The following is a 55844-nucleotide window of genomic DNA, read 5'->3' on the forward strand; positions in this document are numbered from 1 at the left end:
CCTACTCGGCAATTCTGGCTCATGATCTTGCAAAGGCTGAGAACGGGCAGTTTCTGCTGAGGGTCGAGGATATCGACCGTTCGCGGTCGCGACTCCATTGGGAAGATCAGATCTATGACGACTTGCAATGGCTGGGCCTTCAATGGCCCGAACCCGTGATGCGGCAATCTGATCGTATGGCCTCGTATAACAATGCGTTGGACAGCCTGTGGGCGCGCGGGTTGCTCTACCCCTGCAGTTGCAATCGCAAAGATATCGTAGCCGCCGCCAGCGCGCCGCAGGAGGGCGCACCTTTGCATGGGCCGGACGGGATCATCTACCCGGGTACGTGTCGAGAAAAATGGAATAATGCCCCAACTGACAGCCCGCGACCCAAGGACGTTCCGCTGCGTCTACACATGGCAGCTGCTGGCAGGTTGCTTCTGAATTCCGGGAAAACAGACGCAATTGTTGGATCATTTCAGGAAACCGGCATGGGGCCGGACGGCGAAACCGGACTGATCGATTTTACGCTGGAGGAACTGACAGAAACCATCGGGGACGTCGTTTTGTCCCGGCGTGATATGGGCACGTCCTACCATCTGTCCGTAGTTTTGGATGACGCCGCGCAGGGCATCACCGATGTCATACGCGGTCAGGATCTTTTTGAGGCGACACGTATTCATGTTGTATTGCAGGCCTTACTTGGCTTGCCAACGCCGCGCTACCTCCATCACCGGTTGATCCGGGACGACGCAGGTAAGCGCCTGGCAAAACGCGACGATGCGCGGGCAATCTCGAAATACCGGGCCGAGGGCGCCTCACCCGCAGATATCCGGGCAATGGTCGGGCTTTGACCGGGTCACTCCATCGGTGACATCAACTCAACTTCGGCCCCTTCACGAACCGCGGTGTAGAAACACGAGCGGCGGTTGGTGTGGCACGCGGCACCGGTTTGACGCACCAGAACCAGCAAGCAATCGCGGTCACAATCAAAGCGGAAATCTACCAGTTCCTGCACATGGCCCGAGGTTTCACCTTTGATCCAGAACGACTGGCGGGACCGCGACCAATAGGTGACACGCCCGGTTTCCAGCGTCTTCTCAACAGCTTGGACGTTCATCCAGGCCATCATCAAAACCTCACCCGAGCTTTCATCCTGAGCGATGGCAGGGATCAGACCGGCCTCGTTATATTTCAGTTTGGTCGGGTCAAATGTGACAGTAGCGGACATGAGAAAAACCTTTTGCATCCCGGTGGATGCTCACTATGTATGGGGAACAGACAACGAGGGAAAGCCATGTCCGGCGAGAACGATCTGATAAAGCTCTATTCCGGCCGCATTCTGGCGCTGGCCGCGGATATTCCGCATCTGGACCGTCTTGAGACCCCTGACGCCACAGTAAAAAAACGCTCGCCCCTTTGCGGGTCGACCGTGACCGTGGATGTGAAGATGCAGGACGGAAAGGTCTCGGATTACGGGCAGGATGTGAAAGCCTGCGCATTGGGTCAGGCCTCGGCCTCAGTTGTCGGCAGTGCCATTATCGGCGCGACGCGGGCGCAGGTGGAAACCGCGCGTGATCAGTTGTCGACCATGCTGAAGAAAGACGGGCCGGCACCCGACGCCCCTTTTGACGGGCTCGAGGTTCTGATGCCTGCGCGTGACTATAAGAACCGTCACGCCTCGATCCTGCTCGCACTGGAGGCCACGGCCGAAGCCATGGAGCAGGCCGAACAGGCCAATTGCGCCTGAACGTGGCTTTCTGACGCAAACCCGTCTAACCTCAGCCAAAATTTGGGGGAGTGTCTGGTTTGAACAATCTGCTCGAGCATTTTGTAACCCTGTGGGTCGTTATCGACCCCATCGGAACAATCCCTGTATTCATCGCGGTCACGGCAACCCTGACCGCATCCGCCCGTCGTAAAACGGCGCTTCTTGCAGCTCTGGTCAGCGCCGGAGTGCTGCTGTTCTTCCTGGTATTTGGGCAGTTGCTTATCGAAGCACTGGATATTGGTCTGAATTCGTTTCAGGTCGCGGGCGGGATCATCCTTTTTCTCTTCGCGCTGACGATGATCTTTGGCGAAAGCAAGCAGGTCGTGGAACAACGCGAGGCCGAAGAAGAGCTAGAAAGGCCGTCACAACGCCCCAATCCGGCGATATTTCCTCTGGCAGTTCCCTCCCTTGCATCGCCGGGGGCGATGTTGGCCGTTGTCATCCTGACCGACAACAATCGGTACAGTGCCGCAGATCAGGGCATTACCGCCTTGGTGATGCTGTCTGTGGTGCTTATCGCCTTTGTTTTGATGCTGCTGGCCGACCCGATCATTCGCCTTATTCGGTATTCGGGTGCTGCCATCATCAGCCGTGTCATGGGGATGATCCTGGCCTCGGTCGCGGTCAACTCTGTGCTGTCGGCGATGATTGAGATCATCAAAACGGGTGAACTGTAAGAAAAAAACCGCCGCACCTTCCGGGCGGAAAGGGCGGCGGCAGGTTGTGCGTGTCTCGCGTGGGGTCAGGATAGCCGCGCGGGGCCGAGGCAGGCCCCTCAAGGGAAATGGGACAGGCAGGTCACCCTTGACTGAAATTGGGATGACAGAGCGGTATTATCGGCACGAGATCGCAGGCAGAAAGGGTCAGAACGTTCCGGGAAGGTGAAGGGCAACCATCAGCATAACCACCAGAGACACGGCGCCCGCAGCATCCTGCAAAATCGTCGACTGCGAACGGCTCAGGGCGCTCTTGATCTGGTTCAGCATGGTCTCACCTCCGGTCAAAGCTTAATCCTTTGTTGACCTTTTGTTCTCATATTTTACCGAGTCGGTAAAGAACTTTTTGCGAACATTTGTGAACTTACGGGAACCAATCCACTAACCCACTGAAATCAAACGTATTGCCTGATCCTGTTTCATCAGCCACAAAAGAACGCGTGCCGCCTGCCCTCGGTCCGATTTCAGTTGCGGGTCCGCAGACAGCAAAGCGCGGGCGTCGGTTTGGGCAACGGCCATCAATCCGGCTTGCCGCTCAAGGTCCGCAATCCGGAATTTAGGCAGACCGGATTGCGCGGTGCCGATCAAGTCACCTGCGCCACGCATTTGCAGATCGGTTTCTGAAATTCTAAAGCCGTCTTCGGTTTCGCGCAGAACCTCAAGCCGTTTCCGCCCACCTTCGTTGAGCGGCGGTTGATACATCAGCAGACAGGTGGAGTCCGCCTCACCACGCCCGACCCGACCACGGAGTTGATGCAGTTGCGCCAGCCCGAAAATCTCGGCCCGTTCGATCACCATGATTGAGGCATTGGGAACGTTGACTCCAACCTCGATCACAGTCGTGGCGACCAGAACCTTGGTCTGCCCCTCCTGAAAGGCCTTCATCGCGGCGTCTTTGTCGGCCGAGGGCATCTGGCCGTGCACCAAACCGACCGCTCCTTCGCCCAAAATCGCGCGCAAGCGTTTGAACCGTTCCTCGGCCGCCGTCAGATCCGACACCTCGGATTCATCGACCAGCGGACAGACCCAATAGCATTGGCGCTCTTCGTCAATGGCCCGACGCAGATGAGACACGACCTCTTCCATACGTTCGGTGCTGATTATGGCCGTTTTGATAGGCTTCCGCCCCGGCGGTTTTTCGTCAAGAACCGAGACATCCATATCGCCATACTGCGCCAATGCGAGGCTGCGTGGGATTGGCGTGGCTGTCATGACCAGAACATCCGCGCCCTGCCCTTTTTCGGACAGTTCCATCCTCTGCCGGACCCCAAATCGGTGCTGTTCATCAACGATGGCTAGGCGGAGCGCCTGAAACTCCACATCGCTTTGGAACACAGCATGAGTGCCGACCAGTATGTGGATATCGCCGTCCTTCAGCGCCGCCAGCTTGGCGCGACGCTCGGCGCCCTTGTCGCGGCCAGTGAGGATGTCCAGAACAACTCCGGCTTCTTCAGCCAGGGGTTGCAGGCCTTCCAAGTGTTGCCGCGCCAGAATCTCGGTCGGCGCCATCATGACACCCTGTCCGCCCGCTTCGACCGCGACAAGCAAGGCCAAGAATGCCACCAGAGTTTTTCCCGCGCCCACGTCACCCTGCAGCAACCGGTTCATCCGCGCGTCCGAGGCCATGTCGGCTGCGATGTCGTCAATCGCCCGCAATTGCGCACCGGTAGGCTTATAAGGAAGGCTGGCCAGCACCTTCGCCTGCAACGTTCCTGTTCCAACGCTGACAATGCCCCGGGCTTTCCGTTCACGTTGCCGCGCCAGCGCCAGCGTCAGTTGATGCGCAAAGAGTTCATCATAAGCCAGTCGCTCCCGTCCGGGCGCATGAGCCGCAACATCATCCGCCCCCTGTGGATTATGCGCAGCCATGATGGACACCGACCAGCCCGGCCACTCTTGTTTGGTTACCAGGGCCGGGTCGATCCATTCCTTCAATTCCGGCGCACGTGCCAAAGCGCTGCGCGCAGCTTTGTAGGCTGTTTTTTGCGTGATCCCCTGTGTCAGATGATACACCGGTTCAAAGTCTGGAATGTCCAGCGCCTCTTCCGGTGGCAACATGTGATCCGGGTGAACCATCTGCGCCATGCCGTCGAACAGTTCCAGCCGGCCCGAAATCACACGCCGTGATCCCTGAGGCAAAATCCGCTTAAGATAGTCTCCGCGTGCATGGAAGAATACCAGTTGGAATTCCGCCTGACTGTCCTCGACATGCACCCGATACGCACCGCCCTTGTTGCGTGGCGGTCTGTGAACCCCAACCGTCACCCCAACCGTCAGTGTCCTGGGCAGGTCGGCACCCTGAATGGTGTCGCGGCGTCTGCGGTCGATAACGGCGTAAGGCAGGCTGAACAACACATCCCGCGGTGACTCCGTACCCGCCTGCGTTAAAACCTGAGCCGTCTTCGGCCCTACACCGTCCAGGGTTTCCAAGCCCGCGAACAGCGGGAATAACTGTTCAGGTCGTCCGCTCATGCGGTTCCGATCAGCTGCAGCCAGCCATCCTCATCCAGCGTTTCAATCCCCAGTTCAGCAGCCTTTTTTGCCTTGGATCCCGCCCCGGGGCCAGCAACCAGAATATCAGTTTTTTTACTGACCGAGCCAGAGACCTTGGCCCCCAACGCTTCGGCGCGGGCCTTGGCTTCGGCACGCGTCATCTTTTCCAGCGTACCGGTGAAGACAACGGTCTTGCCTGCGACCGGACTTCCGGTGGTGTCCGGCCGCTTGGCCTCTTGCACGTCCAGTTGTGCGACAAGCGCATCGATACTGGCGCGTTCGGCCTCTTGCGCAAAAGCGGACACGAGGGCGCGTGCCATGACTTCACCAACACCGTCGACACTTAGCAAATCTTCCCAATCGGCCCCCTCGAAGCTGGCTGCGGCGGTCACAGCGGTTTTGAAATCCGCCCACGAGCCATAGTGGGTTGCGATCAGGTTCGATGCGGCCTCACCCATGTGCCGGATGCCCAACGCAAACAGCAGCCGTCCAAACGGTATACTGCGCTTTTCATCAATCGCGCTCCACAGGTTGCTGGCACTCTGCGCACCCCACCCCTTGCGATTGGCCAACTTGTTCAGGTTTGCAGCATCACGCGCTTGTAAGGTGAAAATATCGACCGGTGTTCTGACCGGCAGATCAGGGTCGTCATAGAACATCTCGATCTGTTTTGCCCCCAGGCCTTCGATATCGAAAGCCTTGCGCGATACAAAATGTTTCAGCTTTTCAACAGCTTGCGCTGGACATATTACACCGCCGGTACAGCGCCGGACAGCATCGCCTTCCTCGCGCACAGCATCGCTGTTGCATTCGGGACAGGTTGTAGGAAAATCGAAAGGCTCAGCCCCTTCGGGACGCTTTGAAATATCCACATCGGCCAGTTTCGGGATTACGTCACCGGCGCGGTAAACCTGCACCCAGTCGCCGACGCGAATGTCCTTGCCGTCACGGATCGTACCACCCTTGGCATCTCGGCCTGCAATGTAGTCCTCATTGTGCAGCGTGGCGTTCGAGACGACCACGCCGCCCACTGTAACTGGGTGCAGCCGGGCAACCGGGCTAAGCGCGCCGGTCCGGCCCACCTGAATGTCGATCGCTTCAAGCCGGGTCCAAGCCAACTCGGCGGGAAATTTATGGGCAATCGCCCAGCGAGGCGTCGTGGACCGAAACCCAAGACGTGCCTGCAGCGACAGATCGTTCACCTTGTAAACAACACCGTCGATGTCATAGCCAAGAGTAGATCGCTGAGCCTCGATATCCCGATAATGGTCCAACATCTGCCCCACGTCTTCACAAAGCCGGGTCAGCGGGTTGGTAGAAAACCCAAAAGCGCGCAACTTATCAATCGCACCCATTTGGGTGTCGGACAATGGCTCGGACAACTCGCCCCATGCATAGGCAAAAAACCGCAGCGGGCGCGCGCGCGTAACCGCTGAGTCCAATTGTCTCAGCGAGCCCGCAGCTGCGTTTCGCGGGTTGGCAAAGGCCTTTTCCCCAGCCTCTTCTTGCCGGGCGTTCAGCTTTTCGAAGTCTTCATGCGACATATAGACCTCACCACGCACCTCAAGCACTTCTGGAGCATCCGCTATGGTTTGCGGAATGTCCGAAATCGTCCGGGCATTGGCGGTGACGTTTTCTCCGACCTCGCCATCCCCGCGGGTTGCGGCCTGAACCAGTTGCCCGTTCTCATAGCGCAATGACAGCGACAGACCATCAATCTTAGGTTCGGCAGTGAAGGGCAAAGGCTGCGTTACGACCAATCCGAGGTACTTTCGGATTGAGCGGTCAAAATCCTGAACGTCTTCGTCGTCAAACGCATTGCCCAGCGACATCATGCGCACGGCGTGGGTAACTTTGGAGAATCCGTCAGCCGGTCGCGCACCCACCTGATCCGAAGGGCTGTCGGCCCGTTTCAGCTGCGGAAAATGCGCTTCGATCTCGGCGTTTCGGCGTTTGAGCGCATCGTATTCGGCATCGGAGATTTCCGGCGCGTCTTCGGCGTGATAGAGTGTATTCGCCCGCGCAAGCTGTTCCGCAAGCTGCTCCAGTTCCGTCCGCGCGGCGTCCTCAGTCAGATCAGATACCGGAATCAATTTGCTCATGGCCTCGCCCTGTCACGTATTCTTGGACCTCAGTGATAGGGCGAGGTCATGGTCAGGTCCAGACGTGCTGTTCAGTGAGTGAAGGAGGTCGCCCCAGACCACGGGCGACCGTGTCCAAATCAGGCGCCGACGGCTATCCGCGTTTCGTCAAGGCTGTTGCCTTGCGGATCGCGCAGGACATACCCTCTGCCCCAAACGGTTTCGATATAGTTATCGCCACCGGTCGCGTTACTGAGCTTTTTGCGCAATTTGCAAATGAATACGTCGATGATCTTTAACTCGGGCTCATCCATGCCGCCGTAAAGGTGGTTGAGGAACATTTCTTTGGTCAGCGTGGTGCCCTTGCGCAAGCTCAACAGCTCGAGCATCTGGTATTCTTTGCCGGTCAGATGAACAACCTTTCCTTCCACCTCAACCGTTTTGGCATCCAGATTCACGGCCACCTGCCCCGTCTGAATAATGGATTGGGAATGACCTTTCGACCGCCGAATGATGGCGTGGATACGGGCCACCAGTTCCTCGCGATGGAACGGTTTGGTCATATAATCATCTGCGCCGAAACCGAAACCCTTGATCTTGCTTTCAGTATCATCCGCGCCCGACAGGATCAGGATTGGCGTTTCGACCCGCGAAATACGCAACTGGCGCAGCACTTCATGCCCGTTCATGTCAGGTAGATTCAGGTCCAGCAGGATCAGATCATAATCATAGAGTTTCGCAAGATCGATGCCTTCCTCGCCGAGGTCCGTCGCATAGACGTTGAGGTTGGCGTGCGTCAGCATCAACTCGATGCTTTTGGACGTGGTCGGATCATCCTCGACAAGAAGTATACGCATTTGCTGCTCCAATTCGGTTCAATTTACTAATTTCAAATTGAGCCTGCTCAAAAATGGTTAATCTGACGTTACCGTTGAATCATTTATTCACTTTCAACTTTAGGTTGTCGATATTTTTTTAGCGCGGTGACTTTCAGAGCGTCCGTACCATGTTCCGCGACCGCCGAAACCCACGCGTTGAACTCCTCATCACTCAGCCCATATCGGTTCTTGGCGTCAGACAGGGTAATCAACCCATAAACCACGCCCCGAACGACAATCGCCTTGCGAGAGGCCACCCATCGGGTCGTATCCTCTGGCGGCAGGTCGGCGCGCGATAAAACCGTTCCATCCGGCAGGGTTACGGACCTTGGTCCTTCTACTTTGTGCAAATACATCTTTCGGTCCTCTTCGTGCTGCGACAAAGCTGACACCAGCCTACTTAATGCAGAGTGAAACCGCCCCTTGAGAGTATGTAGAATTTTCCTATATTCTGCCGGTCTTTCTTAACCCGCACTGGAATCGTCATGGCACTCGATACCGAGACACCGCTGAACTCGCTTGGCTTTGCCAAACCCCCGTCGGAAACGCGGGTGGTTGTTGCCATGTCCGGCGGCGTGGATAGTTCCGTCGTTGCGGCCCATCTGGCCGATCAGGGCTATGATGTGGTTGGCGTGACGCTGCAGCTCTATGATCACGGAGCAGCCTTGGCCAAGAAAGGCGCCTGCTGCGCGGGGATCGACATTCATGACGCGCGCCGCGTGGCCGAGGAACGTGGCTTTCCCCATTACGTCCTCGACTACGAGAACATCTTCAAGGACGCGGTAATTGACGAATTTGCCGACAGCTATCTGGCCGGTGCAACACCAGTGCCGTGCATCCGTTGCAACGAACGGGTGAAATTCAAGGACCTGCTGGAAACCGCCAAGGATCTTGAAGCCGACTGCATGGCAACTGGTCACTATATCCAGCGCAGGATGGGACCGAACGGGCCCGAGTTGCACAGCGCCGAGGATGCGAACCGGGATCAGTCCTACTTCCTGTTCTCGACCACGCCCGAGCAGCTGGACTTTCTGCGGTTCCCTCTGGGTCACCTGCCCTCAAAAGACGCCACCCGCGAAATGGCCGCGCAATACGGGCTGGCCGTCGCGGACAAACCGGACAGCCAGGACATCTGTTTTGTGCCCAACGGCAACTATGCCAGCGTCATTGAAAAATTGCGTCCCGGCGCGGCTGAACCCGGCGAGATCGTGCATGCCGATGGGCGCGTGTTGGCGCAGCATAACGGTGTGATCCACTACACGATCGGGCAACGACGTGGTTTGGGCATCGGTGGCCTCAGCGATCCTTTGTACGTCGTGAAACTGGACGTAGACACAAAGCAAGTTGTTGTCGGCCCCAAGGAGATGCTGGCCACCCGTACCATTCCGGTGCGTGAGATCAACTGGCTGGGCGATGAGCCGTTCACCTCACAGGACGAATGGCATGTCCTGATCAAGGTCCGCTCGACCCGCCCGCCACGCGAAGCGATCATCCGACCCCTGTCCGACACCACGGCTGAGGTCGAACTGCTGACGCCCGAGGAAGGCGTTTCACCGGGTCAGGCCTGCGTATTCTATGCCTCGGAAGGCAGCCGCATCTTTGGTGGCGGCTGGATCTGGCGCGGCTATTAAACCGCGTCGGTCCACGAATTGCTGAGGATATAAAGCCCGGCGCAGATCATCACGTAAGGAACAAGACGCTCCAGTCGTCGGGCAAAAGCACCGCTCATGAACGGCGCTTTTGAACCAAACAATGCGACCGTGGCCAGGCTGGCCGCAGCAAGAGCTGCGCCGATCACGCCAGCGGTCCGAAAGCTGGGGGCCGAGTCGGCAAGCAGTGGTGCCAGTACCGCGAATGTGTCCATCGACAGGCTGATGAACAGCAGCGTGACCATGATCACCGACGCCCCGGTCTCCACATTGGGATTTGTCGCGGTGTCTTTCCCGCTTTTCCTCCGGAGCAATGCCAGTATGCCGAGGCTCAACGGGATCACCCCCAGATATCCCGCCCAGTGCGGCACCACATCCTCGACCCCCAAAGCCAGCAAAAGCGCCCCGCCGATCACAATCGCCTGCGCCATCAGGAATCCAAAAATCGACCGCTTTACCCCCGAGACCAACGTCAGCGCCAGCAGGGCCGCCAGATTGTCCAGATTTGTCAGGATCTGTGCCATGAAGGCAGACAGCCCAAAAAGCGCAAAATCCAACATCACGCGTTCATCCAGGACAGAACCGCTTTGGCCGCCCGCAGTCCGGGCGCCTCGCCGCCGCGTCCGAGCCGCAACATCGTTGTCTCCATGGCCTCGTGCTGCGCATTCGGGTTTGTAGTCACCTGTGAAAGAGCGTCAGCGATCTTGCCCGGCTGGCAGTCATCCAGCAGACATTCGGGAACTGTGCGGGTCTCGGACACCAGATTGACCAGTGTCACCGTGTCGAGGTTGACCATGCGCTTGGCGATCAGGGTCGTGAGCCAGTTGAGGTTATAGGCAATCACCATCGGCGTGGCCTGCGCCGCCAGTTCCAGCGAGACAGTGCCCGAAGCCGCCAGCGCCAGTTCAGCCGCTGCGAAAGCGGCCCGCTTCTGAGCGACCGCTTCATCAGAGGCCATGTCGCGCGGATCTACAACCACCGGATTACCCGGCCAGCTTTGCACGTGCTGTGCAACGGTTTCGGCCATATGCGCCACTGCGGGAACCACAACCCGCACGTCCGGCCGGTTTCGCAGGTATTGCTTCAGTGCCTCGCCAAAGACCGGGGCCAGACGATCAATTTCTCCCCCGCGCGAGCCCGGCAGCGCCAGAAGGATCGGCGCAGCGCCGAGATCATAGGCGGCGCGAAACTCTCGGATATCACCTTCGGTCGCCACCGGTTCACTAGCAACCGGGTGGCCAACGAAATCACATTCCATGCCCGCGCGTTCCATATAGGGCGGTTCGAAGGGCAGCAGCGCCAGTACGTGATCGATCACCTTGGCCATCTTGTCGGCCCGGCCAGGTCGCCACGCCCAGACACTGGGGGCCACGTAGTGTACGGTTCGGATGTCACTCTGCGCCTTGACGATCTTGGCCACGCGCAATGAGAAGTCGGGGCTGTCGATGGTGATCAGCACATCAGGCTGCGTGTCCAGTACCGCCTGAGCGGTTTCGGCGATCCGACGTTTGAGGTGGAAAAACTTGGGCAGAACCTCGACCAGACCCATCACCGAAAGTTCGGACATCGGGAAACGGCTTTCCATCCCCTGCGCCTGCATCAACGGGCCGCCAATTCCGTCAAACAGCACATCGGGAACGAGGGTTCGAAGCCCCTCCATCAATGCACCGCCCAATCGGTCGCCCGAGGGTTCACCGGCGACCACAAACACCCGCATCAGCTGGCCCGCTCTCGCACATAAAGGAACAGGCCAAGTCGGTTACATTCGTCAAGGACGCGGTCCTGCTGCAAAACGATGACGCCGCCTTTTTCGATGACGATACCCGCAAGCCCGGCAGCCACGGCAGAGGAAACGGTGCCCGGCCCAATGGTCGGCAAGTCCGCACGCCGATCCTGATCCGGCTTCGGGGCTTTGAAAAGAACCCCGCCACCCGCGTCGGGGCGTTGGGTCAAAGACTGCAGCATCCAGTCGGTGCCAAAGATGCTTTCTACCGCCAACGCCTGCCCCTTGGACACCGCGCAGGCTTGCCCGATATCCGCCGTACCCATGACCCGCAGAATACCCGCAGCCCTGTCCGCATCGGCAAGATCAGCCTCCGAAGGTTGCACCTCGGTCAGGCACCCGAGCTGCGGCAGCAATACGGACGCAATCTCATGGGCCGCGCGAACGGTCAGCCCGGATTCCTCGAAAATGCCGATTACGGCGCGCAAGGCGCTGTCATCCCCGGACATGAGCGCCTGTTGCAGCACCGGCACCAGGGGCATCGTCGCCGCGTCGATACGTGATGGATCAATCACCGGACGCCGGACTGCACCTGCCAGGCAAATCTCAGTCACGCCACGCGCCTTCAGATCTGCGATGAAACTGCCAAGCTGTTCTAGCGGAAAGACGATATCCGCAGTCAGGGTGTCGGGTGTGAACCCCTCCATCGCGCAGATCACCGGACGATCGGAAAGATGCTCTACCACTTCGCCCGGCAACGCGCCCGTTCCAGCAATCAGCGCCAACATCGGTTTACTTCCTCGGTGTCAGGAAAGAGCGATCCGATTGACCGGTCACGAAATCCACGATCCGCTGCACGTATTCGCTTTCGTTTCCAGCACCGACTCGATGAGCACGTTCCATGAACGTGCCATCGCCCTCGGACAATTCCCGGAAAGCCGCGCGCAAGGCGGATATATCCTCGCGGGAAACCCCCTTGCGTTTCAGACCAACCAGATTCAGACCGTCCAATTCGCCTCGCGGTGCCTGCACCAGACCGTACGGGATCACGTCATTCGGAACCATGGTCAGCGCGCCGATGATCGCGCCGCGACCCACGCGCACCCATTGGTGCAGGCCCGAGATGCCGCCAACGATCACGTCATCTTCGATGACGCAATGCCCTGCGGCACCGGCATGGTTCACCATGATTACCCGGTTACCGATCTGCACGTCATGCGCCACATGAACACCGGCCATCAGTAGACAGTCGTCGCCGATCCGGGTCACTCCACCGCCGCCTTCGGTGCCGGTATTGACCGTCACATGTTCCCGAATGCGGTTACGCTTGCCGATTTCCAGGCGCGTGTCTTCGCCGCCAAACTTCAGGTCCTGCGGAATTTCTCCGATCACCGAGAAATTGAAGATCACGGTTTCGTCGCCGATCACCGTATCTCCGGTCACTACAACATGCGACTTCAGCTCAACCCGATCGCCCAGCTTGACCTGCGCGCCGACATAACAGAACGGCCCGATGACACAGCCTTCACCGATCTGCGCGCCGTCTTCGATTATTGCGCTTGGGTGGATGCCGCTCATGTTGTTTTTTCCATGTCCCAATCGACATAAGCCGAGAATTCGGCCTCGGCTGCGATCTCGCCTTCAACGGTCGCTTTGCCGCTGAACTTGAAAATCTTGCCACCTTTTTTGCCGCGCACGGTTTCAACATGCATCTCAAGCACGTCACCCGGGATCACTTTGCGGCGGAACTTACATTTGTCGATATTCATGAAATAGATCAGCAACTCGCTGTCGATCACATCCATGCCCACGCCCAGCATCACGCCTGCGGTTTGCGCCATCGCCTCGACGATGGTCACGCCCGGCATGATCGGAGTGCCGGGGAAATGGCCCTGGAAATGCGGCTCGTTCATGGTGACGTTCTTGATGCCAACCGCCGACTGATAGCCCGAGATATCAACCACCTTGTCGACCAGCAGAAACGGATAGCGATGCGGCAGGATCCGTTGGATCAGCTGAATGTCGGCGCTTTTGGTTTCCGTGCTCATAGTGTCGTCGTCCCGTTCTGGATTTCTGTTTGCGGCGTGGTAGCAATACCGCGCAGCAAGGGCAAGCAAACCTATTCGCTGGCCTCGTTTTCGACGGTGCTGCCATCGCCTATCACCGTGTCGATCCGCGTAATGGCCGCATCGGTGATGTCAGTGCGGTCCGAGCTGAGAAAGACACTGGACCGCTCAATGATGATCGACGCGCCAGATTCTCGCAGCAGATCAATCAAAACCGGTTGCACCAACTCAAAGAACCTTTGCCGAGCCTCTTCGCTACGGCGTGCCAATGCGTCCAGCTTGGCGCGTTGCCCTTCACGATGAGACTGAACTTTTTCGTCAAATGCATCAGCCAACGGGCGGAATTCATCCGCGGTCATGGTCGCGCGCTGTTCGGTCAACAGCCTTTCTTCCCGGCTCAGTTCGGCCACAATCCGCTCGTTTTCTTCACCCAGCAGGATACCTTCGGCCTCGATCTCGCGCAGGATACGCTGACCAAAGGCCGAGTCGGAAAACAATCGTTCGCTGGACAGAGTCACAACGCTGCTTTGCGGCACACCCAGTTGCTGCGCCACGACCGGGGCTGCACAGGCAAAGGTCAGAAAAACACACAGGGCCCGAAAAGGGCCCTGCAGTTTCATGAACACACGTTTCAACATTGAGGATCAGAACCGGGCCTGAACCGTCAGGTCAAAGTTCTGCTCCTTGTCGAAGTCCTCTTTCTTCAACGCTTTCGAGAAGTTGAAGCGCAGCGGACCGAAGGGTGTTTCCCACAGAACCGATACACCGATCACGTGACGGATCGAGCCATCTTCGCCTACGATGTCCGCGCCTGCAGTGTTCACGTCATTGAGGTTGTAGAGGTTACCGAAGTCATAGAACACACCACCCCGTAGACCCAGTTCCTCGGGCAGACCTAGCGGGAAGTCTGATTCCAGACGCGCAACCCAGTAGTAGTTGCCCCCGATCGCGTCATCCTGTCCATTCGAAAGATCGCGCGGACCGATACCTGCGGGCTCGAACCCGCGGAAGATGCTGGGTCCCAGAACAAAGCGGTCGAGGGTCCGGCTAAAGTCATCGCCGCGCCAGTGCAGTGCACCCACTTCGACGGATGCGCGCAGAACGACTTCCTCGTTCCAGACACGGGTCTGCGCGATACCGCGGGCGGTGGTTTTGTAGAACTCATTGTCCCCACCCAGCCCGGCCGCATCGACACCGGCTTCGAAAAGCACACCTGCATTCGGGTTCAGGCCGCCAAGACGGCTGTCATACACATAGGACAAACCCAAAGAACTGGTTGTACGCTCACCCTGATCGATTTCCGAGGATATGACCGCGCCGTTGACTTCATCATCCTGCTGGGTCATCTCGCTGTTTTGCCAGCCATAGCGCAACCGCAGCGCGGACAGTTCACCAATGGCGTAGCTCAGTTGAGGCCGGAAGAACAACGTTTCAGTGTCGTAGCTGGCAAAGCTCGAGTTAGTCGTCGAAAGGCCTAGCCCCACATCGAAGCGCAGTTTACGCCCCAGAAGATAGGGTTCGGTGAAGTCCAGCGTGTATTGCTCCGAATCCTGCGCAGTCGACAGGGTCAGACCAACTGTTTGCCCACGCCCCAGAAAGTTGGTTTCCCGCAGTCCGATCGCGACCCCGAAACCGTCGGAGACCGAGTAGCTACCACCCAGGCTCAGAGAGCCGGTCGGTTGCTCTTCGACATCAACGTCCACAATCACCTGGCTGGGCGTAGACCCTTCGCGCGGCTCGACATCTGCAACCGCAAAGAAACCCAGCGCGCGAATACGCTCGGCAGCCTGGCGGATTTCACGCGGGTTGAAGGGGTCGCCCTCAACCGTATCAAACTGACGGCGGATCACACGGTCCAGCGTCGTGGTGTTGCCTTCGATGTCGATCCGCTCAACAAAAATGCGCGGTCCGCGAGTCAGAACGAACTGAACATCCAGCGTCAGATCCCGCGCGTTGCGGGTCACGCGGGGTTCGACCCGCAGGAAATCTACACCCTGCTTGATCCCCAGACGCTCCATCCGGGCGATCGAGTTTTCAACCAGAGACGGCGTATAGGTCACACCCGGTTTGATCTTGAGCGCAGCCTGGTACGGAGCGGGGTCCACACCCGGGATCTCGCTGACTGTACTGATTTGTCCAAACGAAAATTTCTGCCCTTCTGTGATGTTCATCACCAGGAAAAAGGCGTCCCGTTCACGGGTGAACTCAACATTCGCGCTGTTGATGCGGAAATCCACATAGCCGCGGGACAGGTAGAAATCCCGAATAACCTGTTTATCGAACTCGATCCGGTCGGCGATGAAAGTATCACCGCTGAGGAACGTTCGCAGAATGTTGGCCTGCTTGGTTTCCAGTACCCGGCGCAGACGACGATCGGAATAGGCGCGGTTGCCGACAAAGCTAACGCGCTCAACCTCGATCGTGGTGCCTTCGGCGACTTCGAAAACCAGATCGACCCGGTTGTCGCTACGGCGGATGATGCGCGGAATGACCGTCGCGGATACACGCCCCTGCGACGAGTAGATCTCGGCGATCAGATCCGCATCGGTTTCCGCGACCTGAGGCGTGAAGACCCGCCGGGGCTGCGAGGTGATCGCTTCTATCAGCACCTCATCCTTGACACGCTGGTTGCCCTCGATGCTGATCTGGTTGATCGTCGGATATTCCTCGACTTCGATCAGCAGCGTACTGCCGCGCGGGGTCAGTTCGACTGTCTCAAAAACACCACTGTCAAGCAAACGCTGATAGGCATCATTCAACTCACCGGCAGTTACGGACTGCCCCGGTTCAATGCCTGTGCGCGCGATAATCGTTGATGTTTCGATGCGCCGGTTACCTTCGACATCGAAGGAATTGATGACGAAATTTTGTGCCCAGGCTGCCTTTGGTACAGGAACCAAACTCACTAATGCCAGAAGGAAAATAAACGTTAGTGACCGCCACAAAATCTTGTTTTCCGGCTTCTGCCCCCCGCAGGATGTGCCCGCGCCTCGCCTATCAGTCATTTTTTTCACTACCCAATATTTTTGGACTTTAATGCTGAGTAGCGAGAATATTTATCCTTGTCAAAACACCAAAAAACAAAGCGGCCGAAAGGGCCGCCTCTTCTGGTTTTTACAACAGGTGCTTAGAATCACATTGTGATCAGGTAGGCCCATCCACCCATCGCAACAGCGGTCGCGCCGAAAAACAGCAGCATGTCCCAGTTCAACACGAACAGGTATCCAACACTTTCGGCTGATTTACGCAGGGCTTTTGACATCACAACCTCTGACACAGTTAGCTTTCCGCACCAGAATCTACGCCCGAAATGGGGCGGAATTGGGGCATCTTCATGCAGCGCCCGCCACAATCAGCAGAACAAATCGTTCGTCACTGAAAAGACCATCAACCCTAGGATCAGCGACACGCCGACCCCCATCAGTACCCGCAGGACGCCGTCGCTGGGGGGTCTACCTGTAACGGCCTCGTAGGCGTAGAAAATCAAGTGGCCGCCATCCAACGCCGGAATAGGGAACAGGTTCAGCAATCCAACGGCAGTAGACAGAACCGCGATAAAGAAGATGAAGCTCTGCGCCCCCTGACTGGCCATTGCACCCGAGGTTTCGGCAATACCAATGGGGCCAGACATGTTGCAAGTGCTGATCGCCCCAGTAATCATGTGCCAAACGCCCGACAGCGACCCGTTGATAATGCGCCAAGTCTGCTGCACGCCTCCGGACAGCGAAGCCAGAAGATCTGCAGGTTCGGTCGCGGGTTCCAGGGCCATCCCACCAACAATCCCGATGCGCCAATGAGTCACAAATCCACCTTCGGGCTGTGGTTCATCGGTGCGGCGTGGAGCAAGCGCGAATTCAAGTTCGGCCCCGTCGCGCCAGACATCCAGCAGCAGAACCTTACCGTCCGAGCCTTCCACATGCTCTTTGAGCTGCTCAAAAGCAAAAACCGGTTCTCCGTTGATCGCCGTGATCACATCGCCGGATTTCAGGTCGATATCCATTGCAGCGCTGCGCGGGGCAACCTGCTGGATCAGCGGCGGGAACAGCCAGGGGCCGGACACATCCATCGTCTGCCCGTCGCGGATCACTGTGTAATCCAGTTTGGGTTCGACCGGCAAAGCGTCGGTGAAATCGGACCAGGCTCCCTGCTGATCGAAATTAGGCACAGGAACGCCCGCAACGGCAACAATCTCGTCCCCGTCCTGCAATTCCTGTTCCGTCCCCGGCAGAGAATAAAGCTTTCCAACGGTCAAAGGCTCGCGGGTAACACCCTGAGAAAAGAAGATCAGCCCGAACACCAGAATGGACATCACAAAGTTGAACGCCGGACCAGCTGCAACCGTGGCCGCCCGCGCCCACAATGGCGCGCCATGCATGGTGCGGCGCAACTCTTCGGGGCTTTGCTCGATGATTTCCATCATCGCCTGTTCGTCCTTGCCAGACGCGGCGTTGGCATCGCCCATAAACTTGACATAACCGCCAAATGGCAGCGCGGCGATCTGCCATCGGGTGCCGCGTTTGTCGACGCGGCTCCACAGCACCGGACCAAACCCGATCGAGAACACCTCGGCATGGATGCCGGACCACCGCCCCACGATATAGTGGCCGTATTCATGCACCGCGACGATGATGGACAGCGCAATCACAAACGCGAAGATTGTATACAGCAGGTTGCCGAATTGAGGGATCAGAGAGATTAAGTCCAAGTTATTATCCTGCTGGCTGGATGGCGGCCTCATCGGCCCACTTACGTGCCAAATGGTCCGTTTGCAGCACGTTATCAAGGTCTAATTGGGCATCAAGAAGGCCATCCGACGCCTCAAACCTATTCAGAACCGCCTCGACAATATCAGCCATTTCAAGAAAGCCGACACGACGCGCGATAAAGTGATCCAAGGCGCGCTCTTTGGCGGCGTTGAATACGGCGCCGGACAAGCCGCCTCGCTGCATCACATTGCGAGCCAGACGCAGGGCCGGATAACGTGCCTCGTCCGGGTCCTGAAACCGCAATTGACCCAGTTTGGCGAGGTTCAGGCGTTCGACCGGCAGATCGCGCCGGTCCGGCCAGTGCAACGCATAGCCGATCGCGTGCCGCATGTCGGGCGCGCCCATATGGGCCATGACAGCCCCGTCATTAAAACCGACCAGCGAGTGCACGATGGATTCGGGATGAACCAGCACTTCTATCTGATTTGGCGAGACGCCGAAGAACTCTTTGGTTTCAATCAGCTCCAGCGCCTTGTTGAACATCGACGCACTGTCGATGGTGATCCGCTGCCCCATGTTCCAGTTCGGATGGTTCGAGGCCTGTTCAACCGTAGCGCTGGCCAGATCGCTCAGCGGCCAATCGCGGAAGGCACCGCCGCTGGCGGTGATGATGATCCGCTCGACAGCGTTCATATCTTCGCCGACCAGAGCCTGAAACACCGCCGAATGTTCACTGTCTACCGGCAGGAGACGCGCATTGTTACACCGCGCTGTTTCCAGTACCAGCGCCCCGGCGCAAACCAATGTTTCCTTGTTGGCAAGTGCCAGCGTCGCGCCCTGTTTCAACGCCTCGAGCCCCGGGGGCAACCCAGCTGCTCCGACAATGGCGGACATGACCCAATCGGCTGGCCGCGCCGCGGCCTCGGTCAAGGCCGCCTGCCCCGCCGCGGCCTCGACACCGCTTCCGGACAGTGCAACACGCAAATCCTCAAGCCGATCCTCATGCGCGGTCACGGCCACGTCGGCCTTCAGGCGACGTGCATCTTCGGCCAGTTTTTCGATATTCGCCCCGCCGGTCAGCGCCACAACGTCATAGGCCGACGGATCCCGGTCGATCAGATCAATGGTGTTCTGTCCGATCGAGCCGGTTGCACCAAAAATCGAAACTTTGCGCATTACATGCCCCCGGGGGAATAAATCAGGCCCGCGATCAGAACAAACAAGGCCGCACCCATCATGCCGTCGAACCGATCCAGAAAGCCGCCGTGGCCCGGGATCAGGTTCGAACTGTCCTTCACCCCAAACTTCCGCTTGGTTGCACTTTCGACGATGTCCCCTGCCTGACTGGCCATCGAGGCAAGCACCGAGATCACCACAAACATGATACCGAACCCGGCATAGATCGCGAAAATAGTGCCAACAATGGCTGCCGCAGCCCATCCGCCGGCGGTCCCCGACCATGTCTTCTTGGGGCTGACCTTGGGCCAGAATTTCGGGCCACCGAATGTTTTGCCAACAAAATACCCGGCCACATCCGTTGCGACCACCACCGAGATTAGCCACACCATCCAGCCAAACCCCATGTTCTCGCGGATCGAGATGAAGCCTAGCCCGGCCGCTGCAATCCAGATCGCAAACAGCGCATAGGTCGTTTTGGATCGGCTGATCTGCCCGGCCCCGACTAGGGCCGGAGCAATCAAGACCGGCAATTTGTAAAGCGGCGGCAGATGATAGCTGAGCAGAACTGCAACCCCGGTCAGAATACCAATCTGCACGGCCGCCCCGGTTTTGTCCGGGTCGATCATCCGCACCAATTCCCAAATCATAAGGCCACAGGCTATCGCGATGAAGGCTTCGAACCATAGCCCGCCCAGCCAGACTTCGACCGAGCCGACAAGGACCAGCACAACAGCCGATAGAACCCGGGCGGTCAGGTCAGACCATCGGCCGTCACTCATGCCGGAACTGCCCCGAAACGGCGTTCACGGGACCCGAAGTTGCGACACAGGCACTCCAACTCAGCCGCAGTGAAATCGGGCCACAGAGTATCGATGAATTCATATTCGGAATAGGCCGACTGCCAGAGAAGAAAGTTCGAAATCCGTGCCTCTCCGCTGGTTCGGATGACTAGGTCCGGGTCAGGAAGAACATGCGTATCCAAATACTTGGGAAGGGTTTCCTCATCCACATTTTCGGGGAGGAGATGTCCTTCGGCCACGTCCCGCGCCAGACGTTTGGTGGCGCGCGCAACCTCATCCCGCCCGCCGTAATTCAAGGCGACAGTAAGATGAACCAGGTCGTTTTCCTTGGTTTCCTCTTCCAGCGTATCCATCAATTCGATCAGCTTCTTATCGAGCCGCACCCGGTCCCCGATAAAGCGCACCCGAATCCCGTTTTTCTTCAGGGTTCGGGTTTCCTTGATGATATAGCGCCGAAACAGGCTCATCAGTCCGGCGACCTCGGCCTGCGTGCGCTTCCAGTTCTCGGTCGAAAAGGCAAAAACTGTCAGGTATTTGATCCCAAGCCTCGGGCAGGCCTCGACCACCTCGCGTACACGTCGCGCCCCGGCATGGTGGCCGAACAGCCTTGGCCGACCACGCGCCTGCGCCCAGCGACCGTTTCCGTCCATGATAATAGCGACATGGCGCGGCCCGTTCGCTGGCTCAGTATGTGGGGCGTTGAGCATATCCCGGTCTCAGACCTGCATGATCTCTGCCTGCTTGGTCTCAAGCGCGACATCTACAGATTTGATCATCTCGTCAGTCAGATCCTGAACTTCGGTTTCCCAGAACTTCTGATCGTCCTCGGACATGCCGTCTGCCTTGGCCTTCTTAATCTGATCCATTCCGTCACGGCGAACGTTGCGGATCGAAACCCGCGCGTGCTCGGCATATTGGCCAGCGACCTTGCCCAATTCGCGGCGACGCTCTTCGTTCAGCTCCGGAATCGGCAACATGATGATAGTGCCGTTCAGCTGAGGGTTGATTCCCAGACCGCTTTCACGGATGGCCTTTTCGACCTTGCCGACCAGGCCCTTGTCCCAGACATTGACCGTAACCATACGCGGCTCGGGCACATTGACCGTTCCTACCTGATTGATCGGCGTCATCGAGCCATAGGCATCGACCATAACCGGTTCCAGCATCGAGGCCGACGCCCGACCAGTCCGAAGCGAGGCAAATTCGGTTCTGAGGTTGGACATGGCGCCTTCCATGCGCCGTTTCAGATCATCGGTATCCAGTACGAAATCATCAGACATGCTGCTCACTCCCCGTCTTCAAGTGCTGTTTGCATGGCTCATAAGCCATCGCAGTTGGGATGTATAGCAATGATGATGCGGAATTGCGCCAATGACCAGAGGTGTTTCCGGCATTTTCTGGGAGTTTCAAAGACACCCGGATCGATCGGCGCTCAGGCCGACCGGTCCGGTTGTAAGTCTTGTCGATCAGGCGTTTACGTCAACAACGACGCGGCCCTGGACCTGACCTTTCAGGATATCGGCACCCAATTGCGGCAGATCACCCAAGGTTGCGGAGTGAACCATCGCTTCCAGCTTGTCCATTGGCAGGTCCGTTGCGATGCGCTGCCAGGCACGCACACGGTTTTCATAGGGCTGCATCACGCTGTCGATGCCCAGCAGATTGACCCCGCGCAGCAGGAACGGAATCACCGTTGCAGGCAAAGCCGCGCCACCCGCAAGTCCGACAGCCGCGACCGAAGCGCCATATTTCATCTGACCCAGCACGCGCGCCAACATCTCGCCACCAACCGCATCGACGCACCCGGCCCAGGTTTCGCTTTCCAGCGGGCGCTTGGTGGTCTCGTTCAATTCCTCACGCGGAACGATAGTGCTGGCTCCCAGAGACTTAAGGTAGTCGCCCGCTTCCGGGCGCCCGGTGACGGCCGCAACCTCATAGCCGAGATTGGCCAGGATGGCGGTCGCCACCGAGCCGACGCCGCCAGCGGCCCCGGTAACAAGAACCGGGCCGTGGTCAGTTTTCATGCCGTGATCTTCCAGCGCCATGACCGCCAGCATCGCCGTAAAACCAGCCGTACCCACGGCCATCGCCTGCCGCGTATCCAGTCCTTCGGGCAAAGGTACCAGCCAATCGGCCCGGGCATTCGCCTTTTGCGAATAGCCACCCCAGTGCGCCTCACCCACGCGCCAGCCGGTCAAAACCACCTTGTCACCGGGCTTATAGCGATCGTCCGAGGACGCCTCGACCGTGCCGGCATAATCTACCCCCGGCACATGCGGGTAAGAGCGCACCAAGCCGCCACCCTTGGCGGACGTGCACAAGCCGTCCTTGTAGTTCACCGTCGAGTATTCGACGGCCACCGTAACCTCACCCTGAGGCAGATCATCAAGCGAAAGCTGTTTCACCGACGGGCTGGCCAGTCCGCTTTCCTCGTCCTTTTCCATGACCAATGCGTTGAACATCTTACTTCCTTTCGTTTTTCCAAGGCCAGATCGCAATCTTCACCTGGCTAAATATCCCGGGGGAATCGCTCAGAGACGGGGCCGCGCGCCCGTTCGCAATCAAATCCAGAACCGCTCCTGCACTGTCGCGCCGCGCATACCATCAGGCGTTTCGACCTCGACAACTGTTCCAGCGTCCCAATGGCTCAGCCGCAGCATTCCAATCGACACGTTGGTCGAGAAATCCGGTGACCACGCCGCCGAGGTCACCTGCCCCACCCGCTTTCCACCGGCAAAAACCGGCCACGGACGGTCGCAGGGCGGTACGGCGTCGCCCTCGATGGCTACAGGACGAATTTGTTGTACCGGGCCTTCCCTGGCCACACGCAGCAAGGCGTCGCGCCCGATGCAGCCAATAGCCGTATGCGTGTTGCAGAACTTGCCCAAACCGCATTCATGCGGCGTGTTGTCGTCGGTCATGTCGTTGCCATAAGACAACAACCCGCCTTCGATCCGCTCAATCAGGTTGGGGCAGCCCGCGCGCACCTGCAGGTCCTCGCCTGTGGCAAACAGAGCATTCCACAGCGGCATACCGATGTCGGAACCCTCGACGTAAATCTCAAACCCGCCCTGTTTGGAATAACCCGATCGCGCCACGGCCAGATCGCGCCCCTGGAATTCGAACATGTCGAACTTGAAAAACCGGATATCGCGCACGCGATCCCCGAAAACGCGCGCCATCAGGTCATCCGCCTTGGGTCCCTGAATGGCTAGAGGCGACACGTCCGGTTCATCGACCAAAACATCCAGCCGATATCCGTTAGCGACACCTTTGACCCACAACAGCAAGTCACTGTCGGCAATTGAAATCCACCAGCGGTCATCGGACAGCTTCACGGCCACCGGATCGTTCAGCATCCCACCGGTTTCATCCACGATGGGCACGTAATAACACTGCCCCGGCAGCATACCTCGCAGATCACGCGGTGTCAGCATCTGCATCAAACGGCCCGCATCCGGGCCGCGCAGCTCAACCTGCCGTTCGCAAGACACATCCCAGACCTGAACATGGTTTTTCAAATGCCGATAATCCGCCTCGACGCTTTCAAAAACCGTCGGCAACAACATGCGGTTATAGACGGTGTATCCCTTGACCCCGGCAGCCTCGACCCCGTCAGAGAACGGTGTCCGCCGCAACCGGCGTGACATGGAAATCTGCGGCATTCAGGCCTCCTTCGGCATAAAGACCAGATCACTGACAGGCGCGGCTGATCCTGTTTCGGTCAGCATCTGGTGCAACTGTCCACGATGGTGGGTCTGGTGGTTGAACATGTGGATCACACATTGCGCGTAAGGCAATGTAACATCAGCCTCTTTTGCCGCTGAGAACCAGGTGAAATCGCCGGTCAATGGCGCATCTCCCAACAATCCCGCCCATTCAGCGATACGGGCATCCACTGTTTCGCACAGTGGCAACCAATCAGCCAGATCGGCACATAGCGAAACGCTTTCGGGTATACCGCCTCCCGGGCCTTTGCCTTTGTCGAAACGGGACAACCAAATCCAATTGCCCCACAGCAAATGGTTGGCCGTCCCCATGATCGAGCCGAAGAATGCACCGCGTTCCTTAGTCAGCTCTTCGGGCGCGAGTGATTGCAGAAACCCCGATAACTGCTTGTTTTGCCATCGGTTATACCGCGCCATTTCCTGTGCATAGGCGCCTGTGATCATCATTTTGGACCGTGCCAGTCGATCGGGCAAATTTCCGCAGACTTGCCTCCGAAGTCCCAAACACGGCCATAGTCGCGCACCTTGGACTTGGTGCCGCGTGCCACTATGATGTCAGGACCCATCCAGTATTTCGAGTTCGATACCATCACCGGATGCTTAGGGTCCTTGCCAGCCAACATTTCAATCTCGCCCTGAATCTTGCGGCCAATCACGATCCGACGCTTGTTGCCGTCACGCTCGATCTGGACCGGAGCCCGCTCGGCCCCGATGATTTCACTCACCAGCATGGTGAACAGACCGGTTGTGCCACCTGCCTGGCCGCTGAATATCTGCAGCAACCCGTTATAGGCCTTTCCGCTGGCGCGTTCGTCCACATAGGCTGCGACTTTCCACTGGCCCTCTCCCATGCGGCCCGGAATGTCGACAAGCAGACCCACGTTCAGGCCCGACAGATCCTCGCCCTCGTAATGGCCTTCGTCGATGATGATCCCCATCCAGGCGTGGCAATGCCCTTCGGTCGGAGGATGCGCACCCAGAGACACAACGCAGGGACAGAACACGTCGCACGAGCAATTCAGGATCAGTTCACCCTTGATGGCCCAGTCCGTCGGACTCATTTCGCGCCGTTTGGGATTGGGCATACGGCTGTCAATGCGTTGGCTGATTGGCAGCCTGTCGGCCTCAGGTTTCCTGTTTTTAGCCATATACTTATCCTCCGTAAGCAAAGGGATAGACCAGCAGGGCAAGCCCCCCTGCGATCAGTGCAAACCCCATTGGCCGCGTAACCGCATGACCGATTTGAGGCAGTTTTTCAAAAACCATGAATAGCGTCGCGAGACCCATCCAGAGCAAGCTCATGACGCCACCAACAAACCCAAGCGCCATGAAGCCCCAGCAGCATCCAACGCAGAAAGCGCCCAGCCCGAACCCCATACGCAGACCGCCGCCAAACCCGGTTTTCCAATGGCCCAGGAAATAGGTCATCGGAGCGTGACAAACACCGTGACAAACTTCTTTCGCGCGGGTGAACTGAAAAGCGCCGACCACGATCATCAGCCCGCCTGCAAACCAGGTGGACTTGGCGATGCCCAGCATATCGACGACGCCGCCGTAAAGCAGACCCAACTGAACGCCGGTGATCAAAGCGGCAAAACCCACCCAGACGACGAAGTATCCAGCCAGAACGCCGATCCACCCCGCACGCGTGCCATTGGCGCTGCGGATCAGGTCATCATAGCTGCGCAGGGTCGGCACCAGCGTCGGCAGCATCATAGCGGCCATCATGATTGCCCACATCCAGAACAGAGGGCCAAATTCGGCCATTGGCATATACATGTCCATACGGGGATCCATGGCGGCCATTGCCTGACCCATGGGGCCGGGCCTACCGATCCAATCCAGATCCATGTCGCGACTCATAGTGAACATTGCCCACCATGCCCACAGAATCAGAATGTAGAATCCCAGCCACAATCCGCTGCGTAGAACTGCGTTACTCACGCTTCCCTCCCGACTCAGTTCTTGCTTTTCAAATGTCAGACTTTTAAATGTCAGACAAATGAAATTTTACCGGCGATCCCAGGAACATGAAAATCGAACCTCAAAAACCCTCGGATTTATCGGCGCAGATCGCTCAGGCCATACGCGACGCTATCATATCGGGCGAGTTGATCGTGGACGAAAGGTTGCCGTCCGAGGCCGAATTGTCTGATCAGTTCCAGGTGTCGCGACCAACGGTGCGCGAGGCTCTCAAACGCCTTGCAGCGCAATCGCTTATCCGAACCCAGCGCGGCGCTTGCGGCGGCGCTTTTGTGAACCGGATCAGCTTTGAGGACGCGTATTCGCAGCAAATCACAACTTCGACCCTGCTGCTGTCGATGAACGCGATCAGTTTCGACACTGCATGCGAGGCCCGCTTTGCGCTGGAGCGCGCCTGCGCCCCGCTTTCGACCCAACGCCGCACTGCCGATCAGCTGGCCACCATGCGGACCGAGATTTTCCGTCAGTCTCAACCCGGCCTGACAGATGAAGCGTTCTGTTCTTCGGATGTCGCCTTTCACCGTGCACTGGTCGATGCGGCCGGAAACCCGGTTCTGTCCTATCAGTTGGCCGGTGCCGTTGAGGCGATGCAGCCCCTGATGAACATGATCACCTTTACTGCCCGATCCCGCCAAGAGATCATTGACCTGCACAATCGCATCGCCGACGCACTGGAAGCGCGCAATGCAGGAAAAGCAGACGCAGCTCTTGTCGAGCTGGAAAACTACACGCGCAAACTGGCGCAGGACGTGGCCCAGCAACGCCGCAAGCCAGCGTGACGGAGGTACAATGATAACAGCGCTGAACGTAATTGCTGCTGTTTTGACGATTGGCTTTGGCTTGTTCGGCTTCCTCGCCCCGGCATTCACCGCCGCATCGCTGGATCTGACGCCAACCGACAGCAATATGGGGCTGAGCGAGATGCGCGCCTCGGTTGGTGGGCTGTTCGTTGTGACTGGTGCGGCCGTGTTGTGGCTGAACAATCCGATGGCCTATGCCATGCTTGGGGTTGTCTACGCAGGGGCAGCGCTGGGTCGGTTCGTTTCGGTCATTCTGGACAACCCACCCATGGTCAAGGCGGTGACGTTCGGAGGAATCGAACTAGCCCTGGCATTGTGGTTGATTTTGGCAAACATTAACAGATCCACATAAGCGCTTGTTTTCACGACAACCAATCCCGAAAAATCCCGGTTTGCATCCGCGCGTCTGCTCACCTATATAGGATATGTCCTTAGGGACTATGGACATAAACGCGCTCGTAATAAGCGGATCGGACCCGGGGGCGGTACCCGGCGGCTCCACCATATACCTTCTGGAGGTATCCTTCGTTTGAGGAACTCTTTCAGAATCGGGGGGCCGAAATAGGATCGACGAACGTCTAAAGGGGTTAGCTTTGTCTCGGCTGTCTGCCACCGTTACCGGCGAAAATAGTACAATTGCAAACGACAATCGTGCTCCGGTTGCAGTTGCTGCGTAAGCAGTAACAAGACCGAAACTTAAGTCCTTGCGCCTAGCCGCGTAAGGCGGGGTTCGCAGGTACCTGGCAACAGAAACCTGCATTTTCCCTGAAATGTCTGCGGTTTATCTCTGATCTTGTTCACGTTCAGAGTTTTTTCACCCTTTCCTTTCATTCTCAGCCCGACAGGAAAAGGAGAGCTGGGATGTCACACGCAGATATACTCAGAAAATGGTATGCTGAGGTTTGGGAAAACGGGAACACCGATGCCATCGACCAGTACTTCGCCCCCGACACCATGGCCGAGGGGCTGATCCCCGAAATGCAGGTCGGCGCGGACGATTTCCGCGATCTGGTCATGGCCTTTCGGCACGTCCTTGGGGAAATCAGGGTCGAGCTTCCAAAGATAATCGAAGACGGTGACTGGGTATCTGCGATTCTTCATGTCAGCACGACCCGGGCAGACAACGGGGCTCCATTGCAGGCCACTGGCAGTGTTGTCGCGCGGTTCAAAGATGGCCGCATGGTCGAGGCTTACAACCAGTTCGACTTTATCTCTCTGTTCGAACAACTCGGCCAGTTCCCACAAGACACCTTGCCCGTGTGTATGACCGGGCAGAGGCTGGATTGGGCCTGACGCCAGCAGCGCAATCTTGACCCCTAAGGCGCTTGGTCGTAAGCAATGGCCATGGGGTAAGATTGCGAACGCCCCGTGAGGCGCCAGCCCAAGTTTCGCATGTATCCGTTTGCATCAGGAGACATGCTATGCCCGCGCCCAGTTCAATCACTCCAAAACAATTGCTACGCCTGATCGGAACACCGCAGGCACCGGTCCTGATTGATATTTGCTTGGACCCGGATTTTGAGGCCGACCCCTATCTGATCCCCGGTGCTGTTCGCCATCCGGCAATGGATATCGACGGCATTGCCCGCCGAATTGGCAATCGTAACGCCGTCATCATTTGCCAAAAGGGCAAGAAGCTCAGCCAAGGGGTCGTGTCCTGGTTGCGCAGCAAAGGATGTGAGGCCGAGTTTCTGGAAGGCGGAATGTATGGTTGGCGGGACATCGCGGATGCTCCACGGATACCGGCTGCGGCCTTTCCAATGCGAGATGATGGCCGATCTGTCTGGGTCACACGCCACCGGCCGAAAATCGACCGGATCGCCTGCCCGTGGCTGATCCGCCGCTTCGTGGACCCCGACGCGCAGTTCCTGTTCGTGGCCCCGTCTGAGGTCGAAGCCACCGCTCAAGCCTTCGATGCGACACCGTTCGATATCGAGGATACGTTCTGGTCTCACCGAAACGACCGCTGCACCTTTGACACCATGCTGGACGAGTTTCAGTTGCACACCCCTGCTCTCGATAGACTTGCCACGGTGATCCGCGCTGCGGACACCAACCGTCATGATCTGGCGCCCGAGGCTGCTGGCTTGCTGGCAATATCGGTGGGCCTATCGCGGCAATACCGCGACGACCATCAGAACCTGGAGGCGGGCCTACATCTTTATGACGCCTTGTATCGTTGGGCTCGGGACGGTTTTGACGAACATCACGACTGGCCGACGGATCGCAGATCATGACGCCATCGATTGCGGAGCTCATCCGGGTGTTCGGTCGCATCGGCCTGCTCTCCTTCGGAGGCCCGGCGGCGCAAATTTCGCTTATGCACCAGGAACTGGTCGAAAGACGCCCCTGGCTGGACGAACAGACCTATCTGCGGGCTCTTTCGTTATGCATGCTGCTGCCAGGACCCGAGGCGATGCAACTGGCAACCTACGCAGGTTGGCGTCTGCGCGGTGTTAGCGGTGGTTTGATTGCCGGCGCCCTCTTCGTGCTGCCCGGAGCCTGCATCATCGCGATTCTGGTGGCACTATACGCCGCCTTCGGTGATTTGCCTGTGGTTCAGGCCGGTTTTCTGGGGATAAAGGCAACGGTAATCGTGATCGTCCTGCAGGCGCTTCGGAACCTATCACGCAAGGCACTGACGGACACACAGCACCGCGCCATCGCGGGGCTGGGTTTCCTCGCCATCTTCGCGCTGAACCTGCCCTTTCCACTGATCATTCTGGCTGCGGCAATTTGGGGATACGTTGCCTTTGACGGTCAGGCTGAAACCTCGGAGGTTCCCCCTACCCCCAAAGTCACCGGTACGTTCCAAACTGCCGCCTTCTGGCTGGCAATGTGGCTGGGGCCGCTACTGGTTCTGACCGTAACGGGGCAAAAGTTGCTGAGCGATTTGGGGTGGTTCTTTGCCCGCCTCGCCGTTGTCACTTTTGGCGGAGCCTACGCCGTTCTTGCCTATATGACCCAGACCGTCGTGGACAAATACCATTGGGTCAACACGGACCAGATGATCGACGCGCTGGGCCTGGCCGAGACCACGCCGGGACCGTTGATTCTGGTGACCCAGTTCGTCGCCATGCTGACTGGCCAGATGAACGGCGGCGCACCACTGGCGATAGCAGCTGGAGCGATTGCGCTTTGGGCCACTTTCGTTCCCTGTTTTCTCTGGATATTTCTGGCGGCCCCTTATCTGGATCAACTGGCCTCCCGTCCCAGATTGTCCGCCGCTCTGCACGGGATAACTGCAGCTGTTGTGGGTGTGATTCTCAACCTGTCCTTGTGGTTCAGTCTGAACGTTCTGTTTCTGCGTATCCCTGAAACATCATGGGGACCGGTGACACTGCCCTGGCCTGACCTGACCAGCCTCAATCCGGCCGCCATGGCCCTGACATTGCTCGCTGGGCTATTGATTTTTAAGTGTAAATTTGGAATGGCGACAACATTGGTGATCACGGCTGCGATAGGAACGGGACTGCATTTCGTTTAAACAATCCTCACACAGGCGGTCTTTCGTTTCCGATGAAATCCCCTATGCTGAGGGTAACCACTTTTGAGGATGACACATGTCGCAAGACATCGACTATGGAAACCTGATGCACACCGCCATGCGCGGGCTCATCAAGACCGTTCTGACCAGCGTTTCCGATAATGGCCTGCCCGGGGCGCATCATTTCTTCATCACATTCGACACCCGCCAGGAGGACGTCAAACTGGCCGACTGGTTGCGTGAGCGGTACCCCGAGGAAATGACCATCGTTATGCAACACTGGTTCGAGAACCTTGAGGTTGGCGACGAAGGATTTGCGATCACGCTGAATTTTGGCGATGCGCCGGAACCGCTGTATATCCCCTATGCGTCCATCAAAACCTTCGTCGATCCCTCGGTTGAATTCGGGTTGCGCTTTGAAAGCCCCGAGGACGAGGACGAAATAGAACCCATCGACGAAGAATCGATCGAGGTGGAAGAAGAAGCCGATCACCACGACGCCGAGGTGGTCTCGCTGGACAGTTTCCGCAAATAACTGCCCGGCGGGCGCTACTGCTTTTTCAGAAACGTTTCGACCGAGCGCGATTTTACTCCGTTTCGGAACCGCGAAAACGACAGATCCAGACCGCCCTCTGCCAGAGTGCGGTCGAACTGCTGCAGCTCATAATCCCCTGTCTCTCCGATAAACAGCGAGAACACAGTCAGGGTGTCACCTTCGATCCGCCCCCAGACAAACGGTTCGCCCTGCATCGGGTCCAGCGGAACCTCATGCCCGAACACGTTGCGCTTCATGGCGGCGGAATACACGTCAGACCTGTCCGACTGCTTAAAATCTATCGAAAATTTCTGATCTTTGACCCGACCGTCTGCCTTGTAGGTAGTGGTCGTCCAACTGACATTGAAGCCATTCTTCAACTCTTCAATCGCCACGCTCATGTCGCGTGGCGTTTCGCTTCCGTCGTCACCCACCAGATTGGCAGACCCGACGTAGTTGCCCACAAAGGGGGCAATATCTGCCGCGTGGGCTTTCAGTCCAGTTAAAGCGGACGAAATCAGGATGCCTAATAAAAAGGCAATGATTTTCATGGGGTAAGTTCGAACCAATGTGCCCACCTTAACCTCCAACAAGTTGATCCACCTATTGTAGCTGACCCGATAGCGCGCACAATGCGTTTCCGAGCAAATTTACCAATCCCTTCCGGCTATACCTCTGCCACCCTTGAGTTTATGGTGCGCGCAACTGGCCGATTGCACGATGACATTGTTACGGGTAAACGGCATGCGACTGCATACACTACGGAGTGACCGATGTCTCAGACCCGCACCGAATCCGACAGCTTTGGCCCGTTGGAAGTCCCTGCCGACAAGTATTGGGGCGCCCAGACGCAGCGTTCGATCATGAATTTCCCTATTGGCTGGGAAAAGCAGCCCGTTGCCATCGTGCGCGCGCTGGGCGTGATCAAAAAAGCCTGCGCGATGGAGAACAAGGCTATCGGCAAACTGGATGCGAGAATTGCGGATGCTATCATTCAGGCCGCTGGTGAGGTGATCGAAGGCAAGTTTGACGACAACTTCCCGTTGGTTGTTTGGCAGACCGGTTCGGGCACCCAGTCCAACATGAACTCGAACGAGGTCATCGCCAACCGTGCGATTGAAATCCTGGGCGGCGTGATCGGATCAAAAGACCCGGTGCACCCGAACGACCACTGCAACATGGGTCAATCCTCGAATGACACCTTCCCTACGGCCATGCACATCGCCACAGCGATGAGCGTGCGCGACGTGCTGCTGCCGGGTTTGGAGAAATTTGCCTCGGCGCTGGAAGCAAAAGCGAAAGAATTCGCGGGCATCATCAAGATCGGCCGGACCCACACGCAGGACGCAACGCCGCTGACGCTGGAACAGGAGTTTGGTGGCTATGCGCACCAGATCCGTCAAGGTATTGCCCGTGTCCACGCGTCGATGCCTGGAATTTATGAACTGGCACAGGGCGGTACGGCCGTTGGAACCGGTCTGAACACCCATAATGGTTGGGATGAGGCCGTCGCCAAGAACATGGCCGAGATTACCGACCTGCCCTTCGTCACCGCACCGAACAAGTTCGAAGCTCTGGCGGCCCACGACGCCATGGTCTTCCTGTCGGGTGCTTTGGCAACCATCGCGGGCTCTTGCTACAAGATCGCCAACGACATCCGCTTGCTGGGCTCGGGGCCCCGCTCGGGACTGGGTGAACTGATCCTGCCGGAAAACGAACCCGGCTCGTCGATCATGCCCGGCAAGGTGAATCCAACGCAGGCCGAGGCGCTGACTCAGGTCGCCGCTCATGTCATGGGCAATGACGCGGCGATGAAGTTCGCGGGTTCGCAGGGACACTTCCAGCTGAACGTGTACAACCCGATGATGTCCTACAACCTGCTGCAGTCCATCCAACTGCTGGGCGACGCCACCGACAGCTTCACCGAGCGAATGCTGCTGGGCATCAAGGCCAACGAGCCGCGCATTGACAAGCTGATGAAGGAATCTCTGATGCTGGTGACCGCGCTTGCGCCAACCATTGGCTACGACAACGCCACCACCGTTGCCAAAACGGCGCACAAAAACGGCACGACTCTCAAGGAAGAAGCCATCGCGATGGGCTTTGTTGATGAAGAAACCTTTGACGCCGTCGTTCGCCCAGAACAAATGATCGGCCCGAAAGACAAATGAGCAAACCGGTCAATCTGAACCGGTATCGAAAAGAAAAAGCGCGGGCCGAGAAAAAGGCCCGCGCGGATCAGAACTCTGTCAAATTCGGCCGCAGCAAGGTCGAAAAGACCGAGACCAAATTCGAACGGGAAAAACAGCGCCGCGAGCTGGATAATCGCGAGCTGGATGAATGAGCGGTCGTCCGGTCAAACGATCACTGACCCTGAAAGGTCATCGCACCTCGGTTTCTCTGGAGGACGAGTTCTGGCATGCCTTTCGCGACATCGCCAAGTCCAAAGGTATTGCAATCAACGCCTTGGCGGCCGAGATCGACGTCGAACGAGATCCTGAAGTGGGGTTGGCCTCGGCCATACGGGTTTACATCCTCAGTTGCTATCGTGACGCCTCATCTTCGTAGTTCCAATTGTGTTGACGCCTTAGGACGCTTGTCCTAACCTCACTTTAGGACAAGCGTCCTAGAGAGGGAAAGTGCCGTCAGATGTCAGATCTCAGTACCAGCGAACAAATTGTTCAGGTCGCGGATGAACTGTTTTATCAAAACGGTTTCGCACAGACGTCATTTGCCGACATCGCCAAGGCGGTCCGCATCTCTCGCGGAAATTTCTATTATCACTTTAGGACAAAGGATCAGATTCTCGAGGCAGTGATTAACCTGCGGTTAAACAGGACAAAACAGATGCTGGACGATTGGGAAGAGATGATCCCTGACCCGAAACAGCGCATTGGACAGTTTATCGAAATTATGATCATGAACCGCGCAAAGATTGCGCGTTACGGCTGTCCGGTCGGAACCTTGTGTACCGAATTGTCCAAGCTTGAACATGCTGCGCAAGGCGACGCCAACCTGTTGTTCGACCTGTTTCGCGACTGGCTGGAACGCCAGTTTTCCGCGGCCGGTCTCTCGGAAGATGCGCGGGAATTGGCCATGCGTTTGTTGGCGCAAAGCCAGGGCATCGCGACGCTAGCGCAAGCCTATCAGGACGAAGCCTTCATAAACGGCGAGGTTCAGCAGCTGAATATCTGGGTGGACCATCTTCTGACGCAAACTGACGCAACCTGAGAAAGGTTTCTCATGTATATAATTTTGCTTCGTTTTTCTGAACGCAAGGATCGCGCCCCCGAATATTTGAACGGGCACCGCGCCTGGCTGAAGCAGGGGTTCGACACGGGGATGTTCCTGCTCGCCGGTAGTTTGAAACCTGGCATAGGTGGCGGTGTTTTGGCCGTCGCGGACAGTCAGGAAGAGGTATCCAATTTCGTCAACCAGGATCCTTTTGTCGTTGCAAATGTGGTGACGGCCGAAATTCTTGAAATGGAACCAGCCCGTGCAGACAATCGCCTGAACTTTCTTTTGAACTGAGGTTTCCATGTCCAAAATCGTTTCCGGTCCGGATGGCCAACCGCGCTGCGGGTGGTGTCAGGCTGCACCCGAGTTCTTTGAATACCATGACACCGAGTGGGGCTACCCGGTAGCGGATGACCAGCGCCTTTTCGAAAAGCTGTGTCTGGAGAGTTTCCAATCAGGTCTAAGCTGGCGCACGATCCTGGCCAAGCGCGAAAACTTCCGCAAAGCGTTTAATCATTTCGATTTCAATGCCGTAGCTGAATTTGGCGACGGTGATGTTGAACGCCTGCTACAGGACGCAGGCATCATACGTCATCGTGGCAAGATCGAGGCCGTCATCAACAATGCCTGCCGCGCACAAGAGCTTGTGGCTGCCGAAGGGTCGCTGGCCTCTTATGTCTGGCGATACGAGGCAGACAACCCGCCCGAACCGCAAACCGCATCGACTTCGGCGGAGTCCATCGCAATGTCGAAGGATTTGAAGAAGCGCGGTTGGAAATTCGTCGGTCCGACCACAGTATTTGCCTTCATGCAGGCCATGGGTCTGGTGAACGATCACGCCATTGGATGTTCTATGCGTGAAAAAGCGGCGCAGATGCGCCGCGAATTCACCAAGCCGGAATAGCGCCTCTTAGATCGAGGCGCGGAAGATTTTGTCGATGTTACCGCCCAGAGCAGCATTGAAATCGGCATCCGATTGCTGTTTCGACAGCCCCTCGGTCAATGCGCGCGAGAACGAGGCGATCATCTTGACGTTCTGGTCCAGCAGATCACAGGCCTGCTCGGTCGAATAACCGCCCGACAGCGCAACAACACGCACAACGCGCGGGTGGTCGGCCACTTCGTCATACAGGTTCGCCTGGCTGGGGATGGTCAGTTTCAGCATGATATCCTGCCCCTCGTCCAACTGATCGAGGTTTTTAAGGATTTCGGCGTTCAGGATGTCTTCGGCCTCGGCTTTTGTGGCCGAGTTGATGTTCACTTCAGGTTCGACAATCGGAACCATTCCAGCAGCGACAACTTCACGAGCCACGTCGAATTGCTGCGCTACCACGGCAGCGATACCTTCAGCGTTGGCTTCATGGATCACCGAACGCTCTTTGGTGCCGAACACACCATTCGCCTTGCCCAGAGTGTCCGCCAGACCCGGAATCGGTTTCATCATCTGAACGCCGTTGGCCTGTTCTTCCAGACCCTTGTCGATCTTAAGGAACGGAACGATGCCTTTCTGCGACCACAAGTAATCGGCAACCTTTCGGCCTTCGATCTCTTCGCCCAGCGTGCGTTCGAACAGGATCGCGCCGATTACTTTTTCATTTGTAAAGTCGTTGGCCAGAATGATGCGGGCGCGCATTTTCTGGATCTCGCCGAACATCTCCTCGTCCGAGCTATACTCCGAGGCCTCGACCCCATAAAGCGCCAGCGCCTTGGGTGTCGAGCCGCCACTTTGATCCAGGGCTGCAATGAAACCCGCGCCGTTGGACATTTGCTCGCGCTGCTCTGCTTTGGACATAAGACTTTCCCGTTCAATGATGATTCCGCGTTTTCCATCGCATACAGCAAGGCGCAGGTCGATGGTAGTTTGTTAGCGCTCAACCACGCGCAACCATATCCCTTCCTTCGACCGCACCGTCAGATGTGCCTCCGGAATGGGTATGCGCCCTTCTACCACCTCGAACCGGAAGTGCCGCAGCAGCATCGACAATAGCAATGGCCCCTCGACCATGGCGAACCCGGCGCCGGTACAAACACGGGGCCCTGCAGAAAACGGGATGAACGCCTGCCGCTGACAGGTTTTGCCGTTTTCAGTGCTCCAGCGTGTCGGATCAAACTCGTCAGGGTGGTTCCAAAGGCGTTCCTGCCGGTGCAGGTGCCACGGGCTTACGACGATCTGCGATCCCCGGGCCACATCCCTGCCCCGGAATTTCTCCGGGCCAGTCGCTTCGCGCACCATCATCGGCACCGGAGGGTACAGCCGCAGCGCTTCACGGAATACATCCCGGCTGAGGCGTAGTTTGGACACGGTGCCAAAACAGATATCGTCCAGAATTTTCGCTTCGACGCTCAGCTTTTCCTGCCAGTCGGGATAAAGCGCCATCAGGTACAAGGTCCAGGCCAACGCCGATGCGCTGGTTTCGTGCCCCGCCAGAAAAAAGATGGCAACCTGATCGACCATCTCTTGCGTGTCAAAGCACTGCCCGGTTTCGGGATCGGGTGTGGTCATGATTTTGGTGGCCAGATCATTTGGTGCGTGTCCCGCGACGATCAGTTTGGCCCGTTCAGCTGTCAGGTGTTGGATCAAGGCCCGGATATCTCTGGCATTCCGCCGTGTATTCCGCGCGTGCAAGCGCGGCACCCAACGCGGCAGCGGAACAAACGCCGCCAGATTCAGCAAGGGTTGTTGCCGCTGAAAAGCCCGGAATTTTTCGAAAACCTGGGCGGCCACCTCATGTTCGATCGGGACCGAAAACAGGGTCCGGAAAATCACATCTGCTGCAGCGTGGCTGGTGAGTTCCTCGCATTCGATCACCTGACCCGCCTGCCCGCGCAATCGCGCAACGCATGCTTCGGCGGCCTGTAGCATGGCCGGAAAGGTGTCCTTCAGCCGCCCGCCTTCAAAGGCCGGGTCGATGATCCGTCGCTGCCGTTTCCACGTCTCGCCGTTGGTCAGAAAGACCGAGTCCCCCAGCAGTGGCCGCAACCCCTCACTTATACGGCCAGACTTGGGAAAATCATCAGGACGTTTCTTGAGAACCGTATCCACCAGTTCGGGTTGGTTGATCATGTAGGACCGGAAGAACGGTGTGCGAAACTCGGCCATCCACGCGCGATAGAGCCGCTGTGGCTGCGCCGACAGCAAATCCTTGCGGAACAGTTTCAGGTACCGCCATAGTGAAACCTTGTCCGGGCGGGGTGTTGGCTTTGGCGGCTTCATATACGTACCGACCTGTATTTCGAGATTGTTTGTTCGATGCGCGATTTCGACGGAACGCGGCCATCAAACCGCTGGCCCAAGGTCAAAGGACCTGCAGTAATGCGGAAATAGTCGTAATCTTTGGGGCGATCAAACGCGCAGAGATACTGGAAATGCAGCCGAAAAAAGCGCCAGCGCAGCTCTTGCCAGCGTTCCGGCGACAAGGTTTGCGTGAAGGCGGCTGACAGAACCAGCGGCCAGCGTTTCTGAGACGTGGCAACACCGCTGACCCCCACCGGGTCACATAAGGCAAACGCACATCCGTCACCCGGCGCCGACACGTCGACCCAGGTGATGTCTGGTTGTTCGGACAGGAATTGCAGATCAGTGCGCAGATCTTCGGCTTCGGGCAGAAACGAAACCATGGGCACTACTTGCCCCAATGTAAGCAAGGACAATGCCGGCCCAGTATCAAACATCCCGCCTTTGCGGATCAGATCGGCCAGAACCGTCACCGCAAGATGCGCGCCCGAGGAATGACCGACAACTAAAACCTCATCCACATCCGCTTCAAGTGCGTTCTGAATATGTGCGCCAAACTCGTCCAAGCGGGTCTTCAGCTCGGCCGGAACCGCCCCGTTCAGCGTTGCCGAATAGGCGTAGTCATGCATCAGGTAATAGGCAAACAGGCGGTTATCGATTTTTCGGAACCACTGCAGCAAGGCATATGCCGCCGCAAACGCTGGCACCAAGGCCAGCCACCCAGCAATGGCCCATAGCAGTGCGGTCATTGCCCAGACCACGAAAAACGCCAAAGCCAACTGCACGGTCAGCATCCCAACGGGATAAAGCGCGGCAATCACCGGCCCCTTCCGCAGCCGCATAAGGCGCCACAATGTGCCTGATCCGATATAAATCCATGCTGTGCGCAATAGCTGCATATAGGTCGCAGGAATCGAGTTTGACATGCTCTCGCGCACGATATCCGACCAGACCAGAACGTCGATATCCGCCTCGATGTCCGCGCCGTCCTGATGTGACCGGACATGCCAACCGTATGGTCCTTCACCGGACTTTGGAGAAATCGAAATCTCATACTCCGAAATCTCGGCCTGCGTCCGACTCTCCTTGCGGTACAGCTCGCGATATCGGCGCGGGTGAATCGGATCATAGCCGGGGATGTAGAACACCCGACGCCTGCAAACCCGAGGCTGATTTGTGTGACCGCTCATGCCTTTACCTTCTACGGCGCAGGTTAGCGTAGCCTTACTGCCAAGGTAAGCCGGATCAGCACATCACCCGAAATTGGCCAGCGCCGGGAAGGTCTCAAGCAACCACCAGCTGAATTCGGTGAACAGGCCGGTGATCAGCATAATGCCGACGAACAACAGTAAACCACCCATGACCTTCTCGATCGTACCCATATGGGGTTTGATTCGGTTCATCACCGACATCGAGCGGTTCAGGAACATGGCCGCCAGCAGGAACGGAATCCCCAGCCCCGCGGCATAAACACCCAGCAGCAGGGTCCCCCGCGCAACCGATGCCTCTGACGCCGCCAGCGACAGGATTGCGCCGAGCTGAGGCCCGATGCACGGTGTCCAGCCAAATGCGAAGGCCAGACCCAGGATATAGGCACCAAAGACCGAGCCACCGGAATCGCCCGCGTCGATCCGCGCCTCGCGATCCAGAAAGGGAATGCGGAAGACGTTCAGGAAGTGCAGGCCAAAGACGATCACGACCGCGCCGGATAGCTTGGCAAACAGAACCTGATTCTGCAGTACAAACGCCCCAAAGGCCGAAGCTGTGAACCCCAACAACAGGAACACCGTTGACAGGCCCAGCACAAAGAACAGCGCTGACAGTGTCGCCTTGCGCCGCGCCGCTGCTTCATCCTGCATCTCGTTGATCGTCACGCCACTCATATACGCCAGATAGGGCGGCACGATGGGCAGCACGCAGGGTGACAGAAAGCTGATCAGCCCGCCCAGCATTGCGATGAACATGGCAGGCAGCAAACCCGCGTCGATGATATCAATTCCGAACATGCATCAGCACATAGGGTATCAAACCAGCCGCGTCACGGGGCCATTCGGTCACATCCCCGTGCATGGGCGCTGGACAGTCCGGCAAAGTGGAAATATCTCACCCTCATGTCAAATCCCACCGAAACGCTCGACGCGCTGGGTCTGTTGTGCCCCTTGCCCGTTCTGAAAGCCAGAAAGCGCCTGAAATCCATGCCTTCCGGGGCTGTTTTGCGCATTCTGGCCGACGATCCGGCCGCCATCATCGACGTTCCGCATTTCTGCGCCGAAAGCGGACACCAGCTGTTATCTCAAGAGGACGCGGACGGACATCAGGTCTACCTCATTCAAAAAGCCGACTGAGGCAGGAGGTCAAGGATGCCTTCTTAATTCAACCCACAACTTTCCATGCGGTCACGAAAACGAGCCTGAAAGTATCAGAATGCCGCCTGCATCCCATCCTGACGGTGAGAGATCGATTACCACACGCTCCGAAAGCTCAAGCCATCGCTTAGATCGAAATCCTTTCATGCAGGAATTCGATCCTGTTCATTGCATCTTTCTTCCATTTTGACGCGAACTTCGCACTATAAAATTCCGCGTATTTCGTCAGTTAAGCATGGTCGGCTTTCGTGACGATCTCGTCCCTTCGGTCTTCAATCGGAATTCAAAAATCGGCATCGTCTGCATATGCTGACTGCCGTGCTGGATTTTCATCTATACCGTAGACTTCGTCCAGCAATGACATAAGGAACTCTTCGCGCTCCATACGCGCTTCCAAATCTCACTGCCGGGAATCTAAAGAAATCCGAGCTTGTTCTAACTCATCTTCGAGCTCTTCAATCTCATGCGACATTATATTGACTTCTGTTTATGCCTTCTCAGGACCCCGCTGGTTTTACTTGAGCTTTTGCGTAGTGTAACCCTGCAAAAATCCCATTTCCTTGTCGCTCCCATATCACCAGCGATTCATCTGTAACCTGCAGAACAACAAAAAGAAAACGCGTCGACATAAGTCAACGCGTTCTCGAAACTTGTTAAATGTGCGAACCCACTGACGGTCTTTTCTTTACTGCCCCAAAGACCACCAACCCCGCCGTTTCGGTTTGGCCGGTTCGCTGGGCTGTTCGGGCTCTTCCGCGACAACTTCAAGCACGGGCTCGGGGGTCTCCTCGACCACTTCTTCCACTTCCACAGCGGTTTCGATCTCTACCGTTTCCACTGTTTCAGAAACGGTTTCAGCCACCTCTTCCGTTGCCGGTTCGCTTGTCGCCTGAGGCTCAGGTTCCGGGGTTTCCTCTGCAGCCGATTCCGCCTCAGCCTCAACGGGTTCGGGTTCTTCGCTGACCGGTTCCGCTTCGGGTTCAGTCACCGGATCGCCTACAGGCGCGACGGCTTCCTCTGCCGCCTCAACCTCGGCCTCAGCCGGGCTTTCTTCGACCGCCTCCGCAGGTTCCGCGTCCTTCTTCTTGCGGCGCGGAGCCCGGCGACGTTTGGGTTTTTCGGCCTTCTCTTGCTGAACAGCCTCTGCCGCCTCTGGCTCGGACGCAGGCGCCTCGGGTTCGGACGCGGGCGCCTCGGGTTCGGACGCGGGTTCATCCGCTGCCTCAGCCGAGGCCTCTTCCTCAGTTCCGGTGTCGGTCTCGGAAACTTCTCCACCGGCATTGCTCTTCTTGCGACGACGACGGCGACGCTTGCGTTTGGGTTTGGACTCTTCCTCGGCCTGAACGGTTTCTTCGACGACAGCCTCTTCTTCGTCCGCGTCCACCAAATCCATCAGCGAGGCGTCCACCGACACAACCGGCGCGCTGGCCTCGGGCACAACACGGCTGGCGGTCTTGAACTTCTCCATCGAGAAATCGGGGCTTACCAGATGCACGTCACCTTCGACCCGGACCGAAAGACCATAGCGCGCTTCTATCTGCGCGATATGCTCACGCTTCTGATTCATCAGGAAGTTGGCAATGCTGACCGGGCAGCGCACCAGAACCTCGCGCGAGCGGCGGCGAGTGCCCTCTTCTTCGATCTGTCGAAGGATCGACAGTGCCATATTGTCATCCGAACGGATCAGGCCAGTGCCATGGCAATGCGGGCATGGCTGCGTCGTCGCCTCAAGCATGCCAGGGCGCAAACGCTGGCGGCTCATCTCCATCAGACCAAATCCGGAAATGCGGCCCACCTGAATGCGCGCGCGGTCAGTCTTCAGTTTATCCTTCAGTCGCTTTTCGACGGCCGAGTTGTTCTTGCGCTCGTCCATATCGATGAAATCGATCACAATCAGACCGGCCAGATCGCGTAGACGCAATTGGCGCGCTACCTCCTCGGCAGCCTCAAGGTTGGTCTTGAGCGCGGTTTCCTCGATCGAGCCTTCCTTGGTCGCCCGACCCGAGTTCACATCGATCGCCACCAACGCCTCAGTGACGCCGATCACGATATAACCGCCGGATTTCAGCTGCACCGTCGGGTTAAACATACCGGTCAGGTAGCTTTCAACCTGATAACGCGCGAACAGAGGCAGCGCGTCCTCATATCGTTTCACGTTCTTGGCGTGGGACGGCATGATCATCTTCATGAAGTCCTTGGCGATACGGTACCCACCTTCGCCCTCGACCAGAACCTCGTCAATCTCGCGGTTATACAGGTCGCGGATCGAGCGTTTGATCAGGTCGCCCTCTTCATAAATCTTGGCGGGCGCAATGGATTTCAGCGTCAGTTCGCGGATCTGCTCCCACATGCGCTGCAGGTACTCGTAGTCACGCTTGATCTCTGACTTGGTACGCTTGGCGCCGGCTGTTCGAATGATCAGACCCGCACCGGTTGGAACGTCGATTTCCGAGGCGATTTCTTTCAGCTTCTTACGATCCGGCGCGTTGGTGATCTTGCGGCTGATCCCGCCCCCGCGTGCGGTGTTGGGCATCAGAACGCAGTAGCGCCCGGCCAGCGACAGATAAGTGGTCAGCGCTGCACCTTTGTTGCCGCGCTCTTCCTTGACGACCTGCACCAGCAGGACCTGGCGCACCTTGATGACTTCCTGAATCTTGTAGCGGCGCGGACGAGGCTTGCGCGGCGGGCGAATGTCCTCGCTGTCATCCTCGTCGGCCACCGACTCGATACTGTCATCTTTAGCTGATGCGTCAGGGCGGGGTTTCTCCTCGGTCTCGTCGTCCGCATCGGTCTTGTTTTCGTCGTCCGATGGGGGTTCTTCCGCCGGTGCGTCCTCGGCAATGCCCGCTTCATCTGCGGCTATCTCGGCGTCTGCCTCAACCGTTTCGCCCGCAGCCTCTTCCGTTTTCGCAGTAGCGTCTTCTGACGTGTCTGTTACGCCTTCCTCGGCCTCGGCCTCGGCCTCGGCAGCGGGTTCTTCCGCGACCGCAACTTCCTCTGTTTCTGCAGAGAGGGTTTCAGCCTCTTCTGGCGCTTCCGTCTCTTCAACGGGTTCTTCGACCGGGGTCTCCGCGACATGATCCATCGGAGAGGTGCCCTCCGGAACTGTCAGATCAGCGCCCTCTTCCCCTTCATCCAGATCGATCGTTTCCATGCCCGTAGGCTCGGGTGAGACCTCGATCGTTTCGACGGGATCGTCCGATTTCACATCCGCCGCCTTGGTGCGCGACCGCGAGCGACGCTTCTTGGGTTTGGCCTCTTCAGCCTCATCCCGCGCTTTCATCGCTTCGGCATAGGCGCGCTCTTCTTCCATGAGCGCTTCACGGTCGGCGACCGGGATCTGGTAATAATCCGGGTGAATTTCCGAGAATGCGAGGAAACCGTGCCGATTCCCGCCATAATCCACAAAGGCCGCCTGCAGCGACGGTTCGACCCGTGTTACCTTTGCGAGATAGATGTTGCCAGCAAGCTGGCGTTTGTTTTCGGATTCAAAGTCGAACTCCTCAACCTTGTTTCCGTCGACCACCACGACGCGGGTTTCCTCCGCGTGGGTGGCATCGATAAGCATTTTCTTAGCCATTTGTCCTTGGTGCACCGCGCCAAACGCGTTGTCCTGGCCCGTCCGGGAGGACAGGCGCTTTTGGGGTGGTGTCTTGTCAGGGCGATATTGGACGGCGCGCGGCAGGGTCTGGCGCTGTGGCCCCCTGCCCGTACTCTCGATCGTTGCGCGCGCGTCATCGCGGTTCTTCTCCGACAGGCGCGGCTCGCCGCGACCTGCCCATTTGTTCCTTTCGCCCGCAGAAACGGGCTCAGGCGTTCGTCTACCCCAATCTGGGGCACAATCGGTCTGCTTTGCCTCGTGGGATTGTCACCATCCGCGGCAGAGCAGCGAAACTCAAATATTCGGGGCTTAGGGGCGCAAAGAAGCCCGGCCCGTTCGGACACAATAAAAGCAGTCCTGTGGAAAAGACAATGGGCAAACTGCATAGGAGGTCCTGAACACTGCTCAGGATCTCTTTATCTGGTAAAAATATCCCGGAAGAGTCACCCGAAGGGCGGCGGGGGCAGTGCCCCCTGCCCGATCACAGGTAATCCGAACGCTGCAGCCCGTATTTAGCCATCTTCTCGTTCAGCGTTCGCCGTGGCAAACACAGCTCGTCCATCACCGATGCAATCGAGCCCTTGTGACGTCGCATCGTGTTATCGATCAGCATCCGCTCGAACGCTTCAACGTATTCCTTGAGCGGTTTGCCCTCGGTTGTCATCACCGGTTGCATTTCCTCGTGATCCGACATCAACAGCGACGCAATCGTGCCCGATCCGCGGCGCGACTGCAGCACGGCTCGCTCGGCGATGTTGATCAGCTGGCGAACATTGCCCGGCCACGGCGCCTGCAGCAATTGCGCTGCTTCCTGAGCACTGACCTGCGGCGCATCACAACCGTATTCCTCGGCGAATTGTTCGCTGAGACGGGTGAAGAGCGTCAGGATATCCTCGCCGCGCTGGCGCAGGGGCGGCATGGTGATCCGCAACGCTGCCAAACGATAAAACAAGTCAGGACGCAGCACGTCTTCGCTGGTCTTTCCTGCCTCTTGCAGGTTGGAAATCGCCACGATCCGCGTTTCCGCCGGCGTACCCTGATCGTTCATGACACTCAGCAGACGGGCCTGAAGCGTGTCACTTAGCGCTTCGATATCCTCCAGAACCAGAGTCCCCCCTCGCGCCTCTTCGATGGCGGGAAGCTGGGTATCTTCGGGCATCATCGGGCCAAAGAGGCGTTTCGACAGAACGTCTTCCTCAAGTGCCGCACAGGACACCAGTACAAACTTTTTACCAGCCCGGCTGCCAACCGCGTGCAGCGCGTGCGCGACCAGCGTCTTCCCTGTACCTGTCTCACCGTCGATCAGGACATGACCATCTGCCTGCCCCAGATCCAGAATATCTTCCCGCAGACGCTCCATCACCGGGCTGGCGCCGATCAGCTTGTTCATGATCTGGGTGCCACCTGACAGCTCGCGCCGCAGTGCCCGGTTGTCCAGTGTCAGACGGCGGGCATTGCTGGCGCGCTTGGCCAGTTCGGACATCCGATCCGGGTTAAAGGGTTTTTCAAGGAAATCGAACGCGCCCACGCGCATCGCCTCAACCGCCATGGGCACGTCACCGTGACCGGTGATCATGATGACCGGCAGAGTGCTGTCGGCCCCCATCAGCTTTTTCAGCAACTGAATGCCATCCATACCGGGCATCTTGATGTCCGAGATGACAATGCCCGGATAGTCCGGCCCCAGGACTTTCAGCGCGTCCTCGGCGCTGGAAAAGGTCTCGGTGTCATATCCCGACAGTGCCAGCCACTGGCTGATCGACTGGCGCATGTCCTGTTCGTCATCCACAATGGCGATTTTCATGGCCTGTGCCATAGTAATTCCTTTGTTATTCAGCGGCCTCGAGGCCGTCGCTTCCCAGTATCGGCAGCTGCATCTCAAACACCGCGCCACCGTGCTGGCTGTTGCGGGCGGTCAACCGCCCCCCATGGTCGTTTACGATACCCGAAGATATGGCAAGTCCCAAACCGACCCCGTCTCCGGGCTGCTTAGTGGTGTAGAATGGTTCGAACAGGTTCTCGATGTCCTCGATGCCATAGCCGTTGTCACGGACGGTCAGCACCGCCATATCGCCTGCTGCCAGAATGATCTCCACATCCGGCTCTGATACAGACTTGGTAGCGTCGAGCGCATTGCGCAAGAGGTTCACCATCACCTGTTCGATCCGCATCCTGTCCCCCATCACAATCACAGGTTCCTCGGGCAAAATCTGAGTGATCTTCACATGCCTCTGACGCAGTTGCGGTTCCATCATCGACAGGGACGAGGCCAGCGCTTCACCAAGATTTACAGGCGAAAACGTATCCGCGCCCTTGCGCGCGTAAGACTTGAGCTGCCGGGTGATCGCGCCCATCCGCTCGATCAGACCGTCAATGCGGCCAAAGCTGGCCAACGCCTCTTCGGGGCGGTTTCGGCGCAGCAGCAAACGCGCGCCGGCCAGATAGGTCTTCATTGCAGCCAGCGGTTGATTCAACTCGTGACTGACGGCAGCTGACATCTCTCCCAACGCGGCCAATTTCGAGCTTTGCGCCAGCGTTTGTTCGGCAACTTCTAGCGTCTTTTCAACCCTTTCGCGCTCAGCAATTTCTCGCTGCAGCCTTGCATTCAATGCGCGAAGCTCTGCCGACTCGCGCTGGAACAGGGCCATCCGTAACGTGGCCCTGCGGCTGAGTGCGTAGAAGGCCAGCGCCAATAGAATCGCAAATCCCATGATCTCAAGCGCGAGAACGCTGTTCACCTTTTCCCGGATCGAGGCATAGGTCGTGAAAGACGTCATCTGCCAGCCACGGAACGGAATGCGTGTTTCCATCCGCATCACAGCCTCGCCCTGCAGATAGGCATCGGGCGGCAGCGCAGTCCAATCCGCCGTGGCGCGGATCGCGCGTTGGATTGCACCTTCCGGAGGTTGCCGCAGCATGGCTGAGTTTTCGTCCAGCCCGCGCCACTGCGGTTCCGTCGACAGGATGATCGTCCCGGTGCTGTCTGTGACCATCACCGCATCGGAAATTCCGGCCCAGGCAAGCTCGAACTTGTGCAGATCGACCTCGACAACAATCACACCAAGGATATCGGCGTTGGCATCGATCCGGCGCGAATAGACAAAGCTGTAGCCGCCGGATTCCTTCGGGATGACGGTAAAGATCGTGGCGTTCGAGCGCACCGCATCAATAAAATAAGGCGAACTACGATGTGCTTCACCCAACCGGTTTCGATCGGTGGACGCGACCAGCCGCCCGTCCCCGTCCAGCAGCATCAGGGACGCGGCCCCGATCTCTTCGACGAAAGAGATCAGGCGTTGTGTAGACAGCGAAAAGTCACCGGATTGCAGTGCTGAGATCAACGTGGGATCGCGGGACAGTAGCTGCGGTACAATTGCGTTTCTGCGCAGTTCACTCAGCAGGTTGCCGGAATACAGCGCAAGGCGCACTTCGGCCCGGTTGCGGGTCGACTCGGTGAACCTGTCCGTCAGCAGACGGTTCGTGATCCAGATCGTCGCGAAGGCGGCGACCAACAAAGCGATCACCGCAATCCGCAGGCGCCATCCAAGGGGTGCGCCACGGAACGGTTTTGTCAGATTGGACCAGCCTAAACGAAGATCGAAACTCATCCCGGAAAATTACGCGGGGTTCGGCGTAACCTCAAGTCACGCAGGCGCGAGGACACCCGACAATGCGCGGAACAATGCCGTACCGTCGGTGCCACCATGCCCATCATCCGCTGCACGTTCAGGGTGCGGCATCATACCGAGAACCCTGCGATTTTCCGACAGGATACCGGCAATGTCCCCGACCGAACCGTTCGGATTCTCGGTATAGGTGAATGCGATCCGGTCCTGATCCCGAAGCGCAGACAATGTGGCGTCATCGGCAAAATAGTTTCCGTCATGGTGCGCAATCGGAATTCCGATCACATCACCTGCATTAAAGCCTTGGGTAAATGCGCTGTCGCTGGTTTCCACCTTCAGGCCCACAGTCTTGCAGATGTATTTCAGACCTGCGTTGCGCAGCAACGCACCGGGTAGAATGCCGGTTTCGGTCAGAATCTGGAACCCGTTGCACACCCCCACGGCGTAACCGCCCCGGTTGGTGTGATCGACCACGGCCTTGCAGATTGGCGATTGCGCGGCGATGGCACCACAGCGCAGGTAGTCGCCATAAGAAAACCCACCGGGCACGCCCACGATGTCGATACCCTCGGGCAGCGCGGCATCCTTGTGCCAGACCATATCGACCTGAAATCCAGCCTGTTCAAAGGCCACTGCAAGGTCCCGATCACAGTTCGAACCGGGGAAAACGATAACGGCAGCGCGCATTGCGGGCCCTCCTAACAGACAAAATCGGTGACCACGGCAACACCGGGCGGCGCTGGGTGGTCAAAGGCGGCAAGCTCGTCACTTACCTGGTTCAGAGTTATTTTTCGCGTCACCAGCGGGCTGAGATCAACACTGCCCCCTGAAATCAATGACAACAGCGACGGATAGCGCCAGCTTGGCATCCCGCGGGTGCCGTAGACTGCCAGCTGGCCGGAATACAGCACGTCCATCGGCAGTGACATAGTCGAATGCTGCCCTGTCGGCATCCCGATCTGCACCATCCGACCCAACTTGCGCAAGGATTTCACCGCTGCAACGGTGGTGGTTTCGATCCCCAGCGCCTCGATCGCCACATGCGCTCCGCCGTCGGTGATTTCTTTCACCGCTTCTGGCGCATCACTGGTGGCCGCATTGACCACTGCATCGGCCCCAAGGCTTTGGGCATAGATCAGCTTGTCGTCAGCGATGTCGATCACAACGACACGGCCCCCCAGCGCCTTGCCCAGCAATAGCGTGGATAGACCGACGCCACCGCCACCAAAGATGGCTAACCACTCGCCGCCCTGTATCTTCGCCCGACCGATCAGTGCCTGCCACGCGGTTGTAACCCGGCACCCCAGGGCAGCCGCAATTTCGGGTGCAAGCGTGTCCGGCAAGGCCGTCAGGTTGGCGTCGGCATGCGCGACGGCGATGTATTCGGCAAAGGCGCCATCGCAGGTGAAACCTGGCACGACCTGATCTGTACAGATTGTCTGATGACCCTGTGCACAATCCGGACAATGACCACAGGCCAGAATGAACGGCGCGATCACCCGATCTCCGACTTTCCACCGAGACACACGCGCCCCAACCGCGACAACCTCGCCGCAATACTCGTGCCCGAGTGTCATCGGCAAGACCACATCCGGGTCTGAGCCCGACCACGCGTGCCAATCCGACCGGCAAACGCCGCAGGCCAAAACCCGGACGACAACGCCGTCCTCGGCCGGTTCAGGGTCGGGAATGGTTGTCAGCTCCAGTGGCTGACGATGGGTGATCAGACGGGCGGCCCGCATCAAGTCAGACCAGTTCGATCTCGTAGCGTTCGATGACGGTGTTGGCCAACAGCTTTTCGCACATCTCGGTTATGTCCGCCTCGGTCGCGCCTTCGGCCAGTTCAAGGTCGATCACCTTGCCCTGACGCACGCCTTCGACCTGATCAAAGCCCATGGCGCCCAAAGCGTGCCGTACGGCCTCACCCTGCGGGTCGAGGACCCCGTTCTTCAGCATCACATGCACCCGTGCTTTCATTCCTGCAACTCCAGCTGAGGGCCGTGGTTCCGGGCCCGTTCCGTTGCGCGGGGGATAGCGTGCGAAGCAGCTTTCGACAACCCTTGTCCGCATACAGTTTGACGCAGGTGGGCTGATCAGCTTCCGCCGGTCAGCCCCGGGTACCGCGCATCTATGGCGTTGAACGTGCCGGTCAGCACCATTTCAACGGCCACGGCAACAAGGATAATCGCCATGACGCGGGTAATCACATTGATCATGGTCGGCCCAAAAAACCGAGAAATCGGGTCCGCAAACAACAACCCCAGCCCCACGATGGCGCAGGCAATCAATACTGCGGACCCCAAGGTGACAATCTCGGCCCCGTCGGACAGCGTGTGGGCAAAGACAATTGTGGTCGCGATAGTGCCCGGACCGATGGTCAGAGGTATCGCCAGCGGAACAACGGCGATATTGCTTTTCTTCTTGGCCCCCTCTTCCACTGCCTGCTGATCGCCCTGTGGCCGGTCAGAGGCATTCAGCATCGACATGCCGACCCCCAGAATGATCAGTCCACCGGCGATGCGGAACGATGGAATATCGATGCCAAAGATGGCCAGCACCTCTTCGCCCACCAGTACGGCGATCAGAGCGACGATCACAACAGTGCCCGTCACGATCAGCGCCACTCGTTTGCGCTCCGAGGTCGAAAAGCCCTCGGTCATACTCAGGAATATCGGGATGCCGTAAAGCGGGTTGAAGATCGCCAGCAGCGCCGCGAGGAATTTGAGAAAGACAGCCTGATCAAACAATTCGGCCATGTCGGGACCACCCTGGTTGCACCTGCCCGACAATGCGAAGGACCGGGCGCTCTGTCAAACCGCTAGAGCAAAAGAAAAAAGCGCCGTCTGTGCGGACAGCGCTTTCACCATTTTCAGGACCGAAATAGTGCTTAGTTGATAAGCGTCGGTTTCGCCACATTGCTTTTCGGCAAAACACCCAGACGGCGTGCAACCTCGGAATAGGCATCGGTCAGGCTGCCCAGATCGCGGCGGAACACGTCCTTGTCGAGCTTTTGACCAGTCTCGATATCCCACAGCCGGCAGCTGTCGGGGCTGATCTCGTCCGCGATGATCAGTCGCTGGTAGTCGCCGTCATAGACACGGCCGATCTCGATCTTAAAATCAACCAGACGGATGCCCACGGCCAGCATCATGCCGCTCATGAAGTCATTCACCCGCAGCGCGAGGCTCAGGATGTCCTCCATGTCCTGCTGGCTGGCCCAGCCAAAAGCGGCGATGTGTTCTTCAGTAACCAGAGGATCACCCAGCGCATCGTCCTTGTAGCAGTATTCCACGATCGGGCGCGGCAGTTGCGTGCCCTCTGCGATGCCCAGGCGTTTCGACATCGAACCGGCGGCATAGTTGCGCACGATCACTTCCAGCGGAACGATCTCACAGCTGCGCACCAGTTGTTCGCGCATGTTCAGACGGCGGATAAAATGCGTCGGCACGCCGATCTGAGCCAGCCCGTTCATGAAGAATTCGCTCAGGCGGTTGTTCAGAACGCCCTTGCCGTCGATCACGTCTTTTTTCTCGGCGTTGAACGCGGTGGCGTCATCCTTGAAATACTGTACGATAGTGCCCGGTTCGGGACCTTCGTACAGAATCTTGGCCTTACCTTCATAGATTTTCTTGCGACGCGCCATAAGCGACCTTTCCACTCAGAACAGAGGGAATGAGTCCCCTCACGTTGGCGTTCTCATAGTGCAAGCCCCCCTTTCCCGCAAGTTTACTGACCCGAGAGGCTTTGACGCAGCGCAAATACCTTGCGAACAGCCGCACGTATAGTCATATCATCAGGAAAGAAGTTGTTATCCAAGAGGTCCCCAACCAATGACCACGTTTGACGAACGCGAATACGCCTTTGAAGCAAAGTTTGCGCATGACGAGGAAATGCAGTTCAAGGCACAAGCCCGCTGCAACAAGCTGCTTGGCCTGTGGGCTGCAGAGAAACTCGGCAAATCCAGCCAAGAGGCTGAAGACTACGCAAGAACCGTCGTCACCGCCGATCTGGAAGAAGCCGGGCACGAAGACGTGGTGCGCAAAGTCTCGGGCGATCTGGGTTCGCTTTCCTCGGACGACGAAATCCGCGCCAAGATGGCCGAGCTTCTTCCCGAAGCCAAAGCCCAGGTTCTCAGCGAAACGGACTAAGGCTTGTTTGACCGCCTCATGATCTTCATGAGATTTATGAATTTGATTTGACGCCCCGGTCATGAGACACGGAGCGTCTCTAATAATTGTCAGGCCGATTGCGCCTTTTTTGGAATGTCCCAATGACAAATGCACTGAGCAAGCTTCTCGAAACCAAAGATGCCATTCTGGCAGACGGCGCAACAGGTACGAACCTTTTCAACATGGGCCTGCAGTCCGGTGATGCACCCGAGCTGTGGAACGTTGACTCCCCAGACAAGATTCGTGCGCTGTATCAGGGCTCGGTCGATGCGGGCAGCGATCTGTTCCTGACCAACACTTTTGGCGGCACCTCGGCACGCTTGAAACTACATGATGCGCAGAACCGTGTGGCCGAATTGAACCGTATTGGCGCAGAACTTGGTCGCGAGGTTGCTGACAAGGCAGGACGCCAAATTATTGTGGCTGGCTCGGTCGGTCCCACCGGTGAGATCATGGAACCTGTCGGCAGCCTGTCCCACTCTGCAGCAGTCGAGATGTTCCACGAACAGGCAGAGGCACTCAAGGATGGCGGTGCGGATGTCCTGTGGCTGGAAACCATCAGCGCCCCGGAAGAGTTCCGCGCGGCTGCCGAGGCCTTTGCCCTGGCCGACATGCCCTGGTGCGGCACCATGAGCTTTGATACCGCCGGGCGCACCATGATGGGCGTCACATCGGCTGATCTGGCGCAGTTGGTCGAAACCCTGCCCAATCCGCCGGTTGCCTTCGGAGCCAATTGCGGCACCGGCGCCTCGGACATTCTGCGCACCGTGCTGGGCTTTGCGGCGCAAGGAACCGAGCGGCCCGTGATCTCGAAAGGCAATGCCGGTATCCCAAAATATGTCGACGGTCACATCCACTATGACGGCACGCCCGAACTGATGGGTGATTACGCGGCAATGGCCCGGGATGCCGGGGCCACGATCATTGGCGGTTGCTGCGGCACAATGCCCGCGCATCTGCGCAAAATGCGCGAAGCTCTGGATACGACGCCGCGCGGCTCGCGCCCGACGCTGGATCAGATCACAGACGCCCTAGGACCGTTTTCCTCGGCATCGGATGGTACAGGCGACGATGGCGCGCCAGAGCGTCGTACACGCCGCCGCCGCCGTGCCTAAGCATCAGCGCCCCTCGAATTTCGGGGGGCGTTTTTCCATGAAGGCCACGACGCCTTCGGCGAAATCGCGGCTGCGGCCGCAATCGCCCTGCAGATGCGCCTCGATCGCCAGTTGCTGCGGCAATGTCTTCTCATAAGTCCCGCGGATCGCCTTTTTGATCGCTCCGAATCCGGCCGTGGGGCCTTTGGCCAGATAAGATGCGCGCTTGCGCCAATGGGCATCGAACGCGTCATCGGGCACGGCTTCCCAGATCAGGCCCCAATCATCCGCTTGCCGCGCGCTGATCTTGTCGGCAAACAAGGCGGCTCCCATGGCCTTGGCAAACCCCATCTGACGCGGCATGAACCACGTACCACCCGCGTCGGGCAACAGGCCAATCCGGGCAAATGCCTGTAGGAAATAGGCGCTTTCGGTTGCGATCACTACATCCGCACTCAACGCAAGGTTCGCCCCTGCCCCCGCTGCCGGGCCGTTGACGGCCGCAATGGTGGGAACCGGACAATCATAGATCGTCTCCAGCATCGGCTCGTATTCATCGCGCAGCGTCCGTTCCAGGTCAATCTTGCCTGTGCTGGACGCGTCGCCTAGATCCTGCCCCGAACAAAAGGCACCGCCGGATCCGGTCAAAACAATCGCCCGCGCGTGGCGGGCGGCGTGCTTCATCGCGTGCGTGACCTCGGCCCGCATCTGCGCCGTCATCGCATTCATTTTGTCGGGACGGTTCAGGGTCACAACCGCCAAATCGTCCGTGATGTCCAACAGGATCGTTTCGTATTCCATGAACCCCTCCCCAAAATTCCGTTCTTTTCGGAACCCTGACCGAAATGCAGGGGAAGGAAAAGCGGAACCCTGGGTCAGTCTTCAAGAATTTGGCGCAATCGCTCTTTTTCGGCTTCGGTAAGCTTGTCCTTGTCACCGCTGGATTGAATCTGAGCCCGCTTTCGCAGAAAGTTCCAGCCCATCGCGGCGGCAATCAGCAACATGATGGGGCCGGCAAGCCACAGCATCAGATTCGAGCCCGATGTCGTCGGTTTCAGCAACACATACTCGCCGTAACGATCCACAATAAAGGCCATTGCCTCTTCATCCGTGTCCCCCGCCACCAGGCGTTCTCGCAGAACCAGCCTCAGATCGCGCGCCAATTCGGCGTTGCTTTCATCGATGCTTTCGTTGCGGCAGACCAGACAACGCAGCCCGGTGCTGAGGTCCCGGGCCCGTTGTTCCAGCGCCGGATCGTCCAGCACTTCGTCGGGCTGCACAGCAAACATAGGCGACGCAATCAGCGTCAGGATCAGGATCAGACGTTTCATTCCGCAGGTACTCCGCCCGCTGGTGTCTTGCGCGCACCGGCCGCTACGCGGAACCGGCGGTCCGACAGGCTGAGCAACCCGCCCAGAGACATCAGGATACAGCCGCCCCAGATCCAGTTCGCCAGCGGTTTGATATAGGTCCTCATAACCCAGCCGCCATCGGCCTGCTGATCACCGATCACCACATAGAGATCGCCGAGGAACCGATAGTCAATCGCCGCTTCGGTTGTAGGCATCCGAGCGACCGGATAGTCTCGTTTTTCAGGATGGAGCGTGCCCATCGGCCGACCGTTCTTTTCAACCACAACATCAGCCATGGTCGAGAAATAGTTTGGCCCCTGAACACGCCGGACATCATTGAGCGTCAGGGTGAACTGCCCGACCTCGAACAGCTGGCCGGGTTGCGCGACGCGAATGTCTTCAACCTCCCACGCAGTCAGGCCAGCAATGGCGAATATGGTCACGCCCAGACCGGTATGCGCCACAGCCTTGCCCCAGTCTGCGCCCGGCAGACGGAACAGTCGCTTGAGGCTGCGTTTGCGCCCCGTGCGGCTCCACAAATCAACGGCTGCTCCAAAGGTGATCCATGCGCCCAGAAACAGACCAACCGGCCCCAACGCACTACGCCCTGTCTGCATCGCCCAGACCAGCAATGCCAGAGCCACCGCCAGCAGGAAGGCATAACGCAGGGAAAAAGCAGTTTTGCCAAGCTTGCCGCGTTTCCACGGCAGCATCGCACCCACCGGCAACGCGATCCCCAAAGCAACCATGAACGGCGTGAAGGCTGCGTTGAAAAATGGCGCTCCGACCGAGAGTTTGCGGTCAAACGCCATCTCGGCAACCATCGGCCACATTGTTCCGACGAACACGACGAAACAGCTGACGGCTAGAAGGATATTGTTCAAAATCAGCGCACTTTCGCGGCTGACCATACCAAAGACGCCCTTGGCCTCCATCGCCTGCGCACGCGCGGCAAACAGGGTCAGAGACCCGCCGATGAAGATCACCAGAATGAACAGGATGAACACGCCGCGTTCGGGGTCATTGGCGAAAGCGTGGACCGAGGTCAGCAGCCCCGATCGCACAATGAACGTACCGATCAGCGAAAAACCAAAGGCAATGATCGCCAACAGAATGGTCCAACTTTTCAAGGCCTCGCGCTTTTCAACCACAATGGCCGAGTGCAGCAGCGCAGCAGCCAGCAACCACGGCATGAACGAGGCATTCTCGACCGGATCCCAGAACCAGAACCCACCCCAACCCAGTTCATAATAGGCCCACCAGGACCCCAGCGCGATGCCGATGGTCAGAAAAACCCACGCGGCTAGCGTCCAGGGACGCACCCAACGGCCCCAGGCGGCATCCACCCGACCCTCGATCAGGGCGGCGACGGCAAAGCTGAAGGCCATGCTCAGACCCACGTAGCCCAGATACAGGAACGGCGGATGGAAGGCCAAGCCGGGGTCCTGCAACAGTGGGTTCAGGTCGCGCCCGTCAAATGGCGCCACGATCAGCCTGTCGAACGGGTTCGACGTGAACAGGATGAAGGCAAAGAACGCCACAGCAATTGCGGACTGAACCGCCAGAACCCGCGCTTTCAGTGTGGGTGGCAAGCCGCCCCCGAAGAACGCGGCCATGGCGCCAAACAACGACACGATCAGAACCCACAACAGCATCGAGCCTTCGTGGTTCCCCCATGTGCCACTGATCTTGTACAGCATCGGTTTAGCTGAATGGCTGTTTTCAACCACCACCCGCAGCGAGAAATCCGAGGTCACAAACGCCCAGACCAGTGCCCAGAACGAGAACCCAACCAGCAGGAACTGCAGGATGGCCGCAGGTTCGGCAAAGGACATCCATCCGGGCCACCGTTTGGCGGCACCAATCAGCGGAACCACTGACTGCACGATGGCAACCAGAAAAGCGAGGATCAGGGCAAAGTGGCCAAGTTCTGTAATCATGGCCCCGGATATAATCCCGTTACCGGGCAAGCACCAATCACTTTCGCCCCTCACGGGCGAGCATAGTGTCGCGGGTCAGGCTACGCGTTTGCGCCGCCAGTCGTCCAGCGCCGGGTTGCTGTCAGGCTGGGTCGCACTCTCGGCCAGAGCAACATCGTTGCCGGGATCGGCGGCTCTGACTCCATCACTGCGCATGGCTTTTAGCGACTGCAGGTTTTCTAGCACATGAGGAGTGCGCTGCATCGTAGTTGTGATCTCTCGTTGCATGTCCTGTACCTTTGCCTGATGACGCGCACCGAAATAGAACGACACGATCACCCCCAACAGCCACCACAACGGTTCTGGCACCAAGGCGATTCCTTGCATCCGCGCAGCGAACCAAACCGGATCAACCATGGCCGCAATGAAAAGCCCCAAGGTACCCAGCGCCATCGCCGGACGCGGCAATCGGTTGAGCCCATCCATGAACCGATCAAATGCTCCTTTGCACGGGGTCTGAAACTCCTGACCGAATTGGATCATAGCCTGTTGCTGCAAAGTCAGGCTCCGCTCCGCTCCGCTCTCGGCATTTTCCCGAAATATTTCAGCAGTTTCGCGAACGACATTGCGCCCGCCGCTAAACAGAAACGTCAAGACGTTCGAGATCA

The 55844-nt window shown here is 58.0% G+C and carries 61 protein-coding genes and 1 other RNA gene (3 of these 62 running past the window's edge); 20 read left to right on the forward strand and 42 right to left on the reverse strand.

The window, feature by feature from the left end:
• A protein-coding gene (gene gluQRS / locus AC2FEE_RS08950) for a tRNA glutamyl-Q(34) synthetase GluQRS (RefSeq protein ID WP_496864553.1) crosses the window boundary here: on the forward strand, positions 1-836 show its 3' portion. The gene continues 58 nt to the left of window position 1, outside the view; the window shows 836 of its 894 coding nt (coding positions 59-894); its start codon lies beyond the left edge, outside the window; it ends in the stop codon at positions 834-836.
• Positions 837-841: 5 nt separating this feature from the next.
• Here the strand turns inward: gluQRS and hisI are convergent, their stop codons facing one another.
• Complete coding sequence (gene hisI / locus AC2FEE_RS08955) at positions 842-1231, reverse strand: phosphoribosyl-AMP cyclohydrolase (protein WP_496864554.1); 390 nt, start codon at positions 1229-1231, stop codon at positions 842-844.
• Between the two features lie 48 nt (positions 1232-1279).
• Here hisI and AC2FEE_RS08960 point away from each other — a divergent pair, with 48 nt between their 5' ends.
• Both AC2FEE_RS08960 and AC2FEE_RS08965 read left to right on the forward strand, forming a co-directional pair.
• Positions 1280-1732, forward strand: coding sequence for an iron-sulfur cluster assembly scaffold protein (locus AC2FEE_RS08960; protein ID WP_496864556.1), 453 nt, complete (start codon positions 1280-1282; stop codon positions 1730-1732).
• Between the two features lie 59 nt (positions 1733-1791).
• A complete protein-coding gene (locus tag AC2FEE_RS08965) occupies positions 1792-2430 on the forward strand; it encodes a MarC family protein (protein ID WP_496864557.1) in 639 nt (212 codons plus the stop codon).
• Between the two features lie 186 nt (positions 2431-2616).
• Here the strand turns inward: AC2FEE_RS08965 and AC2FEE_RS08970 are convergent, their stop codons facing one another.
• The 5 genes from AC2FEE_RS08970 to sciP form a co-directional block, all read right to left on the reverse strand.
• The gene (locus AC2FEE_RS08970; RefSeq protein ID WP_496864559.1) at positions 2617-2739 is read right to left on the reverse strand and encodes a hypothetical protein; all 123 of its coding nucleotides are present in this window, start codon (positions 2737-2739) and stop codon (positions 2617-2619) included.
• Positions 2740-2850: 111 nt separating this feature from the next.
• A complete protein-coding gene (gene recG / locus AC2FEE_RS08975; RefSeq protein ID WP_496864560.1) occupies positions 2851-4941 on the reverse strand; it encodes an ATP-dependent DNA helicase RecG in 2091 nt (696 codons plus the stop codon).
• Positions 4938-7064, reverse strand: a complete 2127-nt coding sequence (gene ligA, locus AC2FEE_RS08980) for an NAD-dependent DNA ligase LigA (protein WP_496864561.1) — start codon at positions 7062-7064, stop codon at positions 4938-4940. Before ligA ends, recG begins: the two co-directional genes overlap by 4 nt.
• 119 nt (positions 7065-7183) lie before the next feature.
• Positions 7184-7900 (reverse strand): response regulator transcription factor CtrA, encoded by a 717-nt coding sequence (ctrA, locus tag AC2FEE_RS08985; protein ID WP_496864563.1) that lies wholly within the window; start codon positions 7898-7900, stop codon positions 7184-7186.
• An 83-nt stretch (positions 7901-7983) separates the two neighbouring features.
• On the reverse strand, positions 7984-8277 hold the full coding sequence (gene sciP / locus AC2FEE_RS08990; protein WP_496864565.1) for a CtrA inhibitor SciP: 294 nt from the start codon (positions 8275-8277) through the stop codon (positions 7984-7986).
• Between the two features lie 129 nt (positions 8278-8406).
• Here sciP and mnmA point away from each other — a divergent pair, with 129 nt between their 5' ends.
• Entirely contained in the window at positions 8407-9552 is a 1146-nt protein-coding gene (mnmA, locus tag AC2FEE_RS08995; RefSeq protein ID WP_496864567.1) for a tRNA 2-thiouridine(34) synthase MnmA, read from the forward strand.
• Here the strand turns inward: mnmA and AC2FEE_RS09000 are convergent.
• From AC2FEE_RS09000 to AC2FEE_RS09085, 18 genes are all read right to left on the reverse strand, one after another.
• On the reverse strand, positions 9549-10130 hold the full coding sequence (locus AC2FEE_RS09000; protein ID WP_496864569.1) for a cadmium resistance transporter: 582 nt from the start codon (positions 10128-10130) through the stop codon (positions 9549-9551). The genes mnmA and AC2FEE_RS09000 overlap by 4 nt on opposite strands.
• Positions 10130-11287 (reverse strand): lipid-A-disaccharide synthase, encoded by a 1158-nt coding sequence (gene lpxB, locus AC2FEE_RS09005; protein ID WP_496864571.1) that lies wholly within the window; start codon positions 11285-11287, stop codon positions 10130-10132. Before lpxB ends, AC2FEE_RS09000 begins: the two co-directional genes overlap by 1 nt.
• Positions 11287-12081 carry an LpxI family protein gene (locus AC2FEE_RS09010; RefSeq protein WP_496864572.1) on the reverse strand — a complete coding sequence of 265 codons (795 nt, stop codon included), beginning with the start codon at positions 12079-12081 and terminating at the stop codon, positions 11287-11289. Before AC2FEE_RS09010 ends, lpxB begins: the two co-directional genes overlap by 1 nt.
• A 4-nt stretch (positions 12082-12085) precedes the next feature.
• Entirely contained in the window at positions 12086-12871 is a 786-nt protein-coding gene (lpxA, locus tag AC2FEE_RS09015; RefSeq protein WP_496864573.1) for an acyl-ACP--UDP-N-acetylglucosamine O-acyltransferase, read from the reverse strand.
• Complete coding sequence (gene fabZ / locus AC2FEE_RS09020) at positions 12868-13341, reverse strand: 3-hydroxyacyl-ACP dehydratase FabZ (RefSeq protein WP_170398715.1); 474 nt, start codon at positions 13339-13341, stop codon at positions 12868-12870. Before fabZ ends, lpxA begins: the two co-directional genes overlap by 4 nt.
• Before the next feature lie 71 nt (positions 13342-13412).
• Positions 13413-13997, reverse strand: a complete 585-nt coding sequence (locus tag AC2FEE_RS09025; RefSeq protein WP_496864575.1) for an OmpH/Skp family outer membrane protein — start codon at positions 13995-13997, stop codon at positions 13413-13415.
• 6 nt (positions 13998-14003) lie between these two features.
• Positions 14004-16364 carry an outer membrane protein assembly factor BamA gene (gene bamA, locus AC2FEE_RS09030; protein ID WP_496864576.1) on the reverse strand — a complete coding sequence of 787 codons (2361 nt, stop codon included), beginning with the start codon at positions 16362-16364 and terminating at the stop codon, positions 14004-14006.
• Between the two features lie 128 nt (positions 16365-16492).
• Positions 16493-16621, reverse strand: a complete 129-nt coding sequence (locus AC2FEE_RS09035; protein ID WP_480590893.1) for a hypothetical protein — start codon at positions 16619-16621, stop codon at positions 16493-16495.
• Positions 16622-16711: 90 nt separating this feature from the next.
• Complete coding sequence (rseP, locus tag AC2FEE_RS09040) at positions 16712-18064, reverse strand: RIP metalloprotease RseP (protein WP_496864578.1); 1353 nt, start codon at positions 18062-18064, stop codon at positions 16712-16714.
• A gap of 4 nt (positions 18065-18068) precedes the next feature.
• Positions 18069-19241 carry a 1-deoxy-D-xylulose-5-phosphate reductoisomerase gene (gene dxr, locus AC2FEE_RS09045; protein WP_496864579.1) on the reverse strand — a complete coding sequence of 391 codons (1173 nt, stop codon included), beginning with the start codon at positions 19239-19241 and terminating at the stop codon, positions 18069-18071.
• Positions 19241-20023 carry a phosphatidate cytidylyltransferase gene (locus tag AC2FEE_RS09050; RefSeq protein WP_496864580.1) on the reverse strand — a complete coding sequence of 261 codons (783 nt, stop codon included), beginning with the start codon at positions 20021-20023 and terminating at the stop codon, positions 19241-19243. Before AC2FEE_RS09050 ends, dxr begins: the two co-directional genes overlap by 1 nt.
• Positions 20020-20751, reverse strand: a complete 732-nt coding sequence (gene uppS / locus AC2FEE_RS09055; protein ID WP_496864582.1) for an undecaprenyl pyrophosphate synthase — start codon at positions 20749-20751, stop codon at positions 20020-20022. The genes AC2FEE_RS09050 and uppS overlap by 4 nt, the downstream gene beginning before the upstream one ends.
• Before the next feature lie 9 nt (positions 20752-20760).
• Entirely contained in the window at positions 20761-21324 is a 564-nt protein-coding gene (frr, locus tag AC2FEE_RS09060; protein ID WP_496864583.1) for a ribosome recycling factor, read from the reverse strand.
• A gap of 186 nt (positions 21325-21510) precedes the next feature.
• The gene (acuI, locus tag AC2FEE_RS09065; RefSeq protein ID WP_496864584.1) at positions 21511-22506 is read right to left on the reverse strand and encodes an acryloyl-CoA reductase; all 996 of its coding nucleotides are present in this window, start codon (positions 22504-22506) and stop codon (positions 21511-21513) included.
• A 99-nt stretch (positions 22507-22605) separates the two neighbouring features.
• Complete coding sequence (locus AC2FEE_RS09070) at positions 22606-23709, reverse strand: dimethylsulfoniopropionate demethylase (RefSeq protein WP_496864585.1); 1104 nt, start codon at positions 23707-23709, stop codon at positions 22606-22608.
• Complete coding sequence (locus AC2FEE_RS09075; protein ID WP_496864587.1) at positions 23710-24219, reverse strand: DinB family protein; 510 nt, start codon at positions 24217-24219, stop codon at positions 23710-23712. It abuts the gene before it with no gap.
• Complete coding sequence (locus AC2FEE_RS09080) at positions 24216-24920, reverse strand: DUF1326 domain-containing protein (protein ID WP_496864588.1); 705 nt, start codon at positions 24918-24920, stop codon at positions 24216-24218. Before AC2FEE_RS09080 ends, AC2FEE_RS09075 begins: the two co-directional genes overlap by 4 nt.
• Positions 24921-24924: 4 nt before the next feature.
• Positions 24925-25716: a DUF2182 domain-containing protein gene (locus tag AC2FEE_RS09085; RefSeq protein ID WP_496864589.1), complete on the reverse strand. Its 792-nt coding sequence runs from the start codon at positions 25714-25716 to the stop codon at positions 24925-24927.
• Between the two features lie 86 nt (positions 25717-25802).
• Between AC2FEE_RS09085 and AC2FEE_RS09090 the strand changes: the two genes are divergently transcribed.
• The 7 genes from AC2FEE_RS09090 to AC2FEE_RS09120 all read left to right on the forward strand — a co-directional run bounded on the left by AC2FEE_RS09090 (position 25803) and on the right by AC2FEE_RS09120 (position 30577).
• Positions 25803-26534 carry a FadR/GntR family transcriptional regulator gene (locus AC2FEE_RS09090; RefSeq protein WP_496864590.1) on the forward strand — a complete coding sequence of 244 codons (732 nt, stop codon included), beginning with the start codon at positions 25803-25805 and terminating at the stop codon, positions 26532-26534.
• Between the two features lie 10 nt (positions 26535-26544).
• The gene (locus AC2FEE_RS09095) at positions 26545-26907 is read left to right on the forward strand and encodes a DUF4345 family protein (protein WP_496864591.1); all 363 of its coding nucleotides are present in this window, start codon (positions 26545-26547) and stop codon (positions 26905-26907) included.
• A gap of 36 nt (positions 26908-26943) precedes the next feature.
• Positions 26944-27316: a transfer-messenger RNA gene (gene ssrA / locus AC2FEE_RS09100) on the forward strand.
• Positions 27317-27416: 100 nt separating this feature from the next.
• Entirely contained in the window at positions 27417-27848 is a 432-nt protein-coding gene (locus tag AC2FEE_RS09105) for an ester cyclase (RefSeq protein WP_496864593.1), read from the forward strand.
• Positions 27849-27976: 128 nt separating this feature from the next.
• Positions 27977-28792 carry a chromate resistance protein ChrB domain-containing protein gene (locus AC2FEE_RS09110; RefSeq protein WP_496864595.1) on the forward strand — a complete coding sequence of 272 codons (816 nt, stop codon included), beginning with the start codon at positions 27977-27979 and terminating at the stop codon, positions 28790-28792.
• On the forward strand, positions 28789-30042 hold the full coding sequence (gene chrA / locus AC2FEE_RS09115) for a chromate efflux transporter (RefSeq protein ID WP_496864597.1): 1254 nt from the start codon (positions 28789-28791) through the stop codon (positions 30040-30042). The genes AC2FEE_RS09110 and chrA overlap by 4 nt, the downstream gene beginning before the upstream one ends.
• Before the next feature lie 76 nt (positions 30043-30118).
• Complete coding sequence (locus tag AC2FEE_RS09120; protein ID WP_496864598.1) at positions 30119-30577, forward strand: SspB family protein; 459 nt, start codon at positions 30119-30121, stop codon at positions 30575-30577.
• 14 nt (positions 30578-30591) lie between these two features.
• Here AC2FEE_RS09120 and AC2FEE_RS09125 read toward each other — a convergent pair whose 3' ends face one another.
• Complete coding sequence (locus AC2FEE_RS09125; RefSeq protein ID WP_496864600.1) at positions 30592-31128, reverse strand: hypothetical protein; 537 nt, start codon at positions 31126-31128, stop codon at positions 30592-30594.
• 222 nt (positions 31129-31350) lie between these two features.
• Here AC2FEE_RS09125 and fumC point away from each other — a divergent pair, with 222 nt between their 5' ends.
• The 6 genes from fumC to AC2FEE_RS09155 all read left to right on the forward strand — a co-directional run bounded on the left by fumC (position 31351) and on the right by AC2FEE_RS09155 (position 34718).
• Positions 31351-32748 (forward strand): class II fumarate hydratase, encoded by a 1398-nt coding sequence (gene fumC, locus AC2FEE_RS09130; protein ID WP_496864601.1) that lies wholly within the window; start codon positions 31351-31353, stop codon positions 32746-32748.
• Positions 32745-32921: a DUF4169 family protein gene (locus tag AC2FEE_RS09135; protein WP_496864603.1), complete on the forward strand. Its 177-nt coding sequence runs from the start codon at positions 32745-32747 to the stop codon at positions 32919-32921. The genes fumC and AC2FEE_RS09135 overlap by 4 nt, the downstream gene beginning before the upstream one ends.
• Positions 32918-33145, forward strand: coding sequence for a ribbon-helix-helix domain-containing protein (locus tag AC2FEE_RS09140; RefSeq protein WP_496864604.1), 228 nt, complete (start codon positions 32918-32920; stop codon positions 33143-33145). The genes AC2FEE_RS09135 and AC2FEE_RS09140 overlap by 4 nt, the downstream gene beginning before the upstream one ends.
• Positions 33146-33226: 81 nt before the next feature.
• Positions 33227-33808 (forward strand): TetR/AcrR family transcriptional regulator, encoded by a 582-nt coding sequence (locus AC2FEE_RS09145; RefSeq protein WP_496864605.1) that lies wholly within the window; start codon positions 33227-33229, stop codon positions 33806-33808.
• A 12-nt stretch (positions 33809-33820) separates the two neighbouring features.
• A complete protein-coding gene (locus tag AC2FEE_RS09150; protein ID WP_496864606.1) occupies positions 33821-34108 on the forward strand; it encodes a YciI family protein in 288 nt (95 codons plus the stop codon).
• Between the two features lie 7 nt (positions 34109-34115).
• Positions 34116-34718, forward strand: coding sequence for a DNA-3-methyladenine glycosylase I (locus tag AC2FEE_RS09155; RefSeq protein ID WP_496864607.1), 603 nt, complete (start codon positions 34116-34118; stop codon positions 34716-34718).
• Between the two features lie 6 nt (positions 34719-34724).
• Here AC2FEE_RS09155 and AC2FEE_RS09160 read toward each other — a convergent pair whose 3' ends face one another.
• The 4 genes from AC2FEE_RS09160 to AC2FEE_RS09175 form a co-directional block, all read right to left on the reverse strand.
• Positions 34725-35606: a fructose bisphosphate aldolase gene (locus AC2FEE_RS09160; protein WP_496864609.1), complete on the reverse strand. Its 882-nt coding sequence runs from the start codon at positions 35604-35606 to the stop codon at positions 34725-34727.
• 72 nt (positions 35607-35678) lie between these two features.
• On the reverse strand, positions 35679-37028 hold the full coding sequence (locus AC2FEE_RS09165; RefSeq protein WP_496864610.1) for a cytochrome P450: 1350 nt from the start codon (positions 37026-37028) through the stop codon (positions 35679-35681).
• Positions 37025-38239: a hypothetical protein gene (locus AC2FEE_RS09170; protein ID WP_496864611.1), complete on the reverse strand. Its 1215-nt coding sequence runs from the start codon at positions 38237-38239 to the stop codon at positions 37025-37027. Before AC2FEE_RS09170 ends, AC2FEE_RS09165 begins: the two co-directional genes overlap by 4 nt.
• Before the next feature lie 63 nt (positions 38240-38302).
• Positions 38303-39055, reverse strand: coding sequence for a cytochrome c biogenesis CcdA family protein (locus tag AC2FEE_RS09175; RefSeq protein ID WP_170442577.1), 753 nt, complete (start codon positions 39053-39055; stop codon positions 38303-38305).
• Positions 39056-39160: 105 nt separating this feature from the next.
• Between AC2FEE_RS09175 and AC2FEE_RS09180 the strand changes: the two genes are divergently transcribed.
• The gene (locus AC2FEE_RS09180; RefSeq protein WP_496864612.1) at positions 39161-39394 is read left to right on the forward strand and encodes a sulfurtransferase TusA family protein; all 234 of its coding nucleotides are present in this window, start codon (positions 39161-39163) and stop codon (positions 39392-39394) included.
• 706 nt (positions 39395-40100) lie between these two features.
• On the opposite strand, the gene AC2FEE_RS09185 is transcribed toward AC2FEE_RS09180, so the two are convergent.
• The 8 genes from AC2FEE_RS09185 to purC all read right to left on the reverse strand — a co-directional run bounded on the left by AC2FEE_RS09185 (position 40101) and on the right by purC (position 50285).
• A complete protein-coding gene (locus tag AC2FEE_RS09185) occupies positions 40101-42995 on the reverse strand; it encodes an Rne/Rng family ribonuclease (protein WP_496864613.1) in 2895 nt (964 codons plus the stop codon).
• 502 nt (positions 42996-43497) lie between these two features.
• A complete protein-coding gene (locus tag AC2FEE_RS09190; RefSeq protein WP_496864614.1) occupies positions 43498-44832 on the reverse strand; it encodes a sigma-54-dependent transcriptional regulator in 1335 nt (444 codons plus the stop codon).
• A gap of 13 nt (positions 44833-44845) precedes the next feature.
• Complete coding sequence (locus AC2FEE_RS09195; RefSeq protein ID WP_496864615.1) at positions 44846-46624, reverse strand: sensor histidine kinase; 1779 nt, start codon at positions 46622-46624, stop codon at positions 44846-44848.
• A 36-nt stretch (positions 46625-46660) separates the two neighbouring features.
• A complete protein-coding gene (purQ, locus tag AC2FEE_RS09200) occupies positions 46661-47329 on the reverse strand; it encodes a phosphoribosylformylglycinamidine synthase subunit PurQ (protein ID WP_496864616.1) in 669 nt (222 codons plus the stop codon).
• Positions 47330-47340: 11 nt separating this feature from the next.
• Positions 47341-48384, reverse strand: a complete 1044-nt coding sequence (locus AC2FEE_RS09205) for a zinc-dependent alcohol dehydrogenase family protein (protein WP_496864618.1) — start codon at positions 48382-48384, stop codon at positions 47341-47343.
• Positions 48385-48388: 4 nt separating this feature from the next.
• Positions 48389-48619: a phosphoribosylformylglycinamidine synthase subunit PurS gene (gene purS / locus AC2FEE_RS09210; RefSeq protein WP_109311572.1), complete on the reverse strand. Its 231-nt coding sequence runs from the start codon at positions 48617-48619 to the stop codon at positions 48389-48391.
• A gap of 116 nt (positions 48620-48735) precedes the next feature.
• Entirely contained in the window at positions 48736-49398 is a 663-nt protein-coding gene (locus tag AC2FEE_RS09215; protein ID WP_496864619.1) for a MarC family protein, read from the reverse strand.
• Between the two features lie 131 nt (positions 49399-49529).
• Positions 49530-50285 carry a phosphoribosylaminoimidazolesuccinocarboxamide synthase gene (gene purC / locus AC2FEE_RS09220; protein ID WP_496864621.1) on the reverse strand — a complete coding sequence of 252 codons (756 nt, stop codon included), beginning with the start codon at positions 50283-50285 and terminating at the stop codon, positions 49530-49532.
• Positions 50286-50472: 187 nt separating this feature from the next.
• Between purC and AC2FEE_RS09225 the strand changes: the two genes are divergently transcribed.
• Together AC2FEE_RS09225 and bmt are read left to right on the forward strand one after the other, a co-directional pair.
• Complete coding sequence (locus AC2FEE_RS09225; protein ID WP_496864623.1) at positions 50473-50790, forward strand: DUF1476 domain-containing protein; 318 nt, start codon at positions 50473-50475, stop codon at positions 50788-50790.
• 122 nt (positions 50791-50912) lie between these two features.
• Positions 50913-51926 carry a betaine--homocysteine S-methyltransferase gene (gene bmt / locus AC2FEE_RS09230; RefSeq protein WP_496864625.1) on the forward strand — a complete coding sequence of 338 codons (1014 nt, stop codon included), beginning with the start codon at positions 50913-50915 and terminating at the stop codon, positions 51924-51926.
• Between the two features lie 3 nt (positions 51927-51929).
• On the opposite strand, the gene AC2FEE_RS09235 is transcribed toward bmt, so the two are convergent.
• Positions 51930-52706: an enoyl-CoA hydratase-related protein gene (locus tag AC2FEE_RS09235; protein ID WP_496864626.1), complete on the reverse strand. Its 777-nt coding sequence runs from the start codon at positions 52704-52706 to the stop codon at positions 51930-51932.
• Between the two features lie 74 nt (positions 52707-52780).
• Positions 52781-53236: a cytochrome c-type biogenesis protein gene (locus AC2FEE_RS09240; protein WP_496864628.1), complete on the reverse strand. Its 456-nt coding sequence runs from the start codon at positions 53234-53236 to the stop codon at positions 52781-52783.
• Entirely contained in the window at positions 53233-55197 is a 1965-nt protein-coding gene (locus AC2FEE_RS09245) for a heme lyase CcmF/NrfE family subunit (protein ID WP_496864630.1), read from the reverse strand. The genes AC2FEE_RS09240 and AC2FEE_RS09245 overlap by 4 nt, the downstream gene beginning before the upstream one ends.
• Before the next feature lie 75 nt (positions 55198-55272).
• A protein-coding gene (locus AC2FEE_RS09250) for a holin family protein (protein WP_496864631.1) crosses the window boundary here: on the reverse strand, positions 55273-55844 show its 3' portion. Its footprint extends 7 nt past the window's final position; only the last 572 of its 579 coding nucleotides appear in the window; its start codon lies beyond the right edge, outside the window; it ends in the stop codon at positions 55273-55275.
• Positions 55842-55844 carry the final stretch of a holin-associated N-acetylmuramidase gene (locus AC2FEE_RS09255; RefSeq protein ID WP_496864633.1) on the reverse strand. It continues 609 nt past the right edge of the window, so only the last 3 of its 612 coding nucleotides appear in the window; its start codon lies beyond the right edge, outside the window; the stop codon is at positions 55842-55844. Before AC2FEE_RS09255 ends, AC2FEE_RS09250 begins: the two co-directional genes overlap by 10 nt.

It is taken from the genome of Ruegeria sp. YTSC199 (assembly GCF_059609725.1).

Coding starts and splice junctions, on each gene's coding strand:
- hisI (WP_496864554.1), bottom strand. CDS start 1,231: ATGCAAAAGGTTTTTCTCATGTCCGCTACTGTCACATTTGACCCGACC.
- AC2FEE_RS08960 (WP_496864556.1), top strand. CDS start 1,280: ATGTCCGGCGAGAACGATCTGATAAAGCTCTATTCCGGCCGCATTCTG.
- AC2FEE_RS08970 (WP_496864559.1), bottom strand. CDS start 2,739: ATGCTGAACCAGATCAAGAGCGCCCTGAGCCGTTCGCAGTCGACGATT.
- recG (WP_496864560.1), bottom strand. CDS start 4,941: ATGAGCGGACGACCTGAACAGTTATTCCCGCTGTTCGCGGGCTTGGAA.
- ligA (WP_496864561.1), bottom strand. CDS start 7,064: ATGAGCAAATTGATTCCGGTATCTGATCTGACTGAGGACGCCGCGCGG.
- ctrA (WP_496864563.1), bottom strand. CDS start 7,900: ATGCGTATACTTCTTGTCGAGGATGATCCGACCACGTCCAAAAGCATC.
- sciP (WP_496864565.1), bottom strand. CDS start 8,277: ATGTATTTGCACAAAGTAGAAGGACCAAGGTCCGTAACCCTGCCGGAT.
- mnmA (WP_496864567.1), top strand. CDS start 8,407: ATGGCACTCGATACCGAGACACCGCTGAACTCGCTTGGCTTTGCCAAA.
- AC2FEE_RS09000 (WP_496864569.1), bottom strand. CDS start 10,130: ATGTTGGATTTTGCGCTTTTTGGGCTGTCTGCCTTCATGGCACAGATC.
- lpxB (WP_496864571.1), bottom strand. CDS start 11,287: ATGCGGGTGTTTGTGGTCGCCGGTGAACCCTCGGGCGACCGATTGGGC.
- AC2FEE_RS09010 (WP_496864572.1), bottom strand. CDS start 12,081: ATGTTGGCGCTGATTGCTGGAACGGGCGCGTTGCCGGGCGAAGTGGTA.
- lpxA (WP_496864573.1), bottom strand. CDS start 12,871: ATGAGCGGCATCCACCCAAGCGCAATAATCGAAGACGGCGCGCAGATC.
- fabZ (WP_170398715.1), bottom strand. CDS start 13,341: ATGAGCACGGAAACCAAAAGCGCCGACATTCAGCTGATCCAACGGATC.
- AC2FEE_RS09025 (WP_496864575.1), bottom strand. CDS start 13,997: ATGTTGAAACGTGTGTTCATGAAACTGCAGGGCCCTTTTCGGGCCCTG.
- bamA (WP_496864576.1), bottom strand. CDS start 16,364: ATGACTGATAGGCGAGGCGCGGGCACATCCTGCGGGGGGCAGAAGCCG.
- AC2FEE_RS09035 (WP_480590893.1), bottom strand. CDS start 16,621: ATGTCAAAAGCCCTGCGTAAATCAGCCGAAAGTGTTGGATACCTGTTC.
- dxr (WP_496864579.1), bottom strand. CDS start 19,241: ATGCGCAAAGTTTCGATTTTTGGTGCAACCGGCTCGATCGGACAGAAC.
- AC2FEE_RS09050 (WP_496864580.1), bottom strand. CDS start 20,023: ATGAGTGACGGCCGATGGTCTGACCTGACCGCCCGGGTTCTATCGGCT.
- uppS (WP_496864582.1), bottom strand. CDS start 20,751: ATGCTCAACGCCCCACATACTGAGCCAGCGAACGGGCCGCGCCATGTC.
- frr (WP_496864583.1), bottom strand. CDS start 21,324: ATGTCTGATGATTTCGTACTGGATACCGATGATCTGAAACGGCGCATG.
- acuI (WP_496864584.1), bottom strand. CDS start 22,506: ATGTTCAACGCATTGGTCATGGAAAAGGACGAGGAAAGCGGACTGGCC.
- AC2FEE_RS09070 (WP_496864585.1), bottom strand. CDS start 23,709: ATGCCGCAGATTTCCATGTCACGCCGGTTGCGGCGGACACCGTTCTCT.
- AC2FEE_RS09075 (WP_496864587.1), bottom strand. CDS start 24,219: ATGATGATCACAGGCGCCTATGCACAGGAAATGGCGCGGTATAACCGA.
- AC2FEE_RS09080 (WP_496864588.1), bottom strand. CDS start 24,920: ATGGCTAAAAACAGGAAACCTGAGGCCGACAGGCTGCCAATCAGCCAA.
- AC2FEE_RS09090 (WP_496864590.1), top strand. CDS start 25,803: ATGAAAATCGAACCTCAAAAACCCTCGGATTTATCGGCGCAGATCGCT.
- AC2FEE_RS09095 (WP_496864591.1), top strand. CDS start 26,545: ATGATAACAGCGCTGAACGTAATTGCTGCTGTTTTGACGATTGGCTTT.
- AC2FEE_RS09105 (WP_496864593.1), top strand. CDS start 27,417: ATGTCACACGCAGATATACTCAGAAAATGGTATGCTGAGGTTTGGGAA.
- AC2FEE_RS09110 (WP_496864595.1), top strand. CDS start 27,977: ATGCCCGCGCCCAGTTCAATCACTCCAAAACAATTGCTACGCCTGATC.
- chrA (WP_496864597.1), top strand. CDS start 28,789: ATGACGCCATCGATTGCGGAGCTCATCCGGGTGTTCGGTCGCATCGGC.
- AC2FEE_RS09120 (WP_496864598.1), top strand. CDS start 30,119: ATGTCGCAAGACATCGACTATGGAAACCTGATGCACACCGCCATGCGC.
- AC2FEE_RS09125 (WP_496864600.1), bottom strand. CDS start 31,128: ATGAAAATCATTGCCTTTTTATTAGGCATCCTGATTTCGTCCGCTTTA.
- fumC (WP_496864601.1), top strand. CDS start 31,351: ATGTCTCAGACCCGCACCGAATCCGACAGCTTTGGCCCGTTGGAAGTC.
- AC2FEE_RS09135 (WP_496864603.1), top strand. CDS start 32,745: ATGAGCAAACCGGTCAATCTGAACCGGTATCGAAAAGAAAAAGCGCGG.
- AC2FEE_RS09140 (WP_496864604.1), top strand. CDS start 32,918: ATGAGCGGTCGTCCGGTCAAACGATCACTGACCCTGAAAGGTCATCGC.
- AC2FEE_RS09145 (WP_496864605.1), top strand. CDS start 33,227: ATGTCAGATCTCAGTACCAGCGAACAAATTGTTCAGGTCGCGGATGAA.
- AC2FEE_RS09150 (WP_496864606.1), top strand. CDS start 33,821: ATGTATATAATTTTGCTTCGTTTTTCTGAACGCAAGGATCGCGCCCCC.
- AC2FEE_RS09155 (WP_496864607.1), top strand. CDS start 34,116: ATGTCCAAAATCGTTTCCGGTCCGGATGGCCAACCGCGCTGCGGGTGG.
- AC2FEE_RS09160 (WP_496864609.1), bottom strand. CDS start 35,606: ATGTCCAAAGCAGAGCAGCGCGAGCAAATGTCCAACGGCGCGGGTTTC.
- AC2FEE_RS09165 (WP_496864610.1), bottom strand. CDS start 37,028: ATGAAGCCGCCAAAGCCAACACCCCGCCCGGACAAGGTTTCACTATGG.
- AC2FEE_RS09170 (WP_496864611.1), bottom strand. CDS start 38,239: ATGAGCGGTCACACAAATCAGCCTCGGGTTTGCAGGCGTCGGGTGTTC.
- AC2FEE_RS09175 (WP_170442577.1), bottom strand. CDS start 39,055: ATGTTCGGAATTGATATCATCGACGCGGGTTTGCTGCCTGCCATGTTC.
- AC2FEE_RS09180 (WP_496864612.1), top strand. CDS start 39,161: ATGTCAAATCCCACCGAAACGCTCGACGCGCTGGGTCTGTTGTGCCCC.
- AC2FEE_RS09185 (WP_496864613.1), bottom strand. CDS start 42,995: ATGGCTAAGAAAATGCTTATCGATGCCACCCACGCGGAGGAAACCCGC.
- AC2FEE_RS09190 (WP_496864614.1), bottom strand. CDS start 44,832: ATGGCACAGGCCATGAAAATCGCCATTGTGGATGACGAACAGGACATG.
- AC2FEE_RS09195 (WP_496864615.1), bottom strand. CDS start 46,624: ATGAGTTTCGATCTTCGTTTAGGCTGGTCCAATCTGACAAAACCGTTC.
- purQ (WP_496864616.1), bottom strand. CDS start 47,329: ATGCGCGCTGCCGTTATCGTTTTCCCCGGTTCGAACTGTGATCGGGAC.
- AC2FEE_RS09205 (WP_496864618.1), bottom strand. CDS start 48,384: ATGCGGGCCGCCCGTCTGATCACCCATCGTCAGCCACTGGAGCTGACA.
- purS (WP_109311572.1), bottom strand. CDS start 48,619: ATGAAAGCACGGGTGCATGTGATGCTGAAGAACGGGGTCCTCGACCCG.
- AC2FEE_RS09215 (WP_496864619.1), bottom strand. CDS start 49,398: ATGGCCGAATTGTTTGATCAGGCTGTCTTTCTCAAATTCCTCGCGGCG.
- purC (WP_496864621.1), bottom strand. CDS start 50,285: ATGGCGCGTCGCAAGAAAATCTATGAAGGTAAGGCCAAGATTCTGTAC.
- AC2FEE_RS09225 (WP_496864623.1), top strand. CDS start 50,473: ATGACCACGTTTGACGAACGCGAATACGCCTTTGAAGCAAAGTTTGCG.
- bmt (WP_496864625.1), top strand. CDS start 50,913: ATGACAAATGCACTGAGCAAGCTTCTCGAAACCAAAGATGCCATTCTG.
- AC2FEE_RS09235 (WP_496864626.1), bottom strand. CDS start 52,706: ATGGAATACGAAACGATCCTGTTGGACATCACGGACGATTTGGCGGTT.
- AC2FEE_RS09240 (WP_496864628.1), bottom strand. CDS start 53,236: ATGAAACGTCTGATCCTGATCCTGACGCTGATTGCGTCGCCTATGTTT.
- AC2FEE_RS09245 (WP_496864630.1), bottom strand. CDS start 55,197: ATGATTACAGAACTTGGCCACTTTGCCCTGATCCTCGCTTTTCTGGTT.